Annotated in this window: 54 protein-coding genes and 1 tRNA gene (1 of these 55 running past the window's edge); 36 read left to right on the top strand and 19 right to left on the bottom strand. The window is 72.1% G+C overall.

Annotated features, from left to right (window positions below):
• Positions 1-657: the 3' portion of an ABC transporter ATP-binding protein gene (locus AC0OLQ_RS34830; protein WP_484529656.1), read on the top strand. 330 nt of this gene lie to the left of the window's left edge; only the last 657 of its 987 coding nucleotides appear in the window; its start codon lies beyond the left edge, outside the window; the stop codon is at positions 655-657.
• Positions 654-1,760, top strand: coding sequence for an ABC transporter ATP-binding protein (locus AC0OLQ_RS34825; protein ID WP_484529655.1), 1,107 nt, complete (start codon positions 654-656; stop codon positions 1,758-1,760). Before AC0OLQ_RS34830 ends, AC0OLQ_RS34825 begins: the two co-directional genes overlap by 4 nt.
• 59 nt (positions 1,761-1,819) lie before the next feature.
• Here AC0OLQ_RS34825 and AC0OLQ_RS34820 read toward each other — a convergent pair whose 3' ends face one another.
• Together AC0OLQ_RS34820 and AC0OLQ_RS34815 are read right to left on the bottom strand one after the other, a co-directional pair.
• On the bottom strand, positions 1,820-2,299 hold the full coding sequence (locus AC0OLQ_RS34820) for a hypothetical protein (protein WP_484529654.1): 480 nt from the start codon (positions 2,297-2,299) through the stop codon (positions 1,820-1,822).
• The gene (locus AC0OLQ_RS34815) at positions 2,281-2,937 is read right to left on the bottom strand and encodes an HNH endonuclease family protein (RefSeq protein WP_484529653.1); all 657 of its coding nucleotides are present in this window, start codon (positions 2,935-2,937) and stop codon (positions 2,281-2,283) included. The genes AC0OLQ_RS34820 and AC0OLQ_RS34815 overlap by 19 nt, the downstream gene beginning before the upstream one ends.
• A gap of 109 nt (positions 2,938-3,046) precedes the next feature.
• Between AC0OLQ_RS34815 and AC0OLQ_RS34810 the strand changes: the two genes are divergently transcribed.
• Positions 3,047-4,528, top strand: coding sequence for an MFS transporter (locus AC0OLQ_RS34810; RefSeq protein WP_484529652.1), 1,482 nt, complete (start codon positions 3,047-3,049; stop codon positions 4,526-4,528).
• Positions 4,529-4,553: 25 nt separating this feature from the next.
• Complete coding sequence (locus tag AC0OLQ_RS34805) at positions 4,554-4,766, top strand: DUF1737 domain-containing protein (RefSeq protein ID WP_484529651.1); 213 nt, start codon at positions 4,554-4,556, stop codon at positions 4,764-4,766.
• Between the two features lie 44 nt (positions 4,767-4,810).
• On the opposite strand, the gene leuA is transcribed toward AC0OLQ_RS34805, so the two are convergent.
• A complete protein-coding gene (leuA, locus tag AC0OLQ_RS34800; protein ID WP_484529650.1) occupies positions 4,811-6,562 on the bottom strand; it encodes a 2-isopropylmalate synthase in 1,752 nt (583 codons plus the stop codon).
• Positions 6,563-6,800: 238 nt separating this feature from the next.
• Positions 6,801-8,072 (bottom strand): MFS transporter, encoded by a 1,272-nt coding sequence (locus AC0OLQ_RS34795; RefSeq protein ID WP_484529649.1) that lies wholly within the window; start codon positions 8,070-8,072, stop codon positions 6,801-6,803.
• A gap of 78 nt (positions 8,073-8,150) precedes the next feature.
• On the opposite strand from AC0OLQ_RS34795, the gene AC0OLQ_RS34790 reads away from it, so the two are divergent.
• Positions 8,151-9,137, top strand: coding sequence for an ArsR/SmtB family transcription factor (locus tag AC0OLQ_RS34790; RefSeq protein WP_484529648.1), 987 nt, complete (start codon positions 8,151-8,153; stop codon positions 9,135-9,137).
• A gap of 19 nt (positions 9,138-9,156) precedes the next feature.
• On the opposite strand, the gene AC0OLQ_RS34785 is transcribed toward AC0OLQ_RS34790, so the two are convergent.
• On the bottom strand, positions 9,157-9,687 hold the full coding sequence (locus AC0OLQ_RS34785; protein WP_357333956.1) for a nitroreductase family protein: 531 nt from the start codon (positions 9,685-9,687) through the stop codon (positions 9,157-9,159).
• A gap of 85 nt (positions 9,688-9,772) precedes the next feature.
• A complete protein-coding gene (locus AC0OLQ_RS34780) occupies positions 9,773-10,555 on the bottom strand; it encodes a hypothetical protein (RefSeq protein WP_484529647.1) in 783 nt (260 codons plus the stop codon).
• Between the two features lie 239 nt (positions 10,556-10,794).
• On the opposite strand from AC0OLQ_RS34780, the gene AC0OLQ_RS34775 reads away from it, so the two are divergent.
• Complete coding sequence (locus AC0OLQ_RS34775) at positions 10,795-12,060, top strand: aspartate kinase (RefSeq protein ID WP_357333960.1); 1,266 nt, start codon at positions 10,795-10,797, stop codon at positions 12,058-12,060.
• A gap of 5 nt (positions 12,061-12,065) precedes the next feature.
• Positions 12,066-13,124 carry an aspartate-semialdehyde dehydrogenase gene (locus tag AC0OLQ_RS34770; protein WP_484529646.1) on the top strand — a complete coding sequence of 353 codons (1,059 nt, stop codon included), beginning with the start codon at positions 12,066-12,068 and terminating at the stop codon, positions 13,122-13,124.
• A gap of 111 nt (positions 13,125-13,235) precedes the next feature.
• Here AC0OLQ_RS34770 and AC0OLQ_RS34765 read toward each other — a convergent pair whose 3' ends face one another.
• A complete protein-coding gene (locus tag AC0OLQ_RS34765) occupies positions 13,236-14,612 on the bottom strand; it encodes a diguanylate cyclase (RefSeq protein WP_484529645.1) in 1,377 nt (458 codons plus the stop codon).
• Between the two features lie 223 nt (positions 14,613-14,835).
• Between AC0OLQ_RS34765 and AC0OLQ_RS34760 the strand changes: the two genes are divergently transcribed.
• Both AC0OLQ_RS34760 and AC0OLQ_RS34755 read left to right on the top strand, forming a co-directional pair.
• Positions 14,836-15,615 (top strand): phosphodiesterase, encoded by a 780-nt coding sequence (locus tag AC0OLQ_RS34760; protein WP_484529644.1) that lies wholly within the window; start codon positions 14,836-14,838, stop codon positions 15,613-15,615.
• A 7-nt stretch (positions 15,616-15,622) separates the two neighbouring features.
• The gene (locus AC0OLQ_RS34755) at positions 15,623-16,120 is read left to right on the top strand and encodes a hypothetical protein (RefSeq protein ID WP_484529643.1); all 498 of its coding nucleotides are present in this window, start codon (positions 15,623-15,625) and stop codon (positions 16,118-16,120) included.
• A gap of 318 nt (positions 16,121-16,438) precedes the next feature.
• On the opposite strand, the gene AC0OLQ_RS34750 is transcribed toward AC0OLQ_RS34755, so the two are convergent.
• Positions 16,439-17,242 carry an alpha/beta fold hydrolase gene (locus AC0OLQ_RS34750; RefSeq protein ID WP_484529642.1) on the bottom strand — a complete coding sequence of 268 codons (804 nt, stop codon included), beginning with the start codon at positions 17,240-17,242 and terminating at the stop codon, positions 16,439-16,441.
• A 287-nt stretch (positions 17,243-17,529) separates the two neighbouring features.
• On the opposite strand from AC0OLQ_RS34750, the gene AC0OLQ_RS34745 reads away from it, so the two are divergent.
• Positions 17,530-19,272 carry a bifunctional metallophosphatase/5'-nucleotidase gene (locus AC0OLQ_RS34745; RefSeq protein WP_484529641.1) on the top strand — a complete coding sequence of 581 codons (1,743 nt, stop codon included), beginning with the start codon at positions 17,530-17,532 and terminating at the stop codon, positions 19,270-19,272.
• Between the two features lie 67 nt (positions 19,273-19,339).
• Here the strand turns inward: AC0OLQ_RS34745 and AC0OLQ_RS34740 are convergent, their stop codons facing one another.
• A complete protein-coding gene (locus tag AC0OLQ_RS34740) occupies positions 19,340-20,620 on the bottom strand; it encodes an MFS transporter (protein WP_484529640.1) in 1,281 nt (426 codons plus the stop codon).
• Between the two features lie 110 nt (positions 20,621-20,730).
• Between AC0OLQ_RS34740 and AC0OLQ_RS34735 the strand changes: the two genes are divergently transcribed.
• Positions 20,731-21,204, top strand: coding sequence for a hypothetical protein (locus tag AC0OLQ_RS34735; protein ID WP_484529639.1), 474 nt, complete (start codon positions 20,731-20,733; stop codon positions 21,202-21,204).
• A 16-nt stretch (positions 21,205-21,220) separates the two neighbouring features.
• On the opposite strand, the gene AC0OLQ_RS34730 is transcribed toward AC0OLQ_RS34735, so the two are convergent.
• Entirely contained in the window at positions 21,221-22,333 is a 1,113-nt protein-coding gene (locus tag AC0OLQ_RS34730) for a calcium:cation antiporter (RefSeq protein WP_484529638.1), read from the bottom strand.
• Positions 22,334-22,735: 402 nt separating this feature from the next.
• Here AC0OLQ_RS34730 and AC0OLQ_RS34725 point away from each other — a divergent pair, with 402 nt between their 5' ends.
• Entirely contained in the window at positions 22,736-23,902 is a 1,167-nt protein-coding gene (locus tag AC0OLQ_RS34725; protein WP_484529637.1) for an MFS transporter, read from the top strand.
• Between the two features lie 1,120 nt (positions 23,903-25,022).
• A complete protein-coding gene (gene fabV, locus AC0OLQ_RS34720) occupies positions 25,023-26,222 on the top strand; it encodes an enoyl-[acyl-carrier-protein] reductase FabV (protein ID WP_484529636.1) in 1,200 nt (399 codons plus the stop codon).
• 755 nt (positions 26,223-26,977) lie between these two features.
• Here fabV and AC0OLQ_RS34715 read toward each other — a convergent pair.
• Positions 26,978-27,733: a glycosyltransferase family 2 protein gene (locus AC0OLQ_RS34715; RefSeq protein ID WP_484529635.1), complete on the bottom strand. Its 756-nt coding sequence runs from the start codon at positions 27,731-27,733 to the stop codon at positions 26,978-26,980.
• The gene (locus AC0OLQ_RS34710; protein ID WP_484529634.1) at positions 27,730-28,521 is read right to left on the bottom strand and encodes a GntR family transcriptional regulator; all 792 of its coding nucleotides are present in this window, start codon (positions 28,519-28,521) and stop codon (positions 27,730-27,732) included. Before AC0OLQ_RS34710 ends, AC0OLQ_RS34715 begins: the two co-directional genes overlap by 4 nt.
• Positions 28,522-28,675: 154 nt before the next feature.
• Here AC0OLQ_RS34710 and AC0OLQ_RS34705 point away from each other — a divergent pair, with 154 nt between their 5' ends.
• The 13 genes from AC0OLQ_RS34705 to AC0OLQ_RS34645 all read left to right on the top strand — a co-directional run bounded on the left by AC0OLQ_RS34705 (position 28,676) and on the right by AC0OLQ_RS34645 (position 37,074).
• On the top strand, positions 28,676-28,993 hold the full coding sequence (locus AC0OLQ_RS34705; protein ID WP_484529633.1) for a hypothetical protein: 318 nt from the start codon (positions 28,676-28,678) through the stop codon (positions 28,991-28,993).
• Positions 28,994-29,288: 295 nt separating this feature from the next.
• A complete protein-coding gene (locus tag AC0OLQ_RS34700) occupies positions 29,289-30,170 on the top strand; it encodes a hypothetical protein (protein ID WP_484529632.1) in 882 nt (293 codons plus the stop codon).
• An 85-nt stretch (positions 30,171-30,255) separates the two neighbouring features.
• A complete protein-coding gene (locus tag AC0OLQ_RS34695) occupies positions 30,256-31,131 on the top strand; it encodes an FtsK/SpoIIIE domain-containing protein (RefSeq protein ID WP_484529631.1) in 876 nt (291 codons plus the stop codon).
• The gene (locus tag AC0OLQ_RS34690) at positions 31,128-31,337 is read left to right on the top strand and encodes a hypothetical protein (RefSeq protein ID WP_484529630.1); all 210 of its coding nucleotides are present in this window, start codon (positions 31,128-31,130) and stop codon (positions 31,335-31,337) included. The genes AC0OLQ_RS34695 and AC0OLQ_RS34690 overlap by 4 nt, the downstream gene beginning before the upstream one ends.
• Positions 31,338-31,421: 84 nt before the next feature.
• On the top strand, positions 31,422-31,859 hold the full coding sequence (locus AC0OLQ_RS34685; RefSeq protein ID WP_484529629.1) for a DUF6197 family protein: 438 nt from the start codon (positions 31,422-31,424) through the stop codon (positions 31,857-31,859).
• Positions 31,859-32,158 carry a hypothetical protein gene (locus AC0OLQ_RS34680; RefSeq protein WP_484529628.1) on the top strand — a complete coding sequence of 100 codons (300 nt, stop codon included), beginning with the start codon at positions 31,859-31,861 and terminating at the stop codon, positions 32,156-32,158. Before AC0OLQ_RS34685 ends, AC0OLQ_RS34680 begins: the two co-directional genes overlap by 1 nt.
• The gene (locus AC0OLQ_RS34675) at positions 32,155-32,490 is read left to right on the top strand and encodes an RRQRL motif-containing zinc-binding protein (protein WP_484529627.1); all 336 of its coding nucleotides are present in this window, start codon (positions 32,155-32,157) and stop codon (positions 32,488-32,490) included. The genes AC0OLQ_RS34680 and AC0OLQ_RS34675 overlap by 4 nt, the downstream gene beginning before the upstream one ends.
• Positions 32,487-32,774 carry a hypothetical protein gene (locus tag AC0OLQ_RS34670; RefSeq protein WP_484529626.1) on the top strand — a complete coding sequence of 96 codons (288 nt, stop codon included), beginning with the start codon at positions 32,487-32,489 and terminating at the stop codon, positions 32,772-32,774. Before AC0OLQ_RS34675 ends, AC0OLQ_RS34670 begins: the two co-directional genes overlap by 4 nt.
• Complete coding sequence (locus tag AC0OLQ_RS34665; RefSeq protein ID WP_484529625.1) at positions 32,764-33,624, top strand: DUF2637 domain-containing protein; 861 nt, start codon at positions 32,764-32,766, stop codon at positions 33,622-33,624. Before AC0OLQ_RS34670 ends, AC0OLQ_RS34665 begins: the two co-directional genes overlap by 11 nt.
• The gene (locus AC0OLQ_RS34660; protein WP_484529624.1) at positions 33,621-33,884 is read left to right on the top strand and encodes a hypothetical protein; all 264 of its coding nucleotides are present in this window, start codon (positions 33,621-33,623) and stop codon (positions 33,882-33,884) included. Before AC0OLQ_RS34665 ends, AC0OLQ_RS34660 begins: the two co-directional genes overlap by 4 nt.
• Positions 33,884-35,671 carry a replication initiator gene (locus AC0OLQ_RS34655; RefSeq protein ID WP_484529623.1) on the top strand — a complete coding sequence of 596 codons (1,788 nt, stop codon included), beginning with the start codon at positions 33,884-33,886 and terminating at the stop codon, positions 35,669-35,671. The genes AC0OLQ_RS34660 and AC0OLQ_RS34655 overlap by 1 nt, the downstream gene beginning before the upstream one ends.
• Before the next feature lie 24 nt (positions 35,672-35,695).
• Positions 35,696-35,914 carry a helix-turn-helix domain-containing protein gene (locus tag AC0OLQ_RS34650; RefSeq protein ID WP_484529622.1) on the top strand — a complete coding sequence of 73 codons (219 nt, stop codon included), beginning with the start codon at positions 35,696-35,698 and terminating at the stop codon, positions 35,912-35,914.
• A complete protein-coding gene (locus tag AC0OLQ_RS34645; protein ID WP_484529621.1) occupies positions 35,911-37,074 on the top strand; it encodes a site-specific integrase in 1,164 nt (387 codons plus the stop codon). The genes AC0OLQ_RS34650 and AC0OLQ_RS34645 overlap by 4 nt, the downstream gene beginning before the upstream one ends.
• A gap of 65 nt (positions 37,075-37,139) precedes the next feature.
• On the opposite strand, the gene AC0OLQ_RS34640 is transcribed toward AC0OLQ_RS34645, so the two are convergent.
• Positions 37,140-37,216: transfer RNA gene (locus AC0OLQ_RS34640), tRNA-Pro, on the bottom strand.
• Positions 37,217-37,283: 67 nt separating this feature from the next.
• Positions 37,284-38,177, bottom strand: coding sequence for a metallophosphoesterase (locus AC0OLQ_RS34635; protein ID WP_357333981.1), 894 nt, complete (start codon positions 38,175-38,177; stop codon positions 37,284-37,286).
• A gap of 25 nt (positions 38,178-38,202) precedes the next feature.
• Between AC0OLQ_RS34635 and AC0OLQ_RS34630 the strand changes: the two genes are divergently transcribed.
• Positions 38,203-38,658, top strand: coding sequence for a GatB/YqeY domain-containing protein (locus tag AC0OLQ_RS34630; protein WP_484529620.1), 456 nt, complete (start codon positions 38,203-38,205; stop codon positions 38,656-38,658).
• Between the two features lie 64 nt (positions 38,659-38,722).
• Here AC0OLQ_RS34630 and AC0OLQ_RS34625 read toward each other — a convergent pair whose 3' ends face one another.
• Positions 38,723-41,164, bottom strand: a complete 2,442-nt coding sequence (locus AC0OLQ_RS34625) for a penicillin-binding protein (RefSeq protein ID WP_484529619.1) — start codon at positions 41,162-41,164, stop codon at positions 38,723-38,725.
• A 402-nt stretch (positions 41,165-41,566) separates the two neighbouring features.
• Between AC0OLQ_RS34625 and AC0OLQ_RS34620 the strand changes: the two genes are divergently transcribed.
• Positions 41,567-41,887, top strand: a complete 321-nt coding sequence (locus AC0OLQ_RS34620) for a WhiB family transcriptional regulator (protein WP_091266889.1) — start codon at positions 41,567-41,569, stop codon at positions 41,885-41,887.
• A gap of 24 nt (positions 41,888-41,911) precedes the next feature.
• Here AC0OLQ_RS34620 and bagB read toward each other — a convergent pair whose 3' ends face one another.
• Genes bagB through AC0OLQ_RS34605 form a run of 3 tightly spaced genes read right to left on the bottom strand, consistent with a single transcriptional unit; the run spans position 41,912 to position 44,709 of the window.
• Positions 41,912-43,063 carry an ATPase BagB gene (gene bagB, locus AC0OLQ_RS34615; protein ID WP_484529618.1) on the bottom strand — a complete coding sequence of 384 codons (1,152 nt, stop codon included), beginning with the start codon at positions 43,061-43,063 and terminating at the stop codon, positions 41,912-41,914.
• A gap of 54 nt (positions 43,064-43,117) precedes the next feature.
• The gene (bagA, locus tag AC0OLQ_RS34610; protein WP_484529617.1) at positions 43,118-44,092 is read right to left on the bottom strand and encodes an ATPase BagA; all 975 of its coding nucleotides are present in this window, start codon (positions 44,090-44,092) and stop codon (positions 43,118-43,120) included.
• Positions 44,093-44,118: 26 nt separating this feature from the next.
• The gene (locus AC0OLQ_RS34605) at positions 44,119-44,709 is read right to left on the bottom strand and encodes an Rv0361 family membrane protein (protein ID WP_357333993.1); all 591 of its coding nucleotides are present in this window, start codon (positions 44,707-44,709) and stop codon (positions 44,119-44,121) included.
• A gap of 347 nt (positions 44,710-45,056) precedes the next feature.
• Here AC0OLQ_RS34605 and AC0OLQ_RS34600 point away from each other — a divergent pair, with 347 nt between their 5' ends.
• The 7 genes from AC0OLQ_RS34600 (at position 45,057) to AC0OLQ_RS34570 (ending at position 52,841) form a co-directional block, all read left to right on the top strand.
• Entirely contained in the window at positions 45,057-45,506 is a 450-nt protein-coding gene (locus AC0OLQ_RS34600) for a hypothetical protein (RefSeq protein WP_484532507.1), read from the top strand.
• 62 nt (positions 45,507-45,568) lie between these two features.
• Complete coding sequence (gene sp36 / locus AC0OLQ_RS34595; protein ID WP_091316921.1) at positions 45,569-45,733, top strand: Sp36 family protein; 165 nt, start codon at positions 45,569-45,571, stop codon at positions 45,731-45,733.
• Positions 45,730-46,191, top strand: a complete 462-nt coding sequence (locus AC0OLQ_RS34590; RefSeq protein ID WP_262282657.1) for a RidA family protein — start codon at positions 45,730-45,732, stop codon at positions 46,189-46,191. Before sp36 ends, AC0OLQ_RS34590 begins: the two co-directional genes overlap by 4 nt.
• A gap of 117 nt (positions 46,192-46,308) precedes the next feature.
• On the top strand, positions 46,309-47,136 hold the full coding sequence (locus AC0OLQ_RS34585) for an MBL fold metallo-hydrolase (protein WP_484529616.1): 828 nt from the start codon (positions 46,309-46,311) through the stop codon (positions 47,134-47,136).
• A complete protein-coding gene (locus tag AC0OLQ_RS34580) occupies positions 47,133-50,714 on the top strand; it encodes an adenylate/guanylate cyclase domain-containing protein (protein ID WP_484529615.1) in 3,582 nt (1,193 codons plus the stop codon). The genes AC0OLQ_RS34585 and AC0OLQ_RS34580 overlap by 4 nt, the downstream gene beginning before the upstream one ends.
• A 108-nt stretch (positions 50,715-50,822) precedes the next feature.
• A complete protein-coding gene (locus tag AC0OLQ_RS34575) occupies positions 50,823-51,293 on the top strand; it encodes a hypothetical protein (RefSeq protein WP_484529614.1) in 471 nt (156 codons plus the stop codon).
• 30 nt (positions 51,294-51,323) lie between these two features.
• Positions 51,324-52,841 carry a serine/threonine-protein kinase gene (locus AC0OLQ_RS34570; RefSeq protein WP_484529613.1) on the top strand — a complete coding sequence of 506 codons (1,518 nt, stop codon included), beginning with the start codon at positions 51,324-51,326 and terminating at the stop codon, positions 52,839-52,841.
• Here AC0OLQ_RS34570 and AC0OLQ_RS34565 read toward each other — a convergent pair.
• Positions 52,828-53,292 (bottom strand): hypothetical protein, encoded by a 465-nt coding sequence (locus AC0OLQ_RS34565; RefSeq protein ID WP_484529612.1) that lies wholly within the window; start codon positions 53,290-53,292, stop codon positions 52,828-52,830. The genes AC0OLQ_RS34570 and AC0OLQ_RS34565 overlap by 14 nt on opposite strands.
• A gap of 255 nt (positions 53,293-53,547) precedes the next feature.
• On the opposite strand from AC0OLQ_RS34565, the gene AC0OLQ_RS34560 reads away from it, so the two are divergent.
• The gene (locus AC0OLQ_RS34560; RefSeq protein ID WP_484529611.1) at positions 53,548-55,332 is read left to right on the top strand and encodes an alpha/beta hydrolase; all 1,785 of its coding nucleotides are present in this window, start codon (positions 53,548-53,550) and stop codon (positions 55,330-55,332) included.
• Positions 55,333-55,480 lie beyond the last annotated feature (148 nt).

Here is a 55,480-nt window from a genome sequence, read left to right as displayed (position 1 = left end):
ACGCAGGTGGCCGAGGTGCTGGAGCGGCACCGCGGGATGGACCGCAAGGCGGCCATGAAGGAGGCCCGGGAGCTGCTCGACGCGGTCGGCATCCCCGACCCGATGCGGCGGCTCAAGGAATATCCGCACCAGATCTCCGGCGGCATGCGGCAGCGCGCCCTGATCGCCACCGCGCTGGCCTGCAAGCCGCGGCTGCTGATCGCGGACGAGCCGACCACCGCGCTGGACGTGACCATCCAGGCGCAGATCCTCACCTTGCTCAAGCAGCTCGTCGACGAGACCGGCACCGCCCTGATCATGATCACGCACGACCTGGGCGTGGTGGCCGGCCTCTGCGACACGGTCAACGTGCTCTACGGCGGCAAGGTGGTGGAGCGGGCCGCCCGGCACGAACTCTTCGCCCGGCCGCGGCACCCGTACACGCACGGGCTGTTGAGCTCGGTGCCGCGGCTGGACTCGCCCCGGGGCGAGCGGCTGCACGCCATCCGCGGCTCGGTGGCCGACAACATCCCGTGGGTCGAGGGGTGCGCGTTCGCCCCTCGCTGCGACAACGTGGTGGACGCCTGCCTGGAGGGCACGCCTCTGCTCGAACCCACCGCGACCGGCGGCGACCTGCGCTGCAACAACCCCGTTTCCGAGGAGGTGGCGGTGCCGTGACCGAGTCGACCGAGCGGACCGGACCACTGGTCGAACTGCGCGACGTCAAGGTCCACTTCCCGATCAAGAGCGGCGTGCTCTTCGACCGCACCGTCGGCCACGTCTACGCCGTCGACGGCGTCTCGCTCTCCATCAACAAGGGCGAGACGTACGGGCTGGTGGGCGAGTCGGGGTGCGGCAAGTCCACCCTCGGCCGGGGCCTGCTGCGGCTGGTCGAGCCGACCGACGGCGAGATCGTCTTCGACGGCACCGACATCCGCGCGCTCAAGGGCGAGTCGATGCGCCGGATGCGTCGCCGGATCCAGATGATCTTCCAGGACCCGCTGTCCAGCCTCGACCCCCGCCAGTCGGTGGAGTCGCTGCTGGTCGAGGGCCTCAAGGCGCACGGCCTGGCCAAGGACAAGGCGGCCACCACCAAGCGGCTCCGGGAAGCGCTCGCCGCGGTCGGCCTGCCCGCCTCGGCGCTGCGCAAGTACCCGCACGAGTTCTCCGGCGGGCAGCGGCAGCGCATCGGCATTGCCCGGGCGCTGGTGCTCGACCCCGACCTGATCGTCGCCGACGAGCCGGTCTCCGCGCTGGACGTGTCGATCCAGGCGCAGGTGATCAACCTGCTGGAGGAGCTGCAGAACGAGCACGGCCTGACGTACCTGATCATCGCCCACGACCTGGCGGTGGTCCGGCACATCGCCGACACGGTCGGGGTGATGTACCTCGGCGGCCTGGTGGAGGAGGCGTCCAGCGACGACCTCTACCGGGAGCCGATGCACCCGTACACCAGGGCGCTCATGTCGGCGGTGCCGGTGCCGGACCCGCAGGTGGAGGACCGGCGGGAGCGGATCCTGCTCGCGGGCGACCTGCCCTCGCCGACGAACCCGCCGCCCGGCTGCCGGTTCCACACCCGCTGCCCGTGGGCCCAGCCGACCCGGTGCGCCGAGGAACGGCCGGCGTTGCGCGAGGTGCTGGGCGGGCACCGGGTGGCCTGCCACTACGCGGAGGACATCGCGGCCGGCCGGATCCGGCCGCACGAGGTGGAGCCGGAGCTGGTCCGGCCGGACGACGGCGCGGCGCCGGGCGACACCGGGGAGCTGATCCCGACCCCGTGACGTGACGACGCGAGGCCCCTTTCCCCGAGCGGGGAAGGGGCCTCGTCGCGTCCGGCGGGTCAGCCCTCGGGGCGGTTGAGCAGGGCCACCGCGACCGTGTGCACGGCGTCCAGCGCGGCCGGGTCGGCCAGCGGCACCCGGCCACCGGTCACCGCGTACCACTCGTCGGCGTCCTTGTACTGCACCCGCAGGGTGACCTGGCCGTCGGCGTACTCGGTGCGCAGCGTCAGGTCGCCGGTCACCACGCCGGCCTCGTCGGTCATCACCCCGCCCGGGCCGGCGGTGATGTCGCTGGTCCGTTCCTGCGCTCCGGGCGCCGGCGGGGCCGCGGCGGGCGCGGTCGGGGTGGCGTCGGCGGACATCCCGGCCCCGGAGACGTCGGCGGGGGCGGCCGGCATGCCGTCGGCCGTCATTCCGGCCGAGGTCGGGCCGGGCACGGTCCCGCCGCCGGCGGCCGCCGCGGCGTCCCCGCCGGTCGCGTCCGGCGTCCTCTCCGGCGCCGGTGCGCCGCCGGCCCCGGTCACGGCTTGTTCGCCCATGTGCAGCCCTCCAACATGTCGGTGAGGGCGGCCTTCTCGGCGCTGGTCACCGTCAGCCGCCAGTAGTGCTTGACCGCCACCCAGTCCGCGGCGTACTGGCACCAGAACGACCGGTTCGCCGGCTTCCACTGGGACGGGTCCTGGTCACCCTTTGCCCGGTTGGAACGGAGGGAAACCGCGATCAGCTGCGGCCGGGTCAGGTCGTTGGCGAAGTCGCCGCGCTTCGAGTCGTCCCACTCGTCGGCGCCGGAGCGCCAGGCGTTGGCCAGCGGCACCATGTGGTCGATGTCCACGTCGGCCGGATCGGTCAGCGTCAGCCCGTCGTACAGGCTCTCCCAGCGGCCGCCGACCACGTTGCAGCCGGAGAGCTTGATGCCCTCCCCGTCCCGCTGCAGCACGCTGTCCCGCACGTCGCAGTTCTTGCCGGTGTCCCGCCAGTGCGGGAAGTGGGTCCGGCTGTAGCCCTTCATCGAGCCGGCCGCGGCGACGGTCAGCTGACCGAGCTGCTGGTTGACGTTGCCAGCGCTGCTGGGCGGCACGTCCGGCTCGTCGACCGGCACGCAACCGGCCGCGCCGAGGGTGAGCACCGCGGTGAGCGCGACGGCCAGCCCGGCACGGACTCCTGATCTCGTACGCACAGACGACACCTCTCCAGCTTGCGGGCTCCGGGCGAGTCCGCACAGTACCCGGGCGACGGTTTCCGTGATTCGTGGCATCTGAATGGGGGGAGCGGCAGAGTGGTTACCCATGACGGCACCCGCTCCCGCGCTGCGTATCGGCTCCGCCGCCGGGCACGGCACGCTGCTCGCCGCGATCCTCGCCTCCGGCATGGTCTTCATCGACAGCACCGTGGTCAACGTGGCGCTGCCCCGGCTCGGCGCCGAACTGGGGGCCACCGTCGCCGGTCTCCAGTGGACCGTCAACGGCTACCTGCTGATGCTGGCCGCCTTCGTGCTGCTCGGCGGCGCGCTCGGCGACCGGTTCGGGCGGCGGCGGATCTTCCTGCTCGGGGTGGTGTGGTTCGCCGTGGCGTCGGTGCTCTGCGGGCTGGCCCAGGGAACCGGCTGGCTGATCGCGGCCCGGTTCCTCCAGGGCGCCGGCGGGGCGCTGCTCACCCCCGGCTCGCTCTCCGTGCTCCAGGCCAGCTTCCACCCGGACGACCGGGCCAGGGCCATCGGCATCTGGTCCGGGCTCTCCGGGGTGTCCACCGCGATCGGCCCGCTCCTCGGCGGCTGGCTGATCGACGCGCTCTCCTGGCGGTGGATCTTCTTCGTGAACCTGCCGCTGGCCGTCGGGGTGGTGCTCGCCGCGCTGCGCTGGCTGCCGGAGAGCCGGGACGAGGCCACCTCGCGTACCGGGGCCGGCCGGCGGTTCGACGTGGCCGGCACGCTGCTCGGCGCGCTGGCGCTCGGCGGCGTCACGTACGCCCTGATCGACGCCCCGGCGCGCGGCGCCGGCTCCCCGGCGGTGCTGGCCGCGGCGGTGGTCGGCGTGCTCGGCGCGGTGGTCTTCGTGCTGGTCGAGCGGCGCCGGGGCGACACCGCCATGCTGCCCACCGGGCTGTTCAGCAGCCGGCTCTTCTCGGTGCTGAACATCTTCACCGTGGTGGTCTACGCGGCCCTCGGCGGGTTCACCTTCTTCCTCGCCGTCTACCTGCAGAACGTGGTCGGCTGGTCGGCGCTGTCCACCGGGCTGGCCACCGTGCCGATGACGCTGCTGCTGCTGGTCGGCTCGGCCCGGGCCGGCGCGCTCGCAGCCCGGATCGGCCCCCGGCTGCCGCTCGCCGTCGGCCCGGTGGTCGCCGCGGCCGGCCTGCTGCTGCTGCGCCGGGTCGGCCCCGGGGCGTCGTACTGGGTGGACGTGCTGCCCGGGGTGCTCCTGTTCGGCGCGGGGCTCACCCTGGTGGTCGCCCCGCTGACCGCGTCGGTGCTGGCCGCCGTGGCGGACCGGTTCGCCGGGGTGGCGAGCGGCTTCAACAACGCCGCCGCCCGGGCCGGCGGCCTGCTCGCGGTGGCCGCGCTGCCGCTGCTGGTCGGCCTCTCCGGCAGCGGGTACGCGCAGAAGACCGCGCTGGCCGACGCGTTCCGCGGGGCGCTGCTCTGGTGCGCCGGCCTGCTGCTGGCCGGGGCGGTGCTGGCCGGGCTGCTGATCCACCGCCCGCCGCGGACCGCGCCCGGCGCCCAGCCCTGCCCTTCGCTGCCCGTCGCGACGCCGCCGGACCGGCGGTGACCGGTAATGCTGTTAGCGTCGGGTCATGGGTGATCAGGAGAGTGGGACGCCGGCCCGGCTGCGGTACCGGCTGCTCACCGGGCCGGACGACGCCGACTTCTGCCGCCGGGTCAGCGAGGCGCTCGCCGACGGCTACCGGCTGCACGGCTCGCCGGCGGCCACCTTCGACGGGCAGCGGGTGATCGTGGCGCAGGCGGTCGTCCTCGACGACGGCAACCCCACGGTCGTACCGGTCTGACCGGCTGGCCGGGCCCCAGCGCGCGGGACCCGACCAGCCGTCGGTCAGCTCCGGGCGCGGTTGACCGCGCTGGTGACGGCCTTGATCGAGGCGGTCACGATGTTGGCGTCCACCCCGACGCCCCAGACGGTCCGGCCGTCCACCTCGCACTCCACGTACGCGGCGGCCTGCGCGTCCCCGCCGGAGGAGAGCGCGTGCTCGTGGTAGTCGAGCACCCGTACCGCCACGCCCAGCGACTGGAGCGCGTTGACGTACGCGTCGATCGGGCCGTTGCCGACCGCGGTGAGCGGCTGCACCTCGCCGTCGTGGCCGATCCGGGCCTCGATCTCGACCTTGCCGTCGGCGGTGCCGATGGCGTAGCCGTCCAGGGTGACCGCCGGGTCGACCTGGTGGTCGACCAGGTAGTTGCGGGCGAAGATCTCCCACATGGTGCCCGGCTCCACCTCGCCGCCGTCGTGGTCGGTGACCTGCTGGACCACGCCGGAGAACTCGATCTGGAGGCGGCGCGGCAGGTCGAGCTGGTGCTCGGACTTCATGATGTACGCGACGCCGCCCTTGCCGGACTGCGAGTTGACCCGGATGACCGCCTCGTAGGTGCGGCCCAGGTCCTTCGGGTCGATCGGCAGATAGGGCACGGCCCAGGTGAACTCGTCGACCGGCACCCCGGCGGCCGCCGCGTCGGCGTGCAGCGCGTCGAAGCCCTTCTTGATCGCGTCCTGGTGCGAGCCGGAGAAGGCGGTGTAGACCAGGTCCCCCGCGTACGGGTGGCGCTCGTGCACCGGCAGCTGGTTGCAGTATTCGACGGCGCGCTTCACCTCGTCGATGTTCGAGAAGTCGATCATCGGGTCGATGCCCTGGGAGAACAGGTTCAGCCCCAGCGTGACCAGGTCGACGTTGCCGGTGCGCTCGCCGTTGCCGAACAGGCAGCCCTCGATCCGGTCGGCGCCGGCCAGCAGGCCCAGCTCGGCGGCGGCCACCCCGGTGCCCCGGTCGTTGTGCGGGTGCAGGCTCAGCACCAGGCTGTCGCGGCGGGGCAGGTGCCGGTGCATCCACTCGATCGAGTCGGCGTAGACGTTCGGCATGGCCATCTCGACGGTGGCCGGCAGGTTGACGATCAGCTTGCGGTCCGGGGTGGGGTCGACCACCTCGATGACCTTGGCGCAGACCTCCAGCGCGTACTCCAGCTCGGTGCCGGTGTACGACTCCGGCGAGTACTCGTAGTGGATGTCGGTGTCCGGGGTGTGGATCTCCGCGTACTTCTGGCAGAGCCGGGCGCCGGTGGTGGCGATGTCGGTGATGCCGTCCCGGTCGAGGCCGAAGACCACCCGGCGCTGGAGCGTCGAGGTGGAGTTGTAGAAGTGCACGATGGCCCGGCGCGCGCCGCGCAGCGACTCGAAGGTCCGGTCGATCAGGTGCTCCCGGCACTGGGTCAGCACCTGGATGGTGACGTCCTCCGGGATCAGGTCCTGCTCGATCAGCTGGCGGACGAAGTCGTAGTCGGTCTGGCTGGCCGACGGGAAGCCGACCTCGATCTCCTTGTAGCCCATCTGCACCAGCAGCTGGAACATCCGCCGCTTGCGCTCGGGGGACATCGGGTCGATCAGGGCCTGGTTGCCGTCGCGGAGGTCCACGGCACACCAGCGGGGTGCGGCCTCGACGCGGCGGGTGGGCCAGGCGCGGTCCGGCAGGTCGAACCGGAACTGCTGGTGGTAGGGCAGGTAGCGCTGGAACGGCATCCGGCTGGGGCGCTGCCGGGCGATCGGATCGGTCTCAGCGTCGGTGACAGGTTGAGCCATCTCGGAGTGCTCCCTGGGAACATGTGGCGTCAGCAGATCGGAAGGTGTCGGCGAGTTGCCGGGCGACGGTGCGCGGCGGTGCCGAGAGGAAGTTCGGATGTGCTGGACGGCGCGGTTCAACTCCGCGACGAGGTGCCGGCCGGTCAGGCCTCGTCGCGGCAGCCAAGGAGAAGGTGCGCCCGCCACATGACAAGGTCACCCTACGTGGCGAGGTGGGTCGTGGGAAGCCAGGTCCGGACTATGGGACCGGTGTCACCGACTTTTCGGGGGCTGCGACACCCAGCCGCGGCGTCCGCTCGGCCCAGCCCACCAGGGGTACGAGCGCCAGCCCGGCCAGCGCGAAGATCGCCGCCGTCGGGAACCAGCCCCAGCCGCCGGTGGTCACCCCCAGCGCCGTCAGTCCCGCCGGGGCGATCAGGTACTGCAGCTGAGTGCCGAGCCGGAACGCGCCCACGTACGCGCCGCGGTGGGCGGCCGGCGGCAGGGTGGCGGTGAGCCCCCAGGTGCCAGCCGACTCGACCAGCTCGGCCACGATCAGCAGCGTCGCGGCGGCCACCAGCACCACCAGGGTGAGCGTGCCCCGGGTCACCGCGGAGATCGGCAGGACCAGGCAGAACAGGGCGATCAGCAGGGCGCCCCGGCGGGACGCCCGGGCCGCGCCCGGCGCGGTGTCGGCGCCCCGGCTGGCGCGTACCTGGAGCAGCACGATCAGGACCGTGTTGAACAGCACCAGCCCGGCGATCACCGTCTTCGGGGCGTCGGTGTGGGTGAGGATCCAGAGCGGCATCACCGTCAGGTAGAGCGTCTGGTGCGCGGTGAGCAGCCCGGAGACCAGGGACACCGCCAGGAACGGGCGGTCCCGCAGCACGGCGAGCCGGCTCATCGGCTCGGCCGCCCGGGCCGCCTGCGGCAGCCGGGGCAGCCGCCGCACGAAGAGCGCCGTCACCAGGAAGACCGCCGCGATGAACCAGACCATCCCCCGGTACGCCGCGATCGTGTCCACCGCCAGCACCAGGCCGCTGATCACCGCACCCAGCCCGAACCCGACGTTCAGCAACGAGCGCTGGTAGGCCATCGCGGTGACCCGTTCGGCCGGGGGGAGCGCGTTGATCGAGTAGACCTGCACGGCCACGCCCGTCGCGGCGTGCACGGCGGCCAGCGCCACCACCACGGCAAGGAAGCCGGCGAAGCCGCCCACGAACGGGTAGGTCGCGAAGAGCGCCGCCTCCAGCACCAGCCCGACGACCCAGACCCGCTGCGGTCCGTACCGGTCGGTGAGCCCGCCCAGCGGCACCGTGCCCAGCAGCGACACCCCCGCCGCGATGGACAGGCCCAGGCCCACCTGGGCGGCGCTGAGCCCCAGCGCCCGGGTGAAGAAGACGGCGCTGCCGGCCTGGAACAGGCCGTTGCCGACGGCGTAGACCATGGCCTGCACGGCCAGGGCGCGGGTCAGCCCGGCCGGCGGTACGACGTGGCTGACGGCGGTGCGGATGGTGTCTCTGGCCCCCATGGCGGGTGAGTGAACCGTGCCCCCCATGGTCCGGTCGAGCCTTTTAGGCTGGGCCGAATCCTGCCTGCGGGGGTGCGCGTGTCCGAGTTGCGGTTCAGCCTGGCCGACGTCGCGGGAGTGCGGTTCGCCGTCTCGCCGGCCAACGAGACGGTCATGAGCATGTGGGCGCTGGCCGATCCGGTCCGCTACGCCGTGCACCTGCCCTGGATCGACCGGTCCCGGCTGACGCTGCGCCGTCCGGAGGTGGCCGATCGGGTCCGCCCGCTGGTGGAGCTGACCCGGCCGCGCCGCTGGCTGCCCGACTTCCTCACGCCGGCGGCCCGGCCGGACCTGGAGATGACCGAGCAGCTCGAGCAGATCGCGGCGACGCCGCCGGACGTGGTGGTCCAGGACCTGCTGGCGACCACCCCGCGAGGGCCGCTGAGCCCGTTCGGGCAGGCGCTGCTCGCCGATCCCCGCGGGCTGCTGCCGCAGCTCGTCGACGCGGTGCGGGTCTGGTACGACGAGGCGATCGCCCCGGACTGGACGCGGATGCGGGCGCTGCTCGACGCCGACGTCGCGTACCGCGCCGCCCAGCTCGCCGAGGGCGGTGCCGGTCGGCTGTTCGGGCAGCTCCACCCGAGCCTGCGCTGGCTCGGTGACCGGGTGGTCAGCGATGACCCGTTCGAGCGGGACTTCGACCTCCGCGGGCGGGGGCTGGCGCTGAACCCCAGCGTGTTCGCCGACCGGCGGGTGCTGTGGAACCTGCTGGAGGACTCGCTGCCGGCCGGGGCGTACCCGGTCCGGGCGGTCGGGACGCTCTGGGAGGCGCCCGAGGCGCGGCCCGGCGACGCGCTGGCCCGGGTGGTCGGCTCGGGGCGGGCCGCCCTGCTGCACCTGCTCGACACGGCGGCCACCACCACCGACCTGGCCCGGCGTACGGGGATGTCGGGCGGGAACGTGTCGCAGCACCTGGCCGCGCTGCACGCCGCCGGCCTGGTCTCCCGGTCGCGGGAGGGCCGACACGTCCGCTACCGCAACACCGACGCCGCGGCGGTGCTGCTCCGGGCCAGCCGCGGCGGGTGACCCCGGCCGGGCCGGGCGATCAGGCGAGGAGAAGGTCGGCGAGCGGCCGGCGCTGGCGCAGCCCCGTCTCCCGGTCCCGCAGGTCCTCGGGAAGTGCGAACGGGTCGCCGAGCCGGCCGACCGCGACCACCACCGTGGGCCGGATCCCGACCGGCAGGTCCAGTTCGGTGGCGAGGCCGGCCCGGTCGAAGCGGGTGAGCTGGTGCACGTGCAGGCCGAGCGCGGTGGCCTGCACGCTCAGGTGGGCGACGGCCTGCCCCAGGTCGTAGGCGGCCCGTTCCGGGTCGCCGCCGGTGTGGGCGACGACGACCAGGGCGGAGGCGTGGCGGGCCCAGCGCTGGTCGTCGGCCGGGAGGCTGACGAGGATCCGCTTCCACGTGTCGTCCTCCCGGTGCCCGAACGCGAACCGCCACGGCTGGGTGTTGCCGGCGGAGGGTGCCCAGCGGGCGGCCTCCAGCAGGGAGGTGGCCTCGTCGCCGGTGAGCATCGCGGCCGGGTCGAAGGCGCGTGGGCTCCAGCGGAAGGCGAGCAGCGGGGTGAGGTCGGGCATGCGGGTAAGCGTCCCAGATGGGCGTTTTGCCCCTGTGGCAGCCCCCGGCAGATGTGGCCAAGAGCACCCGTAACGGACACAGGGGTCAGGGCGTTCCCGCGCTCGGGCTGTCGGTCGGCGACGGTGCCTCCCGGCTCACCGGCTCGCCCTCGGTGACCGGCCCGGCCAGCGGCACGGTGGCCGGCGCCGCACCCGGCTCGCCGCTCAGCTTCAGGGTGCCGAACGCGGCCCGGACCGCCGCCGGGGTGCCGTCCGGCCGGTAGCAGTAGATGCCCACGTCGAGCGGGGCGTTCAGCGAGGCCGAAGTCGACTCGACCGAGTAGCACTCGCCGCTCACCCCGGGCAGCGGGGCGGCCGGCGACACCGCGAGCGGGGCGCGCCGGTCGGTGAGCACCTCCAGCCAGTCGGTGAACGGGTGCTGCACCCGCGGGTCCAGCTTCCGGGGCACCGCGTCGTCCGCGTCGCCGAGGCGTACGCAGCCCGCCGGCTGCGCCCAGCCGGCCGAGGGCAGGGCGCACTGGAAGAGCCCGTCCGCCGTCGCGGCGAGCGAGACGTCGACCGCGCCGCCCTGCCCCCACCCGGGCACGTCCACCCGCCAGGTGCCGTCGTTCGCGCTGGTCACCGCGATCGTCCGGGCCGTTCCGTCAGCCGGCTCGAAGGCGTACGTGGCGGTGAGGTGCCGGTCCTGCGCGGCGGCGGCCAGCGCGGCCAGCTCGTCCCGGGCGGCGTCCACCTCGGCCGGGACCGGGTCGGCGGCGCTGGTCGGGGCCGGGCTCGGCGGGTTGGCGGTGCAGGCGGCCAGGAGCGCCGGCAGGGTGAGCGCCAGGGCGCCGGTCAGCCGCCGGGCCGCGCGTCGGTGTGCGTGCACCGGGACATTCTGCGGTGCCGGCGGGGTCGGGGGAGCCCGCCGTCCGGGTGTTCCGGTCGGCGTGTCGCGCGCCCCGGCCGGCTCCGGTGACCCGCCCCACCCCGGGCCGGATGGTGGGATCACCCGACCCGGCGCTGTGCGCCGCCCGATACCCTGGGGAGGTCTGACACGCGCCGCCGGACCGAAGTACCGGCGGCGTCGGCACGCTCAGGGTCGTCGCTGGGAGGGAGTGCACCGTCGTGGCACTCGTGGTGCAGAAGTACGGCGGGTCCTCCGTCGCCAACGCCGAGCGGATCAAGCGGGTGGCTGAGCGCATCGTGGCCGCCCGCAAGGCCGGCGACGACGTGGTCGTGGTGGTCTCCGCCATGGGGGACACCACCGACGAGCTGCTCGACCTGGCCAACCAGGTCAGCCCCCTGCCGCCCGGCCGCGAGCTGGACATGCTGCTCACCGCCGGGGAGCGGATCTCCATGGCGCTGCTCGCCATGGCCATCCACAACCTGGGTTACGAGGCCCGCTCGTTCACCGGCTCGCAGGCCGGCGTGATCACCACCTCGGTGCACGGCCGGGCCCGGATCATCGACGTCACCCCGGGCCGCCTCAAGGGCGCGCTGGACGAGGGCGCGGTGGTCATCGTGGCCGGCTTCCAGGGCGTCTCGCAGGACACCAAGGACGTCACCACGCTGGGCCGGGGCGGGTCGGACACCACCGCCGTCGCCCTCGCGGCCGCGCTCGACGCGGACGTCTGCGAGATCTACACCGACGTGGACGGCGTCTTCAGCGCCGACCCGCGGATCGTGCCGAACGCCCGGCACATCAAGCACATCACCTACGAGGAGATGCTGGAGCTGGCCGCCTGCGGTGCCAAGGTGCTGCACCTGCGCAGCGTCGAGTACGCCCGGCGCGCGGGGTTGCCGATCCACGTCCGTTCGTCATACTCGACCAACACCGGCACGATGGTCACCGGATCGATGGAGGACCTTCCTGTGGAACAGGCACTGATCACCGGGGTCGCCCACGACCGCAGCGAGGCGAAGATCACCATCGTCGGGGTGCCCGACGAGCCGGGCGCCGCCGCGCGGATCTTCGACACCGTGGCCGGCGCCGAGATCAACATCGACATGATCGTGCAGAACGTGTCCACCGAGGGCACCGGCCGCACCGACATCTCGTTCACGCTGCCCAAGACCGACGGCCCGACCGCGATGGCCGCGCTCAGCAAGATCCAGGAGCCGGTGAAGTTCAAGGGCCTGCTCTACGACGACCACGTCGGCAAGATCTCCCTGATCGGCGCCGGCATGCGCTCACACCCCGGTGTCGCGGCCGGCTTCTTCGCCGCCCTCGGCGCGGCCGGGGTGAACATCGAGATGATCTCCACCTCGGAGATCCGGGTCTCGGTGGTCTGCCGGGACACCGACCTCGACAAGGCGGTCCGGGCCATCCACGACGCCTTCGACCTGGGCGGTGACACCGAGGCCGTCGTCTACGCCGGCACAGGGCGGTAGCGCGGATGTCGTCGCTGCCCACCCTCGCCGTGGTCGGAGCGACCGGTGCCGTCGGCACGGTGATGTGCCAGATCCTCTCCTCCCGCCGCAACGTCTGGGGCGAGATCCGGTTGCTCGCCTCCGAGCGCTCGGTCGGCCGCCAGATCCAGTGCCGGGGCGAGTCGCTGACCGTCCAGGCGCTCACCCCCGAGGCGTTCGACGGCGTGGACGTGGCGATGTTCGACGTCCCGGACGCGGTCTCGGCCGAGTGGGCGCCGGTCGCGGTCAGCCGCGGCGCGGTCGTGGTGGACAACTCCGGCGCGTTCCGGATGGACCGGGACGTCCCGCTGGTCGTCCCCGAGATCAACCCCGAGCAGGTCCGCAACCGGCCGAAGGGGATCATCGCCAACGCCAACTGCACCACCCTGGCGATGATCGTGGCGATCGCCCCGCTGCACCGCGAGTACGGCCTGCGCGAGCTGGTCCTCGCCTCCTACCAGGCGGTCTCCGGGGCCGGGCAGGCCGGTGTGGACGCGCTGCACGCCCAGCTCGGCAAGATCGCCGGCGACCGGGTGCTCGGCTCCCGGCCGGGTGACGTCCGGCAGGCGGTCGGCGACGAGCTGGGCCCGTTCCCCGCGCCGCTGGCGCTCAACGTGGTGCCCTGGGCCGGCTCGCTCGCCGACGGCGGCTGGTCGTCCGAGGAGCTCAAGATGCGCAACGAGTCGCGCAAAATCCTCGGATTGCCGGACCTCAAGGTCTCCGCCACCTGCGTCCGGGTGCCGGTGGTGACCGGGCACTCGGTCGCGGTGCACGCGGTCTTCGCCACCGAGGTGGACGCCGAGGGGGCCCGCGAGGTGCTGCGCAACGCGCCCGGCGTGATCCTGGTCGACGACCCGGCCGCCGGCGAGTTCCCGATGCCGATCGACGCGGTCGGCACCGATCCGTCCTGGGTGGGCCGGATCCGCCGCGCCGTCGACGACCCGCGCGCCCTGGACCTCTTCGTCACCGGCGACAACCTGCGCAAGGGCGCCGCCCTCAACACCGCCCAGATCGCCGAACTCCTGGCCCGGGAACTGACCCGCTAAGCCCCGCCAGCCCCCTCGTCGCGCCGATCTTGCACTTTGTGCCCGGGCGAACCGGGTGCAAAAGGGCGACGCGTGGGCCGAAAGTGCAAGATCGCGCGAGGGGTGGGTCGGTCAGGCGGCGGAGAGGTGTACGCCGTCGCGGCCGTGGCGCTTCACCGCGTAGAGGGCCTGGTCGGCGCGGCGCAGGGTCCGTTCGGGGGTCTCGCCGGGGCGGGGCAGGGCGACGCCCACGCTGATCGTCCGGCCGGTGCGGCGGGCGGCCTCGGTGAGCCGCTCGGCAATCCGCACGGCCTCCTCTGGGCGGCTCACCTCGATCACCGCGACGAACTCGTCGCCACCGGTCCGGTACAGCTCGTCGCCCTGGCGCAGCGCCCCCTCCAGCGCCCGGGCCAGCCCCACCAGCAGCCGGTCGCCGGCCTGGTGGCCGTACGTGTCGTTGACGTCCTTGAAGCCGTCCACGTCGATCGCCAGCAGGGCCGTACGCCCCGGCGTGGCCCTCGCGATCCGCTGCCCGAACGGCCCGGTGTGGCGCAGCCCGGTGAGCGGGTCCGAGCTGGCCTGCTCGCGCAGCCGGGCGAGCGTACGCAGCCGGTCGAGGCAGGTCCACGCCTGCCCGGCCAGCAGCTCGATCAGGTTGACCGTGGTCGGGTCGGGCCGCAGCAGCCGCTCGTCGGCGACCAGCAGCGCCCCGCCGCCGTCCGGCGGGCCGACCGGCACCGCCACCAGGGTGCGCGCCCCGGCCCGGGTCAGCGGCAGGTAGTCCTCGGTCGGCGGATGCCCCGCCTCGCCCAGCGTGTACGCCGAGCCGTGCCGGTGCGCCCGGGCGATCATGCGGCCGAGCGCTACCGGGCCGGCCTCGCCCAACTCGGCCCGGATCCGGGCCTCCAGCGCACCGGGGGTGCTCGTGGGCGCGCCCAGCCGGGTGTCGCGCCGGCCGGCGAGGATCAGCACCGCGGCGGAGAGGGCCGAGACGTCCCGGGCCGCGGTGATCGCGGCGGTCATCAGGTCCCATTCGGTGGGGGCGGTGGTCATCGCCGCGGCGTGCCGGAGCAGCTTCTCGCTGCGGCTCTCGGCCGGCGGACCGCCGAGCGCCCCGATCCGCGCGCCGAGCCGGTCGGCCAGCCGCTGCGCGGTCCCCCGCCACCGCTCCAGCTCGACCGGGCCGCTCCACTGGAGGTCCAGCACCCCGAGTGCCCGGCCCGCCCGGTCCCGCACCGGCACGCAGATCTCGGCGGTGACGTCGGGGCGTACCGGGAGGTAGTCGGGGTCGGCGGTCACGTCGGGGACGGTGGCGGCCTCGGCGGAGTCGTAGACCCGGCCGACGATGCCAGTCTTCGGCGGGACGGTGGAGAAGACCTGCCAGGCGCCGGTGGCGGCGACGCACCGGAGCCGGTCGTGGACCTGGAGCAGGATCGAGATCGTCGCCGGGGTGTGCCGGGCGAGCGCCGAGACGGTCCACTGGCACGCCTCCAGCGCGGTCGACGCCATCGGAAGGCGGACCGTGACGTCTCGGACGACTCGCTCGTGATCCACGTCGTTCCTGCTGGGAGGGGCCGGGGGGCGCGATCAAGGGTACCCAGCGTGGGAGCCGACGACCTTCGTACACATGTGCTGTCCACAGGCTGTGGGCGGGGCCTGTGGGTGGAGTGGGGCCGCGCGACGGGGGTCGGCGGCGATAGCGTGAGGGCCCCGGGCTCGTCAGGAGGCGCCGATGCTCATCGCCCAGCTCAGCGACCCGCACGTGACCACCGGCCCGCTCGCCGCCGAGCAGGCGTCGGGGCTGCACCGGGCGCTCGGCCGGGTGCTCGCCCTGCGCCCCCGGCCGGACTGCGTGGTGATCACCGGCGACCTGGTCGCCAACGGCCGCCCCGACGAATACCTGGCCCTGCGCGACATCATCGGGCGCTTCCCGCTGCCGGTCCACCTGGCCACCGGCAACCACGACGACCGGGAGTCGCTGCTCGACACCTTCGGCGGCACCCCCTGCCTGGCCGGCGGCTTCTCGGCCTACTACCACGTCGACCACGAGGACGGGACGCTCGTGGTGCTCGACTCCCTCGCAGTCGGCGACGACGCCGGGCGGCTCGGCGACGATCAGCTCGGCTGGCTCGACGGGGTGCTCGCCGGCCGCGCCGAGGTGCCCGCCGTGGTGTGCCTGCACCACCCGCCGGTGGCGGTCGGCGTCCCGGCCATGGACGCCATGGGGCTGACCGACGCCGACGCTCTCGCCGAGGTGATCGGGCGCCACCCCCACGTGGTCCGGGTCGCCGCCGGGCACCTGCACCGGCCCGTGACCAGCGCCTTCGCCGGCACCGTGCTGACCACCGCGCCGAGCACCTGGATGCAGGTCAGCCTGGCCATGACGGCGGAGGAGGAGATCGGCTGGGTCGCCGAGCCGACCGCGTTCCTGCTGCACCGGGTCGTCGACGGTGGCTGCGTGACGCACACCGTCCAGGTCAGCCACGCCGCCGGGCGGACCTGCTGGTTCTGAACCCGGCGTGGAGCGGCTTCTCTGGTACGTGGCGTACGACTCGAACCTGCACGCGGCGCGGCTCGACCGGTACCTGCGCGGCGGGCGCCCGCCCGGCGGGCTGCGCACTTACCCGGGCTGCCGGGACTGCCGACCACCGCGCCGCACGGTCGCCGGGGCGATCCCCGGCGGCGTCTACTTCGCCGGTGAGTCGCGGGCCTGGACCGGTGGGATGGCGTTCTACGACCCGGAGCTGCCCGGTCGCGCGGCGGTGCGGGGCTACCTGGGGACGGTCGAGCAGTTCGCCGACATCGCGGCACAGGAGATGTACCGGCCGCCCGGCGCCGACCTGGACCTCCGGGACGGCACCACGCAGCCCGTTCCCCTGCCCGCCGGTGCGGATCCCGAGTACGGCCCGCAGCCGGTCCTGATCGACGATGTGGGAACGATCCACGGAGCGGTGCACCCGACCGAGCCTGTTTCGGGCCGCTACCAGGACGTGCCGACGGTCTGGCGCTGCCACTGAGGCCGAGCCTTCGGCCGGATGCGACCGACGGAACGGCGGATGTCGGCCACCGATCGGTCGTGTTCGACTCCGCCGCGGATGTATTTACCGCCGGGAAGGTTGCGCGAGCAAGATTCTCCGCGTGACATGAAGGGGTCGTACGCGAGGCACCCGAGGGGGTCGGCTGCCTCGATCGACATCCGATCGTGGATCAGCAGGTGCCGCACCCTCCTGCTGGTCCGCCCTGCGCACGGCGCCGGCGCCCTGATCCCTGGGGGCCGGCGCCGTGGGCGTAGGACGGGTCGCCCTTTCGATCCGCAGGGACCCGCGCGACCGGACTCAGCCCAGCAAGGCGTCGCGCAGTGCGGGGGCCAGCACCTCCGGCGGCACCTCGTGGAAGCCACCCGCCAGGCTGAGGTGGGTGGCCCCGGGGATCACCTCGGCGGTCGCCGCGGCCGCGTCGCGCAGCCACGGCGGACTGCCGGTGCTGTCCAGCACCACGGTGGGTGCGGTGATCGCCGTGAGCCGGTCCGCGGGCAGCTCGCCGTAGCCGGTGACCGTGGTGTCGTAGGCCAGGGTGTGTGCCAGCCCCGCCATCCAGGCCCACTCCGGGGCGTCGCGCATCCCGGTGACCGCCTCGGCCGGCACGCCGACCGCGTCGGTCAGGAAGAGCGCGACCGCCTCGTCGCGCCGGCCGGACGAGACCAGCTCGCTCAACCGCTCGGCCAGCCCGGGCTTGCGGCCGCCGTGCGGGCCGGCCTGGAACGGCGGCTCGAAGAGCGCCAGCCCGCTGACCGGCACCCCCTCGGCCGCGGCGTACGCGGCGAGGATCGCGCCGGAGGAGAGGCCGTAGAGGCGGGGGCCGCCGCCGGCCCGGTCGATCAGGGCGGCCACGTCCTCGATCTCGCGCTGCACCGTGTACGGCCCGGTGTCGCCGCTGTCGCCGCGCCCCCGGCGGTCGTAGCCGTAGACCGTGAAGTCGGCGGTGAGCGCGGCGGCCAGCGGGCGGGTGGTGCTCCGGTCGTTGAAGGCCCCGCCGACCAGGACGATCGGCGGACCCTCGCCGGCCGTCTCGTACGCGATCGTGGTGCCGTCGGCGGAGCGAACCGAGTCCACCGTCCAGTTGGTGCCGTTCGACGTCATGGCTACTTTCCTACTGCACACCGGTGACAACGGGGCGGCGTGAAGGATTTCACCTGCCCGTCATGTCGGACTCGTCGGGCAGATCGGCACAGGTCGCCGTCCATATTCACCATTCCGCTGAGCCGCTCCGGTCGACCTCTCGCCCGGCGGGTGAGAAGCTTGCCCCCGGTGAAGCGGTGTCCCCCGACTGCCGCCTTCCGCGATCGACCCCCTGTCACGGCACGGATCAGGGTCGCCGGGCGAACCATCGCCCGGACACCAAGCGCCGGTATCTCACGAGGAGTTCCATGTCCGTCCCCGGGATGCGCCGCCGGACCGCCGTCGGCCTGGCCGCACTCGCCGCGACCGCGTTCACCGCGGTCGCCGTACACCCTGACCAGGCCGAGGCCCGTCCGAAGCCGGTCGACGTCAAGCTGCTCGCCATCAACGACTTCCACGGGAACCTCGAGCCGCCGACCGGCTCCAGCGGCACCATCGACGGGAAGACCGCCGGTGGCGCGGAATACCTGGCCACCCAGCTCAACATGCTGCGCGGCACCACCGAGGAGGAGCGGGAGCACACGATCACGGTCGCCGCGGGTGACCTGATCGGCGCCTCGCCGCTGCTCTCCGCCGCGTTCCACGACGAGCCCACCGTCGAGGAGATGAACCTCGCCGGGCTCGAGTTCACCAGCGTGGGCAACCACGAGTTCGACGAGGGCGCGGCCGAACTGCTCCGGATGCAGAACGGCGGCTGCCACCCGGTGGACGGCTGCGGCGACGGCACCCCGTTCGAGGGCGCCAACTTCCAGTACCTGTCGGCGAACGCCTTCAAGACCGCCACCGGCAACCCGCTGCTGCCGCCGTACGGCATCAAGAAGGTCGACGGCGTCAAGATCGGCTTCATCGGGATGACCCTGGAGGGCACCCCGCAGATCGTCAGCCAGCAGGGCGTCGCCGGCCTCTCCTTCGCCGACGAGGCGGAGACCGCCAACAAGTACGCCCGCATCCTGCGCGCCCAGGGCGTGCAGGCCATCGTCGTGCTGCTGCACGAGGGTGGCGTGCAGAACGGTGGCGGCATCAACGACTGCGTCGGCTTCAGCGGCCCGATCGTCGACATCGCCAACCGGATGGACCCGTCCATCGACGTGATCGTCAGCGGGCACACCCACGCCGCGTACAACTGCAACATCAACGGCAAGCTGGTCACCAGCGCCAGCTCCTTCGGCCGCCTGGTCACCGACATCGACCTGAAGGTCGACCGGGGCAGCGGCGACATCGTCAGCGCGTCGGCGAACAACGTCGTGGTCACCCGGGACGTCCCGAAGGACCCGGCCAGCACCGAGCTGATCAACCGGTACAAGACGGCCCTCGGCCCGGTGGCCGACAAGGTCGTCGGCGAGACCACGGCCGTGCTCACCAAGACGCCGGAGAACCTGTACCAGACCGGGACCGACGCCAACGGCAAGCCGACGTACATGTTCGGTGAGTCGCCGCTGGGCAACGTGATCGCGGACGCCCAGCTCGCCGCGACCGACAACGAGCAGAACGCGGTCGCCGCGTTCATGAACCCCGGTGGTGTCCGCGCCGACCTCGACGCCGGCCCGGTCACCTACGCCGACGCGTTCGCCGTCCAGCCGTTCACCAACAACCTGGTGACCCTGGACCTCACCGGCGCGCAGCTCTACTGCCTGCTGGAGCAGCAGTTCACGGTCAGCAAGGTGCTGTACGTGTCCTCGACCGTGCACTACGTCGTCGACCCGGCCGGCACCACCGCGCCGGCCACCGCGCCGTGCAGCGGCACCCGGGTGGTCCGGGGCAGCCTGACCATCAACGGCACTGCGGTCAGCGACACCGCGACCTACCGGGTCACGGTGAACAACTTCCTCTCCGGCGGTGGTGACGGCTTCAGCGTCCTCACCGGTGGCACCAACGCGGTCACCGGCATGATCGACCTGGACGCCTTCACCGCGTACCTGACCGAGAAGTCGCCGGTCTCCCCGCCGGCGCTGAACCGGATCCAGACCACCGCGGAGGTCCCCGCCGCCTGACGGCCGACCGTACGACGACGGGCCCCGGGGCGGATGCTCCGGGGCCCGTTCGTGTGTCGGCGACGGTCTAGGCGGGCGCGGGCTCCGGCTCCCGGAGCGGCGCGGCGGCACGGCCGTCCTGGGCGGCGGTGAGCAGCCGGCGCAGCGACAGGGCCAGCACCGAGGCGGTCAGGCAGCCGCCCACCACGACCGCCACCCAGAGCCGGCCGTGTGCCGCGCCGATCAGCGGGCCCGCGGTGACCGGGCCGATCACCCCGCTGATCCCGAAGATCATCGAGCTCATGGCGTTGTACCGGCCGCGCAGCTCGTCGGTGGCCAGCGCGTTGGTCAGCGCCGGCATCACCGGCGACAGCATCGTCTCGCCGAACCCGAAGATCGCCGAACAGGCCACCACGCCGAGCGCCGCGAGCAGCGCGTTTCCCGTGCCCACCACGCCGGCGGCGCCGAGGACCAGCCAGGCGGTCGCGAAGACCGCGCCCACCGCGGCGAGCGCGCCGGTGCGGCTGCGCCCCTCCATCCGGCGGATCACCAGCAGCTGGGAGAGCACGATCATCACGGTGTTTCCGGCCAGCGCCCAGGCCACCACCCGGGGCGACACCTCCACCACCCGCACCGAGTACGCGGCGAAGCCCACCTCGATCTGCGCGTAGCCGCAGGTGGTCAGGACCAGGCCGAAGAGGACCAGCCGGCGGAACGGCCGGTCCCGCAGGACGGTTAGGTAGCCCCCGGCCCCCGGTCCGGCGTCCGCCGCCCGGGCCTCGGCCAGCCGGTGCCCGACGTGCGGCAGGGTGAGCAGGATGAGGCCCGGCATCAGGTAGCTCACCGCGTCGAGCACGTAGATGGCCTGGAAGGTGACCGGGCGGGCCACGTCGACCACCGCGCCGGAGATCAGGCCGCCCACGCCGATGCCCAGGTTGAGCAGGGCGAAGTTCAGCCCGAACACCCGCTGCCGCTCACCGTCGTCGGTGAGCGAGGCGAGGATCGTGTTCTGACCGGCCCAGATCGCCGAGCTGCCGATCGCGATGAGCGTCATCACGCCGAAGGCCGACGCGGTCGAGTCGACCAGTGCCAGTGAGCCGGTGCCGATCGCCTCGACGATCAGGCACGGCAGCACCACCCGACGGGCGCCGAACTTGTCGATCAGCGTGCCGCCCAGCGGCGACAGCGCCAGTGTCACCGCCCCGAACCAGCCGATCACCAGGCCGGCCCGGGCGTCGCTCAACCCGCGTACGTCGGTGAGGTAGATGAAGAGGAAGGGCAGGGTGAGGCCGCGCCCGACGGCCGACAGCAGGGTGCCGATCATGATCCGGCGGGCTTCGGGACGGGCGGGTAGGGCGCGGCGCAGCATGGCTGCATTCTTGGCGGTGGGTATGACGACCCGCGACCGGATTAGCGCCGGTTACGCGCTCGGCAGAGCCGGCGGGTGAGCAAGCTAACCCCGTCTGCCATGCTGGCGCGGTGACCACCACCTGGCGCCACCTGCCCGCCCCGGCGCGCGAGATCGCGCAGGCCGCCACGGAGGCCGTCGGCGCCGCGCAGGGCCGGGACGCGGGAGCGTACGAGCCCGCGGTCGAGCGGCTCGCCGCCGCGGACCGGGCCGGGCTGGTGCTCGGCGGCGTGGTCCGGTTGCTGCTGGAGGAGAGCCACCCGGACGGGCTGGACGGCGACGACGTCCGCCAGGTGCTGGAGCGCTGCGCCCGGTCCACCGCGCCCTGGCTGCCCGACGTCGACCCGCACGTGCTGCTGGTGCTGCTGGCGAGCGCGCTGGGGGTGTACGACCCGGGCGACGACGACGCACCACCGGATCCGGGCGCGATCGCCCGGCACGCCCCGCTGCTCGTGGCCGACCTGCTGGCGGCCACCGGGCGGCCCCTGGCCGACTACCTGTCGGCGGCGTTCGCCGAGGTCGCCCGCACCGAACTGCAGGACTGACCGCCTCCGGCGCCGGTCACGGGCTGGCGGCGAGGAAGACGAACGCGGCGAGCAGCACCAGGTGCACCCCGCCCTGGAGCACGGTCGCCCGGCCCGGCACGACGGTGAGCACGCCGGTCACCGCGGTCAGCGCGAGCAGCGCCAGCTGGGTGCCGCCCAGGCCCAGCAGCAGCGGGCCCTCCAGCCAGATCGAGGCCAGCGCGATGGCCGGGATGGTCAGGCCGATGCTGGCCATGGCCGAACCGAGCGCCAGGTTGAGGCTGATCTGCACCCGGTCCCGGCGGGCCGCCCGGGCGGCGGCGAGGGTCTCCGGCAGCAGCACCAGCAGCGCGATGATCACGCCGACGAACGCCTGCGGCAGGTTGGCCGCCTCGACGCCCGCCTCGATCGTCGGGGAGATGGACTTCGCGTCCCCGACCACCGCGACCAGGGCGACGACCAGCAGTGCCAGGCTGGCCAGGGCGGTACGCGTGGACGGCGGGTCGGCGTGCCCGTCGCCGTCGGCGTCCTCGGGCATGATGCTGCCCTCCTGCGTCACCGGCAGGAAGTAGTCGCGGTGCCGGCCGGTCTGCACCATCACGAACAGGCCGTACAGGGCGAGCGAGGCGACCGCCGCGAAAGCCAGCTGCGCGGGGGAGAACTCCGGGCCGGGCCGGCTGGTGGTGAAGGTGGGCACGACCATGCTGAGGGTGGCGAGCGTGGCCACGGTGGCCAGCGCCCCGCCGGTGCCTTCGGGGTTGAACACCGCCACCCGCCGGCGTAGCGCGCCGAGCAGCAGCGACAGCCCGAGGATGCCGTTGCAGGTGATCATCACGGCGGCGAAGACGGTGTCCCGGGCCAACGCCTGCGTCTTGTCACCGCCGCTGACCATCAGCGTGACGATCAGACCGACCTCGATCACGGTGACCGCCACCGCGAGCACCAGCGAGCCCAACGGCTCGCCCACCCGGTGCGCCACCACCTCGGCGTGGTGCACGGCCGCCAGCACGGCCCCGGCGAGCAGCGCGGCCACCACCATGACCAGCGGGCCGGGCAGGTGCCGGTCCCAGGTGGCCGCGAGCACCACGATCGCGATCAGGGGTAGGAGGGTGGTCCAGTCGGTCAGGCGGGAGCGGATCTTGGCCGGCATGACATCAACCTTGCCAGGCGAACGGATCAACCGTCCGTGGCCGGACGCGTGCGGCCCGTTCCGTGGCCGGCCACCGGCGGTCGCGGCCGCATCCGCACACTGCGGCTGATCTTCGTCCGGGGGCCGTTACGGCGCCACGCAGCCCTCCTGCCGACGCAAACAAATCTAGCATCTGATGATCATTACCGGTATCGGGCGAAAGGGGCATTACAACTCAGGGCCGGTCTCGCTAGATTCGCCGAGCTCATCAAGGGGAAGGATCGCAACCTTTTGCAGGCTCTACAGAATCAACGGACCAGCCAGCCTTCCGGACAGGACGCGGTCGACGACGACGGGCGGGAACGGTCGAGGTTGATCCGACGCGGACTGATTCCTGAGACGCGTCCTCAGCAGATTCTCGCGTTGGCGACGTTCGTCAACATGATCGGCAGCGGCGTCTTCATGGTCAGCGCCGCGCTCTTCTTCACCCGCGTCGTCGGGCTCCCGTTGGCTCAGGTCGGCCTGGGGTTGGGCGTCGCTGCCGGCGTCGGCCTTTTCGCCGGCGTGCCGATGGGGCATCTGGCTGACCGGCGAGGCCCGCGAGAGATCTACCTGTGGATGCTCGTCATTCAGGGTGTGGCCATGGCGGCCCTGGTGCTGGTCCAGTCGTTCTGGCTGGTCCTGGTGGCGCTGTGCATCGGGGAACTCGCCCGGTCAGCTGGCGGAGCGGCGCGTGGCCCGTTGGTCCGGGGAATCGGCGGTGCCCAGCTCACCAGATACCGCGCATACCTACGCTCGGTGGCCAACCTCGCGGGGAGTTGCGCCGCCGTGGCAGCCGGCTTCGCCGTGCAGTTGGACACGCGCCCGGCCTACCTGACCCTGGTGATGGCCAACGCGCTCAGCTTCGTGGCCAGTGCCGCGATCATCGCGATGCTGCCGTCACTGGCCCCCGTGCCCGCGCCGCCGAGGGCCAACCGCTGGGAGGTGCTGAAGGACCGGGGGTACGTCGCCATCACCGTGCTCGACGGCATCATGTCGATTCACCACCAGGTCCTGCTCTTCGCCCTGCCACTCTGGATCATCGGACACACCACCGCACCCCGGTGGCTGGTTGGCGCAGCGGCACTGGTCAATACCGCTCTGGTGGTACTGCTCCAGGTCAGGGCCAGTCGAGGCGTCGATGACAGCGTCACCGCCGGGAAAGCCATGCGCCGTTCCGGGGTGGCGTTCTTCCTCGGCATGGCCGCGATCGCCGCGGCGGCAGGACTTCCCTCGTGGCTCGCGCTCGCCGGCATCGTCGTTGGCATCCTCGTGCACACGATCGGCGAACTCTGGCACACCGCCGGCTCGCTGGAACTGCGATTCAGCCTCGCTCCCGCGCACGCCCAGGGGCAGTACATGGGGCTCTTCGGGCTCGGGGCCGGCCTGGCGAACATGCTGGCTCCCGCCGTACTGGCACTGTTCTGCATCACCTGGGGAGTGCCCGGTTGGCTCGTGCTCGGCGGGGTGTTCATCCTGGCGGGCCTCGTGACGCCGTACGTGGTGCGGTGGGCGGAGCGGTCCCGTCCGAACGCGGAGCAACCCGCCTAGCCCGCCTGGCCGTCGCGTGGCGACCTGAAGCGTGCGGTGTGATCGGGGTCGCAGGGCGATCGCGTCGATTGCCTTCCCGCTGCCTTCGGCCGAGTGATGATCGCCAGAAACGACTCAAGGCCCCTCCGCGGAGGGGCCTTGAGTCGTCGTTACCTCTGGTCGGGGTGGCCGGATTCGAACCGACGACCTCTTCGTCCCGAAGGAATGATCAGCCGTCGATGAGCTGGGCAAGCAGCCGGGGAGAGCTCCTGGAACGGTCCACCATCGTCCGTGGGCGTCCGGCGTCGGGCACCCCGATCGTCACCCAGTTGGTCACCCACCCCGACGGTAAGACGTTGAAGCGGAACTTAGAGCCGCTGCCTCGCCACCAGCGGGAACGTTGCTCAACACCTGCTCACAGAGCATCTGGGGTTGCCATCGCTGGTCACTGGTTGACGACGTTTCACGCTGTCGTGTGCCCCCTGCGTGCCCCAGCACCCGCCACGAAGCCGGGCGACATTGAACAGGCTGAGTAACATGGCTCCCACGAACCACCGGCAACCGACTCTTCGGTCCAAAGCCCGCCCACTCAGGCGGGCCGTGTCCTGGGAGTCGAGTTGCTTGAAGTCGGTTCGTCATTCGCTGATGGTGCCGCCCCGTGGGCCCTTGCTGCCCTGGTCGTCACTCCATGCGCTCGCATCGCGTTGATCTGGGTCATCTCAGTTTGGTCCCTGCGCTCCGACGAGCGCGGGCGCGAGTATGCGCTCCAGCTCCTCAAGCTGCTCCTGGCTGCCCGGCTCGGATCCACCAATCGTGCCAGGCGACAGCGCGACGCCGCCTGACTCGCGCTCCGGTGACAACCTGCGTTGGACGCACTACAGTTCACCAACTACAGGTAAGACTGGCCCTTCGTCGCGGGTCGGCCTGTACTTACCCTCTGCAATCTGGGCAAAGGCTGCCGCCAGTGGTCGTCATTGGTGGGCCCTGTTCGCCTTCTGACGGCCTGGCGACGGCCCGGCCACTCTTCGTCAGCGAGCCTGTGCGGCGCGCGGTAAGCCAGAGACCGGCGATGAGACCGGCACCGGCCGCGCATGCACTGTGGCAGGATGTGGCGACGTCATCCGTGCGCGAAGTGGGAGCTATGGCCGAACGTGTTGTCAGCCCGACCGGACGCGGCTTCCTGCTGCTCGACGCGCACCCGGCCGGCTGTTTCCAGATCGTTGCGGATATGCGGAACCAAGTCTCGCGGTCTGTGAAGGTGCAGGACGCCGGCCCGGTCGCTCTTGTCATCGGGTCTAGTTCCGGCTACGGGCTGGCGGCCACGATCGCTGGACTTGCCCGGTACGGCATCCGCGGGATCGGCGTGGCCTTCGAGCGCCAGCCAGGCCGGCGCACCGCAACCGCGGGCTGGTACCGCACCATCGCTACGGACGCGGTCGCGGCCGAACTGGGCTGCGATTTCTCGTTCGTGAACGCCGACGCCTTCGCCGAGACCACTAAGGTTGAGATACTTGACCTGATCGCCAAGCGGTTCGGAGGCCTCGACTACCTGGTCTACAGCGTGGCGGCCCCGCGTCGGACCGACCCGCGCACCGGTATTACCTACCAGTCGGTCATCAAACCGCTGGGGGCCGCGTACACGACCAGGACGCTGGAGTTCGATAGCGACGGTGCGCCCGCTCTTCGAGAGATCACCGTGCAGGCTGCCACCGCTGAGGAAGCGGCAGACACGGTCCACGTGATGGGCGGTGAGGACTGGTCCCGCTGGATTACAGCGCTGGCCGAACGTGATCTATTGCGTGACGGCTTCCGTACCGTCGCCCTGTCCTACATCGGTTCGAGCCTGACGGCGGCGATCTACCGCGACGGCACGATCGGCGCGGCCAAGATGCACCTGGAACGCACCGCCGAGCAGCTCAACGACCAGCTTTCGGCTTTCGGTGGCAGAGCACTCACCTCGGTCAACGGCGCAGCCGTTACCCAGGCGTCCACCGCCATTCCAGGCATTGCCCTCTACGTCAGCCTTCTGCGCGCCGTGCTCGGCGACCGCCTTCAATCCCCGACCGAGCAGTCAATGCGCCTATGGGACCAAATCACGGGCGCGGCACCCTTCGACCTCGACGAGCAGGGCCGGCTACGCCTAGACCGGTGGGAACTTACGCCACAGGTACAGTCCGATGTCGCCGAGCGGTGGCAGATCATTTCCTCGTCCACTCTCACCGACATCGCCGACGTCGACTGGTTCCGAGCCGAATTCCGCGCGCTGTATGGCTTCGACGTGCCAGGCGTCGACTACCAGCAGTCAGTAGACCCGGACCTACCCTGGCCGGCTATTCGCTAGCTACGACTAAGCCCCGACCATCCCAGCAGGCGTGCCCGTCTCATCGCTGTCGCCGCGGCGTGTCTAGATCTTCAACCGGCCCCTCTCGCAAGACCGCACTGATCCACCGTGCCATTTCGTCGCCGTCGACCCGCCCTATTGGGGAACGTGCCGCCGCCCCGGCCCGCCAGGTCAAGCGGACCTTGACGCACGTACGGACGCTGGCGGAACAGACTGAGTCGGCTCTCGTGTCACGGACCCCGCCCCCAGCGGACACCGCCACAGTGGCGCAGTTGACCCAACCTCGCCCGGCACGGACCCGGCTCCCGGGGTCGGAGCTGGCCACCGGCGGCCACCCCTCCCCCTCCCAGGCGAGCGGTTGACCTGACCCTGAGCGGCTGCGGAGTCGGCTCCTAGACGACCGGCATGCCTCCGCGCGGACACCGCCCCCATGCTTGGGGCTTGCCGCGCGGACCCGGCGCGCCCTTCCCTGCGCCGCGCTGCTCAGGCGCGGCGCGGCCGGCTGCCGGCGACAAGCCTCCACCACTCTCCCCGCTATGCCGACTGCGGCGGCCCCGGGCTCCTCGCTCTCCGCGCCAGCCGCCGGGCATAAGGCGTGACGGCCGCAGAGCGACAGCGGCAGCGGCCGGCGCGCGCCCAGGCGGCGGCGCGTGCGGCCCGTCAAGGGCCGCCTTGAAGACGTACAGAAACTTTGCACAACATCGCCGGCAGTCCGGCCGGCCCTTCCGGGTAACGACCGCCGTCGGTTGCCCGGGTCAGGCGTTGATCGACAGAAAGAGGGCTCGTAGCGCGATAGCCCGGGACTCGATGAGCTGCATGCGGAGCTGCCACTCCGCGGTTGCCGTCCAGTCGGCCTGTGCGGTGATCTGGTCGGGGTGCTTCCGGTACAGCAACCCTGGTTCGTCAATGAAGTACCCGTCGGCGATTACTGAGGCTGCGAGCAGTAGTCCGGTGTCCTCGCCGCCGGGTAGGGCCATCCAGCCGCCGAGGGCAAGCGCGAGTCCTCGTCGGATGCACAGCGTTGCGGGGTGCACAGGTAGCCGGTAGCTGTTGTTGTGGAAGTAGGACAGCACCTCGGCCCGTTCGAGTTTGCCGCCTGGAGGGTCTGCATGCTGCCAACCGATCGTTGACCCGTCTGGCATCAGGTCGAGCACGCTGGATGTTGTCCAGCCAACCTCAGGACGAGAGGTCAGAACCTCGATCTCGCGAGCGAGGGCGCCGGGTGTGAGCTGGTCATCAGCATCCAGGACCCGCAACAGGGCACCGCTGCTGCGCGCCATGGCCATGTTGCGGGCGACTCCCGGACCACCCGGCTTGCCGACCCCGCCTAGCACACGAGGGTCATCAGGTAGAGCGGCTTCTACTTCGCCCGTGCGGCCGTCCTCCTGGACCAGCCATTGCCAGTCCCAACCGTCGGGCATCTCCTGGGCTCGCAGCGATTCGTAGGAGTCTGCGAGATAGGGGATGCTCGGCGCGTGGACCGGAGTGACGACGGAGATCAGTTTGTTCATTCCGACCACCGGGTCAGCTTCGTTGTGTAGACGAACTCGGTTCGGTCTCCAGGCAGGACGACGTTCGACACCTCGACAACGCAGTCGTTGGTGTCGATAGAGATCTTGCGAAGGATGAGCACCGATACTCCTGGGGGCAGCTTCAAGGCTTCGGCCTCCTCCGGCCCGGGAGGTCGAGCGCTGATCTCGTCGACAATCCGGTCTAATTCGATGCCAATACTGAGAAGTTGGTTCTGCGTCCCGCCCGGCCATGGCTCGTTGTGAGCGTCGAGCAGTGCGGGATTCTCGGCGACAACGTCATACACCATGTATGAGGTGTTCAGGCTTAGCGGCGCGTTCTCTCGTCGTGAACCTGTTCGGTAGAAGCGCTCAAGCATCTTGGCGCCCACGGGGACGCTGAATAGCCGGGCCAGCTCGGCAGTCGCCGGAACCGTCCGGTACTCCGCCGAGAAATCAAGGTCCTGCATGGTGAGCCCAGTGTCTCGCTCGGTTGCGCCCGTGCGGCGTCGCTGCGACTCGGGTAGCCGAGCGCGGTCCTTCTCCCACTGGTACCGCTCGGGCGAGCGTCGAACCCGCTGGCGCGGGGCTCGGACGAACGTCCCCCTGCCGTGACGACGGTCGACGAGCCCTTCTGCCTCCAAGGCGTCCAATGCCTGCCGCACGACGGGAAGACTCACGTCGTACTCGGCCTTCAAAGTCTGCTCGTTCGGTAGCTTCGTCTCTGGACTCAGTTCGCCCGAATGAATCTTTTCACGCCACTCTGCGGCGATTCGCTCCCACTTGGCCATGCCTCTGCACTCCTTCGCGTCTCCCACCAGTTTAGGTCTTCATGAAGTCTTGACGCGACGGTTCGCGGCGTCGTACGTTGTCTGCACGTCTTCATGAAGACACGAAGACAACGGAGTGCGCCGACGAGCGGTGCCCCAGCAGAAGGAGACAGCCTTGAAGCTGTACGTGGACACCACGAGCAAGCAGGTGACGGCGTCGAAGGACCCGGAGCCGAAGAACGACCAGAACGGCAACCAGAAGTCCGAGAAGAACACGGGCCGGCTCATGTGGTCCACCCAGGTCTTCGTTCTCGACGAGAACGGCGGGGAGGTCATCACCATCACGACGGCGGGTGAGAAGCCGAACGTGAAGGTGGGGGACTTCCTGGCGGTCGAGCAGTTGGAGGCCATTCCGTGGGCGACCAACGGGCGCAACGGCGTCGCGTTCCGGGCGGTGTCTCTGAAGCCGAAGAACGGTACTCCGGCCAAGTAGGTCCATCGCACGACGTGCTGTGTGAGCCACTGGTGTCCGTGGTCACCCCGTAGCGGCCTGACGGTCCGCTGAATCCCATCTCAATGCGGTTCCGGGAGTGTTCCTGACTCCTACATTCCCGGTCCGGTCGCCACCTGGCAGTGGTGACAACCCCAAGGAAATGGCCCGGGGTCGGTACTGACTCCTACATCTGCCGACCCCGGTGCCGCCCACTCATCCAACCCAACTGGCATTGGGAGGACTCGTCGTGTCCAAGTCTAGCCCTCGCCGCTTCGGCGGCAAGTCCACCGGAACGGTGACGGTCATCGAGGCCAAGGTTCACCGTTCCTCGGCCCGTAACGCCAAGCTGGCGTTCATCCTGACGGCGGTCATCGTCGGCCTGCTGTCGGCTGTGGTGGCCGCGTCCTACTGGCACCCGATCGTGGCCCTGATCGTCGGTGCCCTTATCGGCGTTCCGGCCGGCGGTGTCGCCTGGCTGCTCGTGCGCGTGTGGCCGGTGATCCGGCTGCTGTGGTGGTGGAGCATTGAAACGCTGCTCGCCGTGCTGCTGCTCACCTGCTGGGTGCAGCTCGCCAACCACACCTCGACCCTGGTGACGCTGCTCGTGGTCGCCCTGGTCGTCGGCGTCCCGGCTGCCATTGCGACGGTTCGTCGCCGGGTGGTCGCCTGGACCTGGTGCCTCGTGGTCAGGCATCGGCTGCGCGTGTGCTTCGCACAGTTCATCATCGCCAACCAGTCCGGCAGTCTGCCGCTGATCCTGTGGGCCAAGCCCACCCCGGTCGGTGAGCGGGTCTGGGTCTATCTGCGCCCCGGTCTGTCGGCCAAGGACCTGGAAGGCCGGCTCGACAAGATCGCTGTGACGTGCCACGCCTCCACCGTGCTCATCGAGCGCGCTTCGGAGAACAACGCTGCTTATCTGCGGTTCGACATCAAGCGCCGTGAGGTGCTGACCGCCCGCGTGGGCTCCCCGCTGGTCGACGTGATCGACCCGACTGCGCCGGTGGCGGCGTCGCCGCTGACGGTGCCCACCGCCCTGGACCTGCCGGACATCGACATGCCGACGGTCACTCTCCCGACGCAGGGCAAGTCGGCGAAGACGCCGGCCACCACCGCCAACGGCAGCAAGCCCGCGGCTTCGGCGTCGTCCGAGGCGGACGACGTTTCCGACTGGATCTGACCCCTACCCAACCGGGATGCGAGGAGCCCTGCGGGCTCGTTCGTGTGGCTTCTCGCGCCCACATCCCGCCCAAGGAGGGCACCTCATGACCACCACTGTCCCCACCTCCGCTGACGCGGTGCCGGTGGGTGCTGGCCTGTCGATGTTCGATCCGGTGTTCATCGGGATCGACGAGTTCGGCCAGCCCGTCTATCTCGACGTCGTCTACCACAACCTTCTCGCCGCCGGCGAGCCGGGCGGCGGGAAGTCCGGCCTGGTCAACAACATCTGCGGACACGGCGTCCTGTGCGACAACACCCGCCTGGTGCTCTTCGACTCCAAGCTCGTTGAACTCGGCCCCTGGCGCGACCTGGCCGACGCCTTCATCGGCCCCGACATCGACCAGGGCATCGACGTGCTGCGCCGCCTGCTGGTCGTGGCCACCAACCGCTACACCTGGCTCCTGGCCAACCGGCGCCGCAAGCTCGCCGAAGGCGACGGCATGTCGGTCATCCTCACCGTCATCGACGAACTCGCCATGTACTCCACGGTGCTCGGCACCAAGGCACAGCAGGAAGAGTTCTCCACCCTCCTGCGCGGGCTCGTCTCCCTCGGCCGCGCCTGCGGCATGCCCGTCGTGGCCGCCACTCAACGCCCGTCATGGGACATCATCCCCGCCAGCCTGCGGGACCTGTTCGGCTATCGGGCCGCGTTCCGCTGCACCAGCCTGAACAGCTCGAACATCATCCTCGGTCAGGGCTGGGCCGAGCAGGGCTACACCGCCTCCGACATCGCCCCCACCAACCAAGGCGCGGCCTACCTCCTAGCCGAAGGCGGCATCCCGCGCCGCATCAAGGCCGCCTATCTCACCGACGCCGACATCTACAACATCGCCGACTACGCCGCCTGGACCCGCCGCCCACGGCCATTACCGACCTTGATCCCGGACCTCAGCCGGGTCGACTTCGAGGCGGCGGCATGAGCACCAGAGAGCGCACCTACGCCAAGGCCAACAACCAGAAGGCCGCGCAGTACACCGAACTGTGGATCGTCGGCCGTCCCGAGGACATCGCCGCCATGGTCCAGGTCGCCAGCGCCAGCGGCCGACTCGTCTACGTCTCCGCGCCGACCCGCATGGGCGGCGACGACACCCGCCACCGCCGCTACCTGCGGCTGCGCAACACCTGAAACGGCCGACAGGACCGGACTGGCCTCGCAAGCTCACCGGTCCTGCCGACCTTCCGCCAACAGCCCCGAAAGGACGTGGCTGCCATGAAGGCTACCCAAAAACCACCCACCGACGTTCAGGTCACCCCTGCCGACCTGCTGCGGATGGCTGCCCTCTACCTGCGCCGGCACGGTTGGCACCAGGGCACCTACTACAACACCAGCACGGACACCCTCACCCCGCCGGCCTGCGCCGCCGGGGCCATCGGCATCTCCTGCGCGGGCCACCGCGTCGAGCACTTCGCCCAGCTCGACGGCGACACCCTCGCCGACTACCTCGCCACCCTGGCCGCGTTCGTCGACTGGCTCGACACCCACGAGCCGCTGTTCTGCGTCGACGAGGACGGCTTCGTCATCGACGAGCACACCTCGCCCTACTCCTGGAACGACGACCCGGCGCGGACCGCCGAGCAGGTCATCACCGCCCTAGAAGCGGCGGCCGACGAGTGGGACCGCCTCCACAACCAGGGGGGCGATCGGTGATGTTCACCGTCAAGGCGTCCTTGACGCACACCCCGTCCCGCCGGAAGCGCCGCGAGGTCGTCGAGAACGACGCCTTCGCCGCGTTCGCCCGACGCATCATCCGCGCCCACGGCCGCCGCGTCGCCGCCGGCGACGTGGAAGCCCTCCGCGACCTGGTCGCCCTGTCAGCCAACCTCGACGACGCCATCGGCGACGCCGTCATCGGCCTGCGCGCCTTCGGCTACTCCTGGGCCGAGATCGGCCAACGCCTCGGCGTCTCCAAGCAGGCCGCCCAGCAACGCTGGGGAGGCCAGGCATGACGCTCACCTTTGACCCGGACCGGTTCGACACCTTCGCCTACCGAATGGCTCCCGAGGGCCTGGCGACTCGCCGTCAGCTCCGCGCCGCCGGCCTTCGACCCGGAGGACACGATCCGGTGGCCCAGATCGTGTGGCGACGCGGCAAGCGTCTCGCCTACCTCTACCGCCTCGACCTGGCCGCGCCCAAACGCACCGCCACCCCCGCCCAGCGGGTGGCCATCGCCAAGGCGCTTCGCGCCCGCCGCACTTGCCGCGTCTGCGGACTGGTGCAGCCCTACTACATCCCCCGCCGCTACGGCTGTTGCCTCGACTGCCACGGAGGTACCCGATGACCTTCAACCTGTCCGACCCGTGCCTGTGGTGCATCGAGGGCGTCTCTCCGGACGGCGTCCATGACGTTCTCGGCCCCGTCTACAAGCTGTGCCGCGCCTGCCTCCAGGTCTGCCCGACCTGCGAGGGCGAGGGCCTGTACCCGGCCGAACCGACCTGCCTGCCCTGCTTGCTCAACAGCCTGGCCTCTCTCGGCCTGTCCCCGCTGTTCTGCGCCGGCTGCTCCGGCGTCATCGACCTGGTCTATTGCGACACCCGCCGGGAGGTGCCTCCCCATGTCCACTGATCCGCACACCGTGACTGAGCAGTTCGCCGCCGAGTACGCCCGCAACGCGGTCCCGACCATGCTCAAGGCAATCGCGTCGATCAAGCGGTACAACCGGTTCGTTCTGCTGGGCGCGCTCGCCACCAGCTACCTGCACCAGGGCCACTACCTGTGGACCCAGAAGGCCGGCTATTTCGCCTACCTGGTGCCGCTGATCTTTGACGCCGCGATGGTGTCCATGCTCATAGTCGTCCGCACCTCCGGGATCGCTCGCGACGCCAAGCGCGGAGCACTCGTCGTCTTCTCCTGCGCCGCCCTGCTGTCGGCCACCATCAATTTCGCATCCCCCGGCAGCCTCGGCCTGCGGCTCGTCTTCGCCCTGGTCGTCGTCCTCGTCATCGGCGTCGAACTCGTCGCCGGACGCATCCGACCCGACTTCGCCGCCATCGAAGCCGAAGCCGCCGCCCTCCTGAGCGCCGCCCGCGACCTGGCGGCCAAGAACCAGCACTTCGAACCCGCCACGACCGGTGACGCTGCGTCGACCGAAACCAGCTGGCGAACCTCCACCGACAGTGACGACACCCCGGCCGCCGCGCCGACCGTCGACACCCCGCCGCCGGCTGCGCCGGCTGTCATCACCGCACCGGTCACCCCGGCACCCATCACCCGGCCGGACGTTCCGGCGCACCTGGTGCCCACCGCCCGCTTCGTCATCGGCCGACACGAGCAGAGCACCGGCCGCCGGATCACCGCCGACGAACTCGCCGGCCTGCTGTCGGTCGACCCCGACATTGCCCGGGAACTGCTGCACACCCTCGGCGGCCACACCCCCGCCGTCAACGGCACCCCCGTCACCGGTGGTGCCCGATGACCATCCACGTTGTCGACATCGAACACCTCACCCACACCTGCCCGGCCTTCGCCGAGCCTCACCCCTACGACACCCGACGCACCGTCATCCACGTCATCCCCGGCGGCGCATGCCGGACCCCGGTCACTATCCGCTGCGGCCAGGTGACCACCACCATTCCGTGCCACCGGCACGAACCGGCCGACCGCCAGTGCGGTGCCTGCCGGACCATCGTCACCCAACAAACCATCACCACCAACCGGCCCGAGGTGGCCGCCTGATGGCGTCGACGCTGGACCTCACACCCCGGACTTCGGCCCGGGGTGTGGGCTCGAACGCCGACACCACCGCCCCCGTCTACGCCTACACCGCCGCCGGCTCCGCGTTCCAACGGGCCACCCAACCCGATTACTTCGGCTGGTTGGAACACGTCCGCGCCGCCGCCGGCTGCACCCGGCCTATCCGACTCGCCGGCCAACTCCTGTCCGTCGAGTCCGGAACCGGGCGGATCCTTGACCAGCGGCACACCGATGCCATGCCCGATGCCGCTATCTACAAGGCCTGCGGCAACCGCCGGTCGAGGGTCTGCCCCGCGTGCGCGCAGACCTACCAGCGCGACGCCTACCAGCTCCTGCGCGCGGGCCTCGTCGGCGGCAAGGGCGTGCCGGAGTCGGTGTCGCGGCACCCGGCCGTGTTCGCCACCTTCACCGCCCCGTCCTTCGGCCGCGTCCATAACCGGGCCGTCAAGCGGCACACCTGCACCAACCGGCGTCGCTGCGACTGCCGGCCCGACCCCTGCCACGCCCGCCGCACCACCGACCCGGCCGCCGGCCTGTGCCCCCACGGCCGCCCCGCCGTCTGCTGGGCGCGTCACGAGCCGGGTGACGCGGTACTCGGCCAGCCGCTGTGCCTGGACTGCTACGACCACGACCACCAGGTCGTCTGGAACGTGTTCTCCGGCGAACTGTGGCGGCGCACCAAGCAAGCCGCCGAACGCTGGCTCGCCCAGCTCGCGGGCCGACGCGGCATCGCCCGCGTCGCCGTCGTCACGCCATCGGGCAACACTCGCAAGGTTCCACCCGTGCGGCTGTCGCACGGCAAGGCCGCCGAGTTCCAGACACGCGGCGCGGTCCACTTCCACGCCCTCGTGCGCCTGGACGGCGTGCACACCGACCCGACCGCCGTCGTCCCCCCGCCGCCCGGGTTCACCGCCACCGACCTCGACGACGCCCTCCGCCACGCCGCCGCCCAGGTCGACTACGCCACCCCGAGTCACCCCGACCGGCCCGAAGGCTGGCACATCGTCTGGGGCGCCCAGCTCGACATCCGCACCATCTCGCTGACCGGCCGGGGCGAGGTCACCGACAGCATGGTCGCCGGCTACCTCGCCAAATACGCCACCAAGAGCACCGAGGCCACTGGACACAGCTCCACCCGCCTGACGGCGGAGAGCATCGGCGACTACGCCGACCCCGACGGCGACCACACCGCCCGCCTCATCGACGCCTGCTGGCGCATCGGCCGACCCACCGGCACCCCGGTACCCCTCTCGGAGCGGCCCCGTGACCCCCGACCTCGGCCCGGGTTCGTCGACCGGTGGGAATGCCCCGACTGCGGCACCCACACCCGCTACCGGGCCTGCCCCGTCTGCATCGCCGAACGTCAAGCCGTCCTTGACGCCGAACCGACGAAACCCGCCCCGGCCAACCCGTACGCCCGACTGCGCCGGTGGGCGCACATGCTCGGCTTCGGCGGCCACTTCCTCACCAAAGCCCGCCGCTACTCCGTCACCTTCCAACTCCTGCGCGACACCCGCGTCACCTACCGGCGCAGCGAGGACCAGGACCAAGCCGCCGGCGAACCGATCCAGGCGGTCAACCACCCCGACGACACCACGCTCATCGTCGGCACCCTCACCTTCGTCGGCGTCGGCTGGCACACCACCGGCGACGCACTACTGGCCAACACCGCCGCCGCCCTCGCCCGCGAACGACACGCCACCGGCCGAGAAGAACTCGCCCACGAGCTCGGCACCACACCCGCAGACCTTGCTGTGATCGCCGCGTAGCTACCCCTGGACAAGGAGAGCCATTTGACCGCATCCACCATCGACGCGCCGACGAGAGCCCTTTACCGCATCCCGGAAGCTATGCACCTGCTCAGCCTGTCTCGGTCTGTGATCTACGAACAGATCCGCGCCGGCCGACTACGTACCGTCCGACAAGGCCGTACCCGCCTGGTCCCTGACACCGCCATCACCGCCTACGTCGACCTGCTCGAAGAGGAAGCCCGGAAAGGAGGCACCCGATGACCACACGCCGCGCCCGAGGAGAAGGCGGCCTGCACTGGGACGAGTCCCGGCAACGCTGGATCGCCACCATCACCGTCGGCTACACCCCGGCCGGCAAGCGCATCGTGCGCAAAGGCAGCGGCAAGACCAAGACCGAAGCCCGCGCCAAACTGCGGGAGAAGATCCGCGACTACGAAGACGGGCTCGCCATCGCCGAGCACCACTACACCGTCACCGAAGCCGTCACCGACTGGCTCACCTACGGCCTCAACGGCCGATCAGACCGCACCAAGACCAAGTGCGAGATCCTGTGCCGCACCCACATCATCCCGGCGTTGGGCGCTCGGAAGCTACGCGAGCTTCGCGCCCAGGACGTCGACCGCTGGCTAGCTGACAAGGCAACCACACTCAGCACCCGCACCCTCCGCGACCTCTACGGGTGCCTCAACCGCTCGATGAACCGAGCCATGGCCCGAGACAAGGTGAAGCGCAACGTCGTCGCGCTGTGCACCGTCCCGCGCGGCCAGGAGGGCCGACCCTCCAAGTCCCTCACACTTGATCAGGCCAAGGCCGTCCTTGACGCGTCCGAGGAAACCCGGCTGCACGCCTATGTCGTGCTCTCCCTGCTGACCGGCGCGCGCACCGAAGAACTCCGGGCGCTGCGCTGGGACCATGTCGACCTCGACGGACAACCGGACGCCGACCCGCCGGTGCCGCCGTCGGTGCAGGTGTGGCGCTCCGACCGGGACGGCGGCGACACCAAGACCCGCAAGTCGCGGCGAACCCTCGCCCTTCCCGTCCGGTGCGTCACCGCGCTGACCCGTCATCGGCAGCGTCAGGGCCAGGAGCGCAAGAGTGCCGGCAAGGACTGGCAGGCGCTCGACCTGGTCTTCGCCTCGACTGTCGGCACTGCCCTCGACGCGGCCAACGTCCGCCGGGCCTTTCGCCGAGTCGTCACCCTGGCTGGCCTTGACCCGGCCGCCTGGACACCCCGCGAACTACGACACAGCTTCGTGTCGCTGCTATCCGACAGCGGGGTAAGCCTGGAAGACATCGCCGACCTGTGCGGGCACTCCGGCACCACCGTCACGGAGCTGGTCTACCGTCATCAGCTCCGGCCAGTGCTGCTGCAAGGCGCGGCGGTCATGGATCGCATCTTCGCGCCGGCTGCTGAGGCGTAGTCACTCAGTTGGTCACCCAAGACGCACTAGAGGGCACATCCATCGATCGGATGTGCCCTCTGACCTGGTCGGGGTGGCCGGATTCGAACCGACGACCTCTTCGTCCCGAACGAAGCGCGCTACCAAGCTGCGCCACACCCCGAGGCGTGCCGACAAATAGTAGCCCACCCGCTCCGATGGTCAAACTCGGTACCCCTGGCGTCGTGAGGTCAGCGGGGGATCAGGGTGAGGACGCTCGCCTCCGGGGGGCACGCGAAACGCACCGGCGCCGTGGGGTGGGTGCCCAGGCCGGCCGAGACGTGCAGCCAGGAGTCGGAGCCCGGCCAGCGGTGCAGCCCGCGGGCCATCGACCGGGGCAACCCGCAGTTGGTGACCAGCGCGCCGTATCCCGGCACGCAGACCTGCCCGCCGTGGGTGTGCCCGGCGAGCAGCAGCCCGAAGCCGTCGGCGGCCATCCGGTCCAGCACGGCCGGCTCCGGGGAGTGGGCCAGCGCGATGGAGAGCGCCGCTCCCGGGCTGACCGGCCCGGCCACGGCCGGGTAGTCGTCCCGCTCGATGTGCGGGTCGTCCACGCCGACCAGCTCGATCTCCCGGCCCCCGGCCTTCAGCGTGGTGCGGGCGTTGTTGAGATCGACCCAGCCGGCGCCGGTGAAGACGTCGCGCAGTTCCTCGTACGGCAGCGGCACGCCCTCGGTGTACTCCCGGTCGGGCAGGAAGTAGGTGAACGGGTTCTTCAGGACCGGCCCGGTGTAGTCGTTGGAGCCGAAGACGAAGGCGCCGGGCAGGTCGAGCAGTGGTTGCAGGGCGCGCAGCACGCCCGGCACCGCGTCCGGGTGCGCCATGTTGTCCCCGGTGACCACCACCAGGTCGGGGTCGAGGGCGGCCAGCGAGGCCACCCAGTCCTGCTTGCGCCGCTGGTTGGGCATCATGTGCAGGTCCGACAGGTGCAGTACGCGCAGCGGCTCGGCATCGGTCGGAAGCACCGGTACGTCGTACCGGCGCAGGGTGAACATGTTCCGCTCGACGAGTGACGCGTACGCGAGGGTGGCCGCCCCGGCGGCGACGGTCCCGGCCGCGAGCCGGAATAGTGTGCGCTTTCGCATGGCGTTCAGGGTAGTTTGACCGTCCATGAGCACGCTGAAGGACCGTCTCACCCAAGACATGCGCGCCGCTCTCAAGGCGCGCGACCAGCTGACCACCTCCACGCTGCGGATGGCCCTCGCGGCCGTCGGCAACGCCGAGGTCGCCGGCAGGGAAAAGCGCGAGCTCAGCGACGACGAGGTGCTCGCGGTGCTGACCAAGGAGGCGAAGAAGCGGCGCGAGGCGGCGACCGCCTTCGCCGACGCGGGTCGCGCCGAGCAGGCCGGCAAGGAGACCGCCGAGGGTGAGGTGCTGGAGCGCTACCTGCCCAGGCAGCTCTCCGACGACGAGCTGGCCGAGCTGGTCTCGGGGGCGCTCGCCGCGGGCGGCTTCACCGGCAAGGCGCAGATGGGCCCGGCCATGAAGGCGGCCCAGGCCGCGGTGGCGGGCCGGGCCGAGGGTGGCCGGGTCGCCGCCGAGGTACGCCGCCAGCTCGGTCTCTGACCCCCTCCTGACGACGAAGCGGGCGGGCACCCGGTGGGGTGCCCGCCCGCTGGCGTTGCTCGGGTCAGCCGCGCGGTCGTCCCGGGCGGCCCTGGTTGGGCGGTGGCGGGACCGCCGGCCCGCCGGTGCCGGTGCCGGGCTTCGGCGCCCCGCCACCGGCGCTGACCTCGATGGTCACCACGCCACCCTTGATGGTGCGCCCGTCCGGGCTGGTGCCGGCCGCCGTGCCCACGGGGCACTCCGACGGGACCTTCTGGCTGGACACCACCGGCTCGAAGCCGGCGCCGCGCAGCCGCGACTTCGCGGTGTCGACGGACTCGCACTTCACGCCGGGGATGGAGCGCTGGTCACCCTCGATGATCTTCCCGCTCGGCGGGGTGAAGTTGATCCGCTCCTTGCCCTTCATGGCATCCCGCAACGTCTGGTAGACCGCCGGGTTGATGCCCCACGGCACCTCGTTGTGCCTCATCCGCTGGTTGGTCTGCGGCCAGTCCGGGTCGGCCTCGATGCCGGCCACCGCGTACTGCTTGGTCATGGCGACCAGAGCGGAGGTCTTGTCCCCGTCGGTGGTGCCGGACTTGCCGGCCACCGGCGCGTTGACGACCCCGCGGACGTTGCCCGCGGTGCCGTTCTTGCACCTCGAGGTCGACGAGTGGTCACCCACCGGGCAGCGCGCCGCGTCCACGGCGGCCCGGGCCACCTCGGTGCTGATCCGCTGCTCGCAGTGCGGGTTGGCGATGTCCAGCTTGTCGCCGTCCGGGCCGCGGATCTCCTGCACCGGGATCGGCTCGCAGTATTTCCCGTCCGCCGCCAGGGTGGCGTACGCGTTGGCCAGTTCCAGCGGGGTGGTCTGCGAGACGCCCAGGGTGAACGCGCCCCACTGGTGCGCGGCGTCCTTGTTCGCGGCGAACTTGGCGTCGTTGGACGCCCGGAAGGTGATGCCGAGCTTCTGCGCGGCCTTCACCACGTTCTCCGCGCCGACGCGCTGCTGGAGCTCCACGAAGAAGGTGTTGACCGAAGCGCCGAAGGCGCTCCACATGTTGTGCACGCCGGCCATCGACTTCGAGGCGTTCTGCGGGCAGTAGAAGTGGGTGCCCTTGCACGCGGCCGGGTTGCCCGAGTCGATGATGTATTCCGACTTGAACTGCTCCTGCGCGTTGATGGTGTAGCTGAGCGGGTAGCCCTTCTCCAGGGCCGCCACCAGTGTGAAGATCTTGAAGGTCGAGCCGGCCTGGTAGCCGGTGATGCCGCCGCCGCCGGTGATCAGCGGGTTGACCGTGTTCGGGCGGTTGCCCCGGATCTTCTTCTTGGCCTTCTTCGGGTCACTGGAGATCTTGTTCTGCGGATGGGCCGGGTCGTCGAGCTTGAAGTTCCGGTTGACCGCGATGGCGCGGACCCGGCCGCTTCCCGGCTCGACGACGGCCACCATCCGGGCCGCCGTCTTGTCCTCGCTCAGCTGGTTGCGGACCGCCTTGTCGGCGCCCTTCTGCGCCTGCACGTCGAGCGTGGTGGTGATGGTGTAGCCACCGCTCTTCAGCCGCCGCTCCCGGTCGTACGACGTGGAGCCGAAGGTCTCCTGCTGCATCCACCAGCGGTAGAAGTAGTCGCAGAAGAAGCCCCAGGAGCGGGTGTTGGTGGCGACGCAGCCGTTCGGGGTGCGCTTGTTCCTGACCTTCAGCGGGATCTTCTTGGCCTGGTCGGCCTGCTCCTTGGTGATGGCGCCGATCTGCACCATGTTGTCGATGACGTAGTCCCGCCGGCCGACCGCCTCCGGGTAACCGGCCGGCGTGGTGGGGTCGAACGCGGTCGGCGCCTTCACCATGCCGGCGAGCATCGCCGACTCCTGGATGTCGAGCTTGCTCGGCACCTTGCCGAAGTAGACCTGGCTGGCGGCGTAGATGCCGTACGCGCCGTTGCCGAAGGCGGCGATGTTCAGGTAGCGCTCCAGGATCTCGTCCTTGGAGAGCTCCTTGTCGATCTGCAGCGCGTAGCGCATCTCGCGCAGCTTGCGGGCGCTGGTGTCCTCGGTCGCGGCGACCACGTCGGCCGGGTGGGTGGCCGAGTAGGAGATGGCCAGCCGGACGTACTGCATGGTGAGCGTCGACGCGCCCTGCCGCTGGGCCCCGGCCTGGTTGTTGACGAACGCCCGGGCCACGCCGTTGAGGTCCACGCCGTTGTGCTTGTAGAAGTCGTGGTCCTCGGCCGCGATGATGGCCTTCTGCATGATGGGCGCGATGTCCTTGAGCTTCACGTCGCGCCGGTTCTCGTCGTACATCGTGGCCAGCGGGGTCTTGCCGTCGGAGGCCAGCAGGTAGGTGATCTGCGGCGAGCGGGCCACCGTCAGTTCGGTGGGCAGCGCGCCGAAGGTCTCCGCGCCCGCCTTGGCGGCAAGTCCGGACATCGCCACCGCGGGGAAGGCCGCCGCCGCGACCACCACGCCGGCCAACAGGCCACAGATGAGTAGCGATGCGGCGTTGGTCAGCACATTGTGGTCACGTTTCCGCATCCAGGTCACCTCGACAGGGTACGCGAGTAGGGAACGAGGGGCGCGCCGGGAAGTTTCCCCATTTCCTGCGCGCGCCGTCCTCGTTGTGCTAAACGCACGAACCCCGGTGCGTGGTTGCGTGAAACCTGGCAGAAGTCTCCCCCGAACGGGGGAGTGGCGCAGCGTTTTCACGTACTCCGGCCGGGTAGACGGCGGGCGAAGGCCCGGGAAGCCGGGAGTGTCCGGAATGATGGATTTCGCCGACAACGTTGCGTAATCAGGCGACTACACAGCATGATGGTGGCGGCGACAGCAGCCACACGTCGTCCGCGCCGCCCTGGGGAGGTCGGCCCGGACGACCGGGGGGAATTCGACGGCTGGTCGCGCGAAGTCGGTAGGTACTGCAAGGGGGGACGTGTACAGATGGGCATGATCACTGACTGGCCGTCACTGGCGGCGTGTCAGAACGGGGACCCGGACGCGTTGTTCGTACAGGGCGCCGAACAGAACGTGGCGAAAAGGATCTGCCGGAGCTGCCCAGTTCGGTACGAGTGCCTGGCCGACGCACTCGACAACCGGATCGAGTTCGGCGTGTGGGGTGGCATGACCGAACGCGAGCGCCGGGCGTTGCTGCGCCGTCACCCGCAGGTCACCAGCTGGCGGAAGATGTTCGAGGCGGCCATGAAGAAGAACGCCAAGGAGAAGGCCGGTCGGGACAAGGTCCTCGTGACCACGGCCAACTGACCGACGCGCCGGTCGGTCCGCGCCTCAGCGCCGGCTGATCGCCTCGCCGATCGTCCGCAGCCCGTCGACGTCGTGCACGTCGGCGGGCTGCGCCGTCACCGACACCGCCGGCACCGCCGGGAATTCCTCGGTGAACCGGGCCGCCTCCCGCTGCTCGCGTAGCGCCTGCTCGGCCAGCGCGGCGTGCGCCCGCAGCACCTCGGCGGTGCCCTCGTGGCCGCCCACGCCGGCCAGCCGCTCCGCGGCGGCCAGGCTGTCCGCGGCGGCCAGCTCCGGCACCGCCGGCCGGTGCACCCTGTTGAGCACCAGGCCGGCCAGTGGCATCCGCTCGGAGCGCAGCCGGCCGGCGAAGTAGGCGGCCTCCCGGACCGCGTCCGGCTCCGGCGCCGCGACCAGCAGGAACGCCGTCTCCCGGGCCTGGAGGATGCGGTACGTCTGCTCGGCCCGCTGCCGGAAACCGCCGAACATCGAGTCCAGCGCGGCGACGAAGCCGGACAGGTCGGTGAGCAGCTGCGCGCCGATCACCTTCTGCACCACCTTCGAGAACATCCCGAAGCTGGCCGTCACGAAGCTGAACATGCTCCGCCCGCCGCTGCGGGCCGGGGCGAGCAGCAGCCGCAGCATCCGGCCGTCGAGGAAGCGGGAGAGCCGGGCCGGCGCGTCGAGGAAGTCCAGCGCCGAGCGGGACGGCGGGGTGTCCACCACGATCAGGTCCCACTCGCCCCGGGCGTGCAACTGGCCCAGCTTCTCCATCGCCATGTATTCCTGCGTCCCGGCGAAGGTGGAGCTCATGGCCTGGTAGAAGGGGTTGGCGAAGATCTCCGCCGCCTTCGCCGGATCGGTGTGCTGGAGCACCACGTCGTCGAAGGTGCGCTTCATGTCGAGCATCATGGCGTGCAGCTGGCCGCCGCTGGACTCGATGTCGATCCCCTTGACCTGGCGCGGCGTGTTGTCCAGCTCGGTCAGGCCGAGCGACTGGGCCAGCCGGCGGGCCGGGTCGATGGTGAGCACCACCGTCCGCCGGCCGTGCCGCTCGGCCGCCCGCAGCGCCAGCGCCGCCGCGGTGGTCGTCTTGCCCACTCCGCCCGCCCCGCAGCAGACCACGATCCGCACGCCCGGATCGGCGAGGATCTGGTCGACGTCCAGCGGTGGCGCCGCGTCTTCGGAAGGCACCAATCGAGCGTATCGGTCTCGAGGGTCTCTCGGCTCCGTGCCGGCCGCAGGTGTGAGTCAATCCGCCCGGACGAGCGTCTCGGCCAGCGTCCCCAGCCCCGCCCGGTCGACCCCGGCCGGCAGCAGCGGCAGCTCGGTCAGAGGCAGGCCCAGCTCCACCAGGTCGGCGCGGAGCGAGTCCTCCAGCTCCCGGCGTACCTGCTGGTCGCGGGCCTCCGCGGCGAGGCCGGCCACGGTCCGGGCGTCGGCCGGCAGGCCGGCGGCGGCCAGCCCGCGCTTCAGCTCGGCGGCGGTCACCGGCCGGCCGGCCGGCACCGGGGGCCGGGCCCCGTTGACGATCACCCGGCCGACCGGGAAGCCGAGCTTGGTCAGCTCGGCGATGGCGTCGACCGTCTCCTGGACCGGCATCTCCTCCAGCAGCGTGACCACGTGCACCGCGGTCATCGGCGAGCGGAGCAGCGCGGAGACCCCCTCGCTCTGGGTCTTGATCGGGCCGACCTTGGCCAGCCGGGCGGTCTCCGCCGTGACGTTGAGGAAGCGGCCGATCCGCCCGGTCGGCGGGGCGTCCAGCACCACCGCGTCGTACGTCCGGCGCTGCCCGCTGGTGCGGGTGGTCGCCTCCTTGACCTTGCCGGTGAGCAGCACGTCCCGCAGACCCGGGGCGATGGTGGTGGCGAAGTCGATGGCGCCCAGCTTGCGCAGCGCCCGGCCGGCCGCCCCGAGCTTGTAGAACATGTCCAGGTACTCGAGGAGCGCCTCCTCGGCGTCCACCGCCAGGGCGCGCACCTCACCGCCGCCCGGGGCGTCGGCCAGGTGCCGCTCCTCGTAGGGCAGCGGGTCGGTGCCGAAGAGCTGGGCGATGCCCTGCCGCCCCTCCACCTCGACGAGCAGGGTGCGCCGGCCGCCGGCGGCCAGCCCGAGGGCGAGCGCCGCCGCCACGCTGGTCTTGCCCGTGCCGCCCTTGCCGGTCACCACGTGCAGGCGGGCCGGCCATCTGCCGGCGGACTCGGCCGGCTGCTCAGTCGCTGCCACCCGTCGAGCCTATCCAGCCGCCGCGGTCACGCGACCTCGCAGACCCACCAACCCGTCTTCTGCACCACGGTGAAGCGCAGCTCCTGGTCGGCCACCTTCTCGTCGGCGGTGGTCATGGTGACCTTGGTGCTGACCGTGGCCCGGTCCCCGGTCTGGTTGTCCACCTTCGGGGTGGTCCAGCGGAACCGCGCGCTCTGGTACTGCCCGGCGTACTTCTGCACCTCGGCGACCTTGGCGGCGATCTTCTGGTCGTTCCGGGACGCGGAGCAGACGAAGGTGGCCGCCTTGCGGGCGTCCCGATCCTTGTAGACCGCGGTGAGGAAGCCGTCCACCGCGACCGTCGGCTCCTTGGCGCCCTGGCCGTCCTCGGCCTGGCGCAGGGTGAGGAACGCGGCCGTGCCGCCTCCGCCGCAGAGCAGGATCGCCGCGCCCAGCACGATCGAGGCGATCAGCACGCCGCGCCGCCTCTTCGGAGCCGGCGGCTGCGGGTACGGCGGGTAGCCGGGCGGCGGCACGGGAGGCATCGCCCCGGGGGCCGGCACGGCACCGGCGGGCGGTTCCTGGTGGGCGGGACCTCCGGGCGAGCCGGCGGCGCCACCGATGGGCGGTTGGGTCATGTCTTCCCCCGGGAGTGCGGCGCGCCGCCGCCGCCCCTGGCGACGGACACGTGATCGAGCGTGGCGGGGCGAGCACGGGCGCTCGTCCAGACCGGAAGGGTAACGGTCGGCGGGCGGCTTGCCAGCCCCGCGTACGCCGTGCCGCGGCAGGCCCCGGCACGAACCGCCGTCGCGTTCCGGATCAGGAATGTGTCGCATATGTGACTGGACGTGACCGGGTGCGCGCGTCCCGTTGCCGGGACTCCGCGCAGGTCCTACGTTCGTCGCGACGCGGGGGCCGGACCGGGCGTGGGTTCCGAGCCGGATGGTGGGTGACTGTGAACAGGTACGACGCCCGGAGGCAGCGGATGCGCGACGCGGAGAACATTCCCCGAGCCCAGTTTCCCCCCGGCGAACGGGCGGGACGGCCCGGCGACGCCGAGGGGCCCGGTGCGAAAGCGCCGTTCAACGAGCGGTCGTACCGCCCGCCGACCGAGGTGCTCCGCGGCCCGGTCCGGCCGACCGGGCGGGGCCGGGACGAGGAGGAGCCGGGCTACGTCATCCACCTGCCGGTCCGGGTCCCCGACCTGGCCGCGGCCACCGCGCTCGCCGGCACCGTGGCCACCTCGCTCGGCTTCCTCACCGAGCTGGACGCCGGGGAGACCACCGTCTCCACGGCCGACGACCAGAACAACCGGCACCGGGTCTTCTGCGACCTGCTGCTGCCCGACCGCACCCGGTGCCCGCAGCGGTACGAGCACGAGGGCCCCTGCGGCGAGCCGTCCGGTACGCCCGAGCAGCGTCCCGCGCCCTCCTGACAGCGCCGGACCGTAGGCTGTGCCTGACCGAAGTCCATGCCAGGCAAGGGAGCCTCTACCCGATGCAGAAGTGGGAATACGCCACGGTCCCGTTGCTGGTCCACGCGACCAAGCAGATCCTCGACAACTGGGGCGAGGACGGCTGGGAGCTGGTCTCCGTGGTTCCCGGCCCGAACCCGGAGCAGCTCGTCGCCTACCTGAAGCGGCCGAAGGGCGCAGGCGCATGAGCAACGGACCGCACGCGAAGCTCGCGGAACTCGGCCTGACCCTGCCCGAGGTGGCGTCGCCGCTGGCCAGCTACGTGCCGGCCGTCCAGTCCGGGCAGCACGTCTACGTCTCCGGCCAGCTCCCGATCGCCGAGGGCAAGCTGCTCGCCACCGGCAAGGTCGGCAACGGCGTCTCCGCCGAGCAGGCGAAGGACCTGGCGCAGCGGTGCGCGCTGAACGCGCTCGCCGCGATCGACTCGCTGGTCGGGCTGGAGAACGTTGTCAAGATCGTCAAGCTGACCGGCTTCGTGGCCAGCGCGCCCGGCTTCACCGGCCAGCCCGGCGTGGTCAACGGCGCCTCCGAGCTGTTCGGCGCCGTCTTCGGCGAGGCCGGCCGGCACGCCCGCAGCGCGGTGGGCGTGGCCGAGCTTCCCCTGGACGCCCCCGTCGAGGTCGAGGTCATCGTCGAGGTCGCCTGACGCTCCGTACCCGCGATCTTGCGGTTCCGGGCGGGCAGACAGCCCGCAAGGGGACATAACCCGTGACGGAACCGCAAGATCGCGGGGAGCGGCGGGCGGGGTCGTACGATCGCTGCCATGGGGCCTGTGACCGGAGCCGCCGGAGCGCTCGCGGACGAGCTGCCGGAGTGGGTGACGCTGGTGCGTGCCCCGAATCCGGGGCCGATGACGCTCGACGGCACGAACACCTGGGTGCTGCGCGCCCCGGGTGCGGAGCACGCCGTGGTGGTCGACCCCGGTCCGGCCGACGAGGAGCACCTGGCCGCGCTCGCCGCCCACGGCCCGGTCGGCTTCGTGCTGATCACCCACGGGCACGCCGACCACACCGAGGGCGCGCCGCGGCTGAGCGAGCTGCTCGGCGGGGCGCCGGTCCTGGCCGTCGACCCGGCGTACACGGTGGGCGGCCCGCCGCTGGCCCCGGACGCCGCGCTCGACAACGGCCTGGAGATCCGCCTGCTGAGCACGCCCGGGCACACCGCCGACTCGGTCTGCTTCCTGGTCGTGCACGGCGACGAGCGGGTCGTGCTCACCGGCGACACCATCCTGGGGCGGGGCACCACCGTGGTCGCCCACCCGGACGGGCACCTCGGCGACTACCTGTCGAGCCTGGAACTGCTCGCCACGTACCGGGGGATCCCGGCGCTGCCGGGGCACGGCCCGGCGCTGGCCGACTGCGGCGCGGCGGCCGAGTTCTACCTGGCGCACCGGCGGGCCCGGCTCGACCAGGTCCGTGCGGCGGTCGCCGCCGGCGCGACCACCGCTCCCGAGGTGGTCGAGCGGGTCTACGCGGACGTCGACCGGTCGCTGTGGTGGGCCGCCGAATGGTCGGTCCGGGCCCAGCTGGAATACCTCGGCGTGACGCCTCGGGAATCCGACGCGGGGGCCGCGGGGTTGGAGCAACCGTGACCTGCCCGGTGTGTGGAACCGTCGCCGTGCCCGGCGCGCGGTTCTGCCACAACTGCGGGGCCGCGCTGCCGGCCGCCGCCACGCTGCCCGCCGCCGAGCGGCGGGTGGTCACCGTGCTCTTCGGCGACCTCTCCGACTTCACCTCCTGGTCGGAGGACCTCGACCCGGAACGGGTCGGCGCGGTCACCGACCGGGTGCTGGCCGCCCTGGCGGGCGCCGTCAAGACCTTCGGCGGGCACGTCGACAAGCTCACCGGCGACGGGATCATGGCGGTCTTCGGCGCGCCGGTGGCGCACGAGGACGACGCCGAGCGGGCCGTCCGGGCCGCGCTCTCGATGCAGCGGGCGGTCCGCCGGGTGCTCGACGACGAGCGGGGCGGCGGCGCGCCGCTCGGCCTGCGGGTCGGGCTGAACACCGGCGACGTGATCGCCGGCATCCAGGCGGCGATCGAATACACGGTCATCGGCGACACGGTCAACACAGCGGCCCGGCTCGCCGACGCCGCCGCCGTCGGCGCGGTCTACGCCGGCGCGCGCACCTCCGCCGCCACCCGGCACGTCGCCTCCTGGCGGGCGCTGCGCCCGCTGCGGCTCAAGGGCAAGCGTGAGCCGGTCGAGGCGTACGAGCTGCTGGGCCTGCTGGACGCGCCGGGCACCCGGTCGGGTCTCGGCGACGAGGCGCCCTTCGTGGGCCGGGAGACCGAGATCGGCCGGATCGCCGGCCGCCTCGCCGAGGTGATCGACCGGGCCGAGCCGCGGGTGCTGCTGATGACCGCCGAGGCGGGGATCGGCAAGTCCCGGTTCGCCGCCGAGGTCGAACGCCTCGCCGCCGGCTACGACGTCGGCGCCGGCCGGTACGCCGCGCACACCGGCGCCCGGGTGCTCTCCGTCCGCTGCGCCGCGTTCGGCGAGCGGCGCCGCCTCGCCCCCCTCGCCGACCTGGTCCGGGCCGCGGTCGGCCTGCCCAACGACGCGGCAACCGCGCTCACCCGGCCGGCCGTCGAGGAGCGGCTGCGCCGGCTCGGGCAGCGCCTCGCCCGGCTCCCCGGCGACCCGCCCCCGCTCGCCGTAGACCAGCTCCTGGCCCTGCTCGGCTATGCCGAACTCCCCGCCGCCAGCGAGAACGGCGAGTGGAACGCCGCCGCGCCGCCGCCGGACGCCGAGGCGGTGCCCAACGCGGTCGCCGAACTGCTCAGTGCGCTCGCCCAGGAGGCGCCGCTGGTGATCGTGGTGGACGACCTGCACGACGCAACGCCCGAGACGATCAAGGCGCTCGCGCTCACCCTCAACCGGCTCAGCGGCCCGGTGCTGGTGCTGCTGCTCGGCCGGCCCGAGCTGGTGCGGACCGCCGGCGCGCTGACCCGGGTCGCGGACGCCGAGGTGCACGCCCTGCCCCCGCTGCGCGGCGCCGACGCCTCCCGCCTGCTCACCAGCTACCTGAGCGGCGGCAAGCTGTCGCCGGCCGACGCGGACCGGCTGCTCGCCACCGCCCAGGGCAACCCGTTCTACCTGGCCGAGCTGGTCACTCTGCTGATGGAGCGCGGCGCGCTGACCGCCGGCCCGGGGCGGGACGCCAACGTCGGCTGGCGCCTCGCGCCCGGCTCGCTGGGCAGCCGGCTGCTCTCCCGGGACCTGGCCGCCGTGCTGGCCGCGCGGATCGACGCGCTGCCGCCGGACGCCCGCTCGGTGCTGCGGGACGCCGCGGTGGTGGGTGACACGGTGCCCGCCGGTGCGCTGGAGGCGCTGCGTGAGCAGCGCGTCGGGCGGGACGGCCGGCCGGCCGCGGTGGCCGCGGTCGAGCTGGACCGGGCCGTGGAGGAGCTGCTGCAACGCCGCATGCTGCACCGCACCCGCACCGGGTTCGCCTTCGCCACCCCGCTCATGCGGGAGGCCGCGTACACCGGGGTGAGCAAGGCCGAGCTGGCCGAGCGGCACGCCGCGCTGGCCCGCTGGGCCGCCCCGGAGAGCGCCGACGGCGCCACCACGCCGCCGGGCGGGTTCACCGAGTCCGCCCGGGACGACTTCGTGGCCGAGCACGTCGAGCGGGCCGCCGCGCTCGCCGACGCGGTCAAGCTCCGCCCGGACGCGCCGGCCCGGGCGGTGGCCCCGCTGGGCGTGGCCGCGCTGGGCCGGGCCGCCCGCCGGGCGCTGCGATCGGGGGAGCCGGCGCTGGCCGTCGAGTACGCCGAACGCGCCGCCGAGCTGGCCCGCGACGGGGTGCCGCTGGCCGACCGCGTGGTGCACGCCCGGGCGCTGCTCCAGATCGGCCGCCCGACCGACGCGCTCGCCTTCGCCGAGAAGATCGCCGCCAACGCCGGGGACGCGGCGGCCACCCGGACCAGCGCCCTGCTGCTGGCCGGGCAGGCCCACCAGACCCTGGGCGACGCCGCCCGGGCCGAGCGGAGCTGGCAGGAGGCGTTGCAGGTGGCCACGGAGGCCAACCTGCCGACCATGCGCGCCTCGGCGATGCGCCGGCTCGGCATGGCCGACTTCATCGCCGGCCGGCTGGGTCAGGCGAGCAGCCGGCTGGCCGCCTCCTACCAGGTCAGCCTCGCCGCTAAGGACCCGCGCGGGCAGGCCTGGTCGTTGCAGAACCTGGCCTGGGTGACCACCACCCGCGGCGACTTCGCCGGCACCGACGCGGTGCTCGGCCGGGCCGCCCGGCTCTTCGCCGAGCTGAAGGACCCGTACGGGCGGGCCTGGCTGCGCGGCACCACCGCGTTCGCCCGGCTGCTCGCCGGCCGGCTCCGCGAGGCGTGCCGGATGGCGCAGGTGTTCCTGCCGTTCGGCGAGCGGGTCGGCGAGGCGTGGGCGGTGGGCACGCTCCGCGCGGTCGAGGCGTACGCCACCGCCGAGCTGGGCGACCTGGCCGAGGCGGACCGCGCGGCACGCCGGGCGTACCGGGAGTTCGCCGAGGTCGGCGACGACTGGGGGCAGGGCTTCGCGCTGGTCGTACGCGGGGTGGTGGCCCGCGGGCTGGGCGAGCCCGAGCACGCCGCCGACCTGCTCACCGACGCCCTCGCCTACGCCGACCGCACCGCGCACCCGCTGCTGACGGGGATGGCCGGGACGATGCGCGGCTTCGTGGCGCTGGACATGGGCGACGCCGCGACCGCCGAGCGGGAGGCCCGGTCGGTGCTGACCACCGTGGAGCCGCACAACCCACAGGCCCCCGCCCAGGTGGCGCCCCGGGTGCTGCTCGCCATGGCCCGGCTCGCCGCCGGCGATTCGGCGACTGCGGTGGGGCTGCTCGCCCCGGTCGCCACCACCGCCGCCAACAGTCCGTCGCTGCTCTTCTCCCGCCGGCAGACCATGGCCCGGTACGCGTCGGCGCTGCTCGCCCACGGCCAGCGCGAGCAGGCGCTGGACTGGGCGCAGCGGGCGGTGTCCGCCCCGGCCGAGGACGTGCGCAGCCAGGTCATCGCGCGGATGGTGCTGGCCGAGGCGCTGGCCGCCTGCGGCCACCCGGCCGAGGCGCTGGCCAGCGCCGAGGAGGCGGTGCGGCTGGCGTACGCCACCGAGCAGCGCAGTGAACGGGCGGTCGCCGACGCGCTCCGCGCCCGCCTCGCCGGCGGCTGATCCCGCCGCCGGTTCTGCCGGTTCCGGGGATGTGCCCGTCGGAGGGGGCGGTTAGCGTGGAGGGCGAGGGGCCGCGCACGTCGACGGCCGCGGCCTGGGGGAGGAACGATGAGGCTGCCGCGCTCCGGCGCCGGCTGGACGATCGCGGTCTTCGGGCTCCTGGCGCTGCTGCTCGGCGCGCTGGGGCTGATCTGGCCGGAGACGCAGCTGCGCCTGCTCGGCTTCGAGGTGCCGGCCGAACGCGCCCCGGGTGACTACACCGGCACCTTCCTCACCGCGTCCTCGATGGCCTCGTTCAACATGGGCGTCTACTACCTGCTCGCCGTGGCCACCGAGTGGCGGCCGTTCTACCGGTTCACCGTCTGGTTCCGGCTGGTCACCTTCACCGTCTTCAGCATCGCGGTGCTCTCCGACGTCGCCCCGGACCGGTTCTTCGGGGTGGCCGCCTGGGAGGGCCTGGGCGCGGTCGCGACCGCCGTCGGCCTGTGGTGGGACGCCCACCGGGCGGCCGGATCGGGTGCGGCGGACGACACGGTGGCGGGCCCGGACCCGGTGCCGGCGACCGACGCGGTGCGCTGAGCGACCGGGACCGTTGGGTATTTTCGAGCCGTGACCGAGACCCCGCCCGGCGCCCTGCGGCTGCCCATCGTGCCCGGTCTGACCGACCTGGAGGTCTTCGCCCGGGGTGGCTACGCCACCGTCTACCGGGCCACCCAGATCTCGGTGGGGCGCGAGGTCGCGGTCAAGGTGGAGAACCGCACGCTGGACAGCGATCGGGACCAGGCGCGCTTCCTGCGCGAGGCGCGGGCCGCCGGCAAGATGTCCTCCCACCCGCACGTGGTGGACCTCTTCGACGTCGGGGTCACCGTCGACCAGCACCCCTACCTCATCATGGAGCTCTGCGACGGCTCGTACGCGGAGCGGATGCGCAGGAGCCCGTTGGGCGCGATCGAGGCCCGCGACCTCGGCGTGAAGATCGCCGACGCGCTGGCCCACTCGCACGCGGCCGGGGTGCTGCACCGGGACGTGAAGCCGGCCAACATCCTCTACTCGCACTTCAACCCGGCGGTGCTGGCCGATTTCGGGCTGGCGGTGCTGGCCGAGGTGCGCGACGCCTCGGTCACGCTGGAGGTGCTCACCCCGGCGTACGCGCCACCGGAGATGTTCAGCCACAGCCCGCCCAGCCCGGCCGTCGACGTCTACGCGCTCTGCGCCACCCTCTACGCGGTGATGCACGGCCGCCCGCCGCGCTGGCAGTCCGAGCGCAACCCGAGCCTGGTCACCGTGCTGGAGATGTTCCAGCAGCCGATCCCCGGCCTGCCCGGGGTGCCCGACGAGATGGTCGACGTGCTGCGGCTGGGCATGGCCAACGACCCGGGCGAGCGTCCCTCCGCCGTGGAACTGCGGGGCATGCTCGCCGCGCTCCCGCTGGACCCGGGCGCCGCCCCGGTGAGCGGCGCACCGTACCCGGGGGCCCCGGTCAGCGGCGGCCCGACCACCGGCGGCAACCCGCTGGCCCGCACCGGCCGGCCGAGCCCCCGGCCGCCGACGGAGGACGCCCACCCGACCGTGCCGACCCGCGGCCGGCGCTGGCCGCGCCGCTGGTTCCTCGGCGGGGCGGGGGTGCTCGCGCTCGCCGCCTCGGCCGGCGCCGGCGCCTGGCTGGCCGGCGGCGCGCCGACCGTGGTGTCGCCGGCGCCGGTGGCCAGCGCGGCCGAGCCGTCCGGGGCGAGGCTGCTGCCCGGCTGCGCGGCGGGCGACGTCCGGCTGCCGGCGGGCGCCCACTGCGCGTCCGAACTGGAGTGTTACGGCCCGGTGCGGCTGCGCCGCGAGCGGGCCGAGGCGCCCCGGGTGCCCTGCGACGGCCGGCACACCTGGGAGACCTACGCCGAGGGCTTCCTGCCGGCCGCGCTGGCCGGCGCGGGCCACGACGCCGTCGTCGCCGACCCGGCCGTCCGGCAGGTCTGCAGCGTCAGCACGTTCCGGCTGGTCAGCGGCATCCGGCAGGTGACCGGCTGGAACCTGGAGGTGCTGCCGCCGGCCGGGACGGACCTGGACCGCACCTACCGGTGCCTGGCGGGGCGGGGCGTGGACGCGCTGGCCGCGCCCACCCTCATCGGTCGCTGACCCCGTTCGCCGTCCGCTGCTCCCGCACCGTCCGCGGGTCGAGCGCCCCCAGCGTGTCGGCGTCCACCGGGTAGCCGCCGCCCGGCGCCCGCAGTTCCCGGACCGCCCGCGGGTCGAGCGTCTCCAGCGTGTCGGCGTCACCCGCATAGCCGCCGGGCGTGCGCAGCCGGCGGACCGCCCGGGGGTCGATCGCCTCCAGCGTGTCGGCGTCCACCCCGTGCGCGGCGGGGGACGGCCAATCCTCGGTCGGGGCGTCGGCGCTGCGCGGGGCCTGCCGGGCGGCGGTCACCGTCACCCCGGCGACCATGCCGAGCAGGACACAGACCAGGGCCAGCACCACCGACAGGATGCCGGCGGGGCGCCACACCGCCAACGTCGCCAGCGCCGCCACCGCCGCCAGCGACGCGAGGACGGCCTTGACCCGCGCATCGGGCTTCGGGAACGAACTCACCCGACAAGCATGGCCCAGGGCGTCGCCCTGTCAACCGCCGGACCCGGACCGCTTCCGGTCGGACGCGTTCCGTGGCGGGCTCACCCTCCAGGCTGGAGGGCCCAAAAGCGTCGATCAAGAAAAATTCGTTACATCAATCGGCAATCTGTCGCTTCTGTCCCCGTTTGGCGGGCTGCTTCGGTTGGTCGTGATCCCTAAAGTGACGAGGGTCGAGGTCTCCTCGACGGACCCCGTTCCCCACCGGAAGGCAGCCACATGCCACGTGCAATCCGGTCCCTCACCGCAACAGGGATCGCCGGCATCGTCCTCGCCGGATCGGCGGTCGCGCCCGCCGCGGCCGCGGCCCGCACGCCGCAACCGCCGGCGTACGACCGGACCAGCGCCGCCGAGGCGCGCCGGGTCGACCGCGTGCCGACGCCGAAGCTCGACTGGTACGCCTGCTACGACTACGCCGAGTGCGCCACGGTCCGGCTCCCGCTGGACTACGACAACCCGAAGGGCGCCACCACCGAGGTGGCGGTGCTCCGGGTGAAGGCCCGCGACCAGCAGCACAGGATCGGCAGCCTGTTCCTCAACCCGGGCGGCCCGGGCGGCTCCGGCACCAGCATCGCGCTCGCCGCGCCGTACTTCCTCGGCGACGACCTGCTCGACCGCTTCGACATCGTCGGCGTCGACCCGCGCGGCGTCGCCTCCAGCGACAACGTCAGGTGCTTCCCGTCGGTGAAGGACCAGACCCGGGCGTACGCCGGGCTGAACGTCGCCTTCCCGTACACGAAGGCCGAGGAGAAGGCGTACGTCAACGCCTCGAAGGCGGTCGGCAAGGGCTGCTCGACCACCGGCAAGCCGCTGACCGGCGCGGCATCCACGGCCGAGGTGGCCCGCGACATGGACGTGCTGCGCCGCGCGGTCGGCGACAGGAAGCTCAGCTACCTGGGCTTCAGCTACGGCACCGCGCTGGGGCAGTACTACGCGAACATGTTCCCGGACCGGTTCCGCGCCCTGGTGGTCGACGGCGTGCTCAACCCGAACGCCTGGGTCGGCCAGGGCAAGGCACGCAACCAGCTCCAGGAGACCCGGCTGCGCAGCGCCGACGGCGCGTACCGGGCGCTGCACGAGATCCTGGTCCGGTGCGCCAAGGCCGGCGCGCAGAAGTGCACGCTGGCGTCCGGCGGCGACCCGGTCGCCGCGTACGAGACGGTGGCGCAGCGGCTGCGCAAGAAGCCGCTGGTGGTGGACGACCCGGACCTCGGGCAGTTCACCGTCAGCTACGCCGACTTCGTCGGCGCCACCCTCAGCTACCTCTACGACCCGAGCGGCTGGCAGTACATCGTGGACCTCACCGGTGAGCTGCTGGTGCTGACCGACCCGGCCGCCACCGCGTCCGCCACGGCGCAGGCGCGCACCTCGGTGGCCCAGCGGGCCGCCCAGGCACGCCGGCAGCACGCCTACGACTTCCCGTACGACAACGGGCTCGAGACGTTCCTGACGGTGGACTGCACCGACGCGTACCACCCGAAGAGCGCGGACGCCTGGCCGGCGCTGTCGGCCAGGGAGGACAAGCGGGCCCCCTACTTCGGCCGGGCCTGGGCCTGGGGTACCGCCCCCTGCGCCCGCAACACCTGGACGGTGCGGGACGAGGACGCCTGGACCGGCCCGTTCAACCGGACCACCGCCGCCCCGGTGCTGGTGGTCGGCAACTACTGGGACCCGGCGACCAACTACCAGGGCGCGGTCAGCTCGGCCCGGCTGCTGCCGAACAGCCGGTTGCTGAGCAGCGACAGCTGGGGGCACACCGCCTACGGCACCTCGGCGTGCGTGACCGGCGCGGTCGACGCCTACCTGCTCAACGGGACGCTGCCCGCCAGGGGCACGCTCTGCACCGGTGACGCGCAGCCCTTCCAGGACGAGCCGGCGACCGCCCGGGCGGAGGCGTCGAAGAACGCGCTGGCCCGGGCCGGCGAGCCCGGCCGGGGCGAGCCGAAGCGGCTGCCGCCGGTGGTCGCGCCGCTACCGGCGGTCGGCACGCTGACCGTCCGCTGACGGACCCCCGGGGTACGGCGGGTGATCGGGCACCCGCCGTACCCCGGGCTCCCGTCAGACGCCTGGTCGCGGCGGGACACCGCGCGGCCGGTTCGGCGGTTAGAGTACGGACGCACACCGCCGCGGCCGATCCTGGGCCGAAGGCGAA

The sequence above is a fragment of the Micromonospora sp. Utrum1 genome, from assembly GCF_057197805.1.
The sequence above is the reverse complement of the archived record's forward strand: the minus strand, read 5'-3'. Positions and strand labels throughout refer to the sequence as shown.

Excerpts from the sequence above, each read along its gene's own strand:
- AC0OLQ_RS34770 (WP_484529646.1), top strand. The coding sequence starts at position 12,066 with ATGTCGTCGCTGCCCACCCTCGCCGTGGTCGGAGCGACCGGTGCCGTC.
- AC0OLQ_RS34765 (WP_484529645.1), bottom strand. The coding sequence starts at position 14,612 with ATGGCGTCGACCGCGCTGGAGGCGTGCCAGTGGACCGTCTCGGCGCTC.
- fabV (WP_484529636.1), top strand. The coding sequence starts at position 25,023 with ATGGCCGAACGTGTTGTCAGCCCGACCGGACGCGGCTTCCTGCTGCTC.
- AC0OLQ_RS34670 (WP_484529626.1), top strand. The coding sequence starts at position 32,487 with ATGACCTTCAACCTGTCCGACCCGTGCCTGTGGTGCATCGAGGGCGTC.
- AC0OLQ_RS34675 (WP_484529627.1), top strand. The coding sequence starts at position 32,155 with ATGACGCTCACCTTTGACCCGGACCGGTTCGACACCTTCGCCTACCGA.
- AC0OLQ_RS34575 (WP_484529614.1), top strand. The coding sequence starts at position 50,823 with ATGAGGCTGCCGCGCTCCGGCGCCGGCTGGACGATCGCGGTCTTCGGG.
- AC0OLQ_RS34785 (WP_357333956.1), bottom strand. The coding sequence starts at position 9,687 with ATGCCCGACCTCACCCCGCTGCTCGCCTTCCGCTGGAGCCCACGCGCC.
- AC0OLQ_RS34600 (WP_484532507.1), top strand. The coding sequence starts at position 45,057 with ATGCGCGACGCGGAGAACATTCCCCGAGCCCAGTTTCCCCCCGGCGAA.
- AC0OLQ_RS34630 (WP_484529620.1), top strand. The coding sequence starts at position 38,203 with ATGAGCACGCTGAAGGACCGTCTCACCCAAGACATGCGCGCCGCTCTC.
- AC0OLQ_RS34690 (WP_484529630.1), top strand. The coding sequence starts at position 31,128 with ATGAGCACCAGAGAGCGCACCTACGCCAAGGCCAACAACCAGAAGGCC.
- AC0OLQ_RS34740 (WP_484529640.1), bottom strand. The coding sequence starts at position 20,620 with ATGCTGCGCCGCGCCCTACCCGCCCGTCCCGAAGCCCGCCGGATCATG.
- AC0OLQ_RS34680 (WP_484529628.1), top strand. The coding sequence starts at position 31,859 with ATGTTCACCGTCAAGGCGTCCTTGACGCACACCCCGTCCCGCCGGAAG.
- AC0OLQ_RS34710 (WP_484529634.1), bottom strand. The coding sequence starts at position 28,521 with ATGGCCAAGTGGGAGCGAATCGCCGCAGAGTGGCGTGAAAAGATTCAT.
- AC0OLQ_RS34660 (WP_484529624.1), top strand. The coding sequence starts at position 33,621 with ATGACCATCCACGTTGTCGACATCGAACACCTCACCCACACCTGCCCG.
- AC0OLQ_RS34685 (WP_484529629.1), top strand. The coding sequence starts at position 31,422 with ATGAAGGCTACCCAAAAACCACCCACCGACGTTCAGGTCACCCCTGCC.
- leuA (WP_484529650.1), bottom strand. The coding sequence starts at position 6,562 with ATGGCTCAACCTGTCACCGACGCTGAGACCGATCCGATCGCCCGGCAG.
- AC0OLQ_RS34695 (WP_484529631.1), top strand. The coding sequence starts at position 30,256 with ATGACCACCACTGTCCCCACCTCCGCTGACGCGGTGCCGGTGGGTGCT.
- AC0OLQ_RS34730 (WP_484529638.1), bottom strand. The coding sequence starts at position 22,333 with ATGCCGGCCAAGATCCGCTCCCGCCTGACCGACTGGACCACCCTCCTA.
- AC0OLQ_RS34625 (WP_484529619.1), bottom strand. The coding sequence starts at position 41,164 with ATGCGGAAACGTGACCACAATGTGCTGACCAACGCCGCATCGCTACTC.
- AC0OLQ_RS34715 (WP_484529635.1), bottom strand. The coding sequence starts at position 27,733 with ATGAACAAACTGATCTCCGTCGTCACTCCGGTCCACGCGCCGAGCATC.
- AC0OLQ_RS34635 (WP_357333981.1), bottom strand. The coding sequence starts at position 38,177 with ATGCGAAAGCGCACACTATTCCGGCTCGCGGCCGGGACCGTCGCCGCC.
- AC0OLQ_RS34620 (WP_091266889.1), top strand. The coding sequence starts at position 41,567 with ATGGGCATGATCACTGACTGGCCGTCACTGGCGGCGTGTCAGAACGGG.
- AC0OLQ_RS34655 (WP_484529623.1), top strand. The coding sequence starts at position 33,884 with ATGGCGTCGACGCTGGACCTCACACCCCGGACTTCGGCCCGGGGTGTG.
- AC0OLQ_RS34820 (WP_484529654.1), bottom strand. The coding sequence starts at position 2,299 with ATGGGCGAACAAGCCGTGACCGGGGCCGGCGGCGCACCGGCGCCGGAG.
- AC0OLQ_RS34795 (WP_484529649.1), bottom strand. The coding sequence starts at position 8,072 with ATGGGGGCCAGAGACACCATCCGCACCGCCGTCAGCCACGTCGTACCG.
- AC0OLQ_RS34560 (WP_484529611.1), top strand. The coding sequence starts at position 53,548 with ATGCCACGTGCAATCCGGTCCCTCACCGCAACAGGGATCGCCGGCATC.
- AC0OLQ_RS34585 (WP_484529616.1), top strand. The coding sequence starts at position 46,309 with ATGGGGCCTGTGACCGGAGCCGCCGGAGCGCTCGCGGACGAGCTGCCG.
- AC0OLQ_RS34605 (WP_357333993.1), bottom strand. The coding sequence starts at position 44,709 with ATGACCCAACCGCCCATCGGTGGCGCCGCCGGCTCGCCCGGAGGTCCC.
- AC0OLQ_RS34590 (WP_262282657.1), top strand. The coding sequence starts at position 45,730 with ATGAGCAACGGACCGCACGCGAAGCTCGCGGAACTCGGCCTGACCCTG.
- sp36 (WP_091316921.1), top strand. The coding sequence starts at position 45,569 with ATGCAGAAGTGGGAATACGCCACGGTCCCGTTGCTGGTCCACGCGACC.
- AC0OLQ_RS34805 (WP_484529651.1), top strand. The coding sequence starts at position 4,554 with ATGGGTGATCAGGAGAGTGGGACGCCGGCCCGGCTGCGGTACCGGCTG.
- AC0OLQ_RS34645 (WP_484529621.1), top strand. The coding sequence starts at position 35,911 with ATGACCACACGCCGCGCCCGAGGAGAAGGCGGCCTGCACTGGGACGAG.
- AC0OLQ_RS34665 (WP_484529625.1), top strand. The coding sequence starts at position 32,764 with ATGTCCACTGATCCGCACACCGTGACTGAGCAGTTCGCCGCCGAGTAC.
- AC0OLQ_RS34760 (WP_484529644.1), top strand. The coding sequence starts at position 14,836 with ATGCTCATCGCCCAGCTCAGCGACCCGCACGTGACCACCGGCCCGCTC.
- AC0OLQ_RS34810 (WP_484529652.1), top strand. The coding sequence starts at position 3,047 with ATGACGGCACCCGCTCCCGCGCTGCGTATCGGCTCCGCCGCCGGGCAC.
- AC0OLQ_RS34745 (WP_484529641.1), top strand. The coding sequence starts at position 17,530 with ATGTCCGTCCCCGGGATGCGCCGCCGGACCGCCGTCGGCCTGGCCGCA.
- AC0OLQ_RS34750 (WP_484529642.1), bottom strand. The coding sequence starts at position 17,242 with ATGACGTCGAACGGCACCAACTGGACGGTGGACTCGGTTCGCTCCGCC.